55 protein-coding genes and 1 tRNA gene (2 of these 56 only partly in view) are annotated in these 54,782 nt (G+C 68.8%); 39 read left to right on the top strand and 17 right to left on the bottom strand.

The annotated features are described in order from the left end of the window. A protein-coding gene (locus CAL11_RS16375; RefSeq protein ID WP_086093518.1) for a flagellar brake protein crosses the window boundary here: on the top strand, positions 1-593 show its 3' portion. 124 nt of this gene lie to the left of the window's left edge; the window shows 593 of its 717 coding nt (coding positions 125-717); its start codon lies off the left edge, out of view; it ends in the stop codon at positions 591-593. Between the two features lie 15 nt (positions 594-608). Here CAL11_RS16375 and CAL11_RS16370 read toward each other — a convergent pair whose 3' ends face one another. After that, positions 609-1,910, bottom strand: coding sequence for a phospholipase A (locus CAL11_RS16370; protein ID WP_086093517.1), 1,302 nt, complete (start codon positions 1,908-1,910; stop codon positions 609-611). A 135-nt stretch (positions 1,911-2,045) separates the two neighbouring features. After that, a complete protein-coding gene (gene amaB / locus CAL11_RS16365; RefSeq protein ID WP_033462103.1) occupies positions 2,046-3,548 on the bottom strand; it encodes an L-piperidine-6-carboxylate dehydrogenase in 1,503 nt (500 codons plus the stop codon). A 193-nt stretch (positions 3,549-3,741) separates the two neighbouring features. Here amaB and CAL11_RS16360 point away from each other — a divergent pair. The 22 genes from CAL11_RS16360 (at position 3,742) to CAL11_RS16255 (ending at position 27,203) form a co-directional block, all read left to right on the top strand. Further along, positions 3,742-3,818, top strand: a tRNA-Arg gene (locus tag CAL11_RS16360). Positions 3,819-4,101: 283 nt separating this feature from the next. Continuing rightward, positions 4,102-6,966: an HD domain-containing phosphohydrolase gene (locus CAL11_RS16355; RefSeq protein WP_086093516.1), complete on the top strand. Its 2,865-nt coding sequence runs from the start codon at positions 4,102-4,104 to the stop codon at positions 6,964-6,966. 223 nt (positions 6,967-7,189) lie between these two features. Continuing rightward, positions 7,190-8,542: an MmgE/PrpD family protein gene (locus CAL11_RS16350; RefSeq protein ID WP_086093515.1), complete on the top strand. Its 1,353-nt coding sequence runs from the start codon at positions 7,190-7,192 to the stop codon at positions 8,540-8,542. A gap of 28 nt (positions 8,543-8,570) precedes the next feature. After that, the gene (locus CAL11_RS16345) at positions 8,571-9,086 is read left to right on the top strand and encodes an acetyl-CoA carboxylase biotin carboxyl carrier protein (RefSeq protein WP_086093514.1); all 516 of its coding nucleotides are present in this window, start codon (positions 8,571-8,573) and stop codon (positions 9,084-9,086) included. Then, positions 9,083-10,537 carry a carboxylase gene (locus CAL11_RS16340; RefSeq protein ID WP_086093513.1) on the top strand — a complete coding sequence of 485 codons (1,455 nt, stop codon included), beginning with the start codon at positions 9,083-9,085 and terminating at the stop codon, positions 10,535-10,537. Before CAL11_RS16345 ends, CAL11_RS16340 begins: the two co-directional genes overlap by 4 nt. 34 nt (positions 10,538-10,571) lie before the next feature. Continuing rightward, positions 10,572-10,880 (top strand): DUF4286 family protein, encoded by a 309-nt coding sequence (locus CAL11_RS16335; RefSeq protein WP_086093512.1) that lies wholly within the window; start codon positions 10,572-10,574, stop codon positions 10,878-10,880. A gap of 45 nt (positions 10,881-10,925) precedes the next feature. Further along, on the top strand, positions 10,926-11,801 hold the full coding sequence (locus tag CAL11_RS16330; protein ID WP_068925505.1) for an amidohydrolase family protein: 876 nt from the start codon (positions 10,926-10,928) through the stop codon (positions 11,799-11,801). A 25-nt stretch (positions 11,802-11,826) separates the two neighbouring features. After that, complete coding sequence (locus tag CAL11_RS16325; protein WP_086093511.1) at positions 11,827-12,882, top strand: SDR family oxidoreductase; 1,056 nt, start codon at positions 11,827-11,829, stop codon at positions 12,880-12,882. Between the two features lie 12 nt (positions 12,883-12,894). Then, a complete protein-coding gene (locus CAL11_RS16320; RefSeq protein WP_086093510.1) occupies positions 12,895-13,686 on the top strand; it encodes a GntR family transcriptional regulator in 792 nt (263 codons plus the stop codon). Positions 13,687-13,716: 30 nt separating this feature from the next. After that, complete coding sequence (gene accC, locus CAL11_RS16315) at positions 13,717-15,087, top strand: acetyl-CoA carboxylase biotin carboxylase subunit (protein WP_086093509.1); 1,371 nt, start codon at positions 13,717-13,719, stop codon at positions 15,085-15,087. Positions 15,088-15,102: 15 nt separating this feature from the next. Then, positions 15,103-16,638, top strand: a complete 1,536-nt coding sequence (locus tag CAL11_RS16310) for an acyl-CoA carboxylase subunit beta (RefSeq protein ID WP_015064214.1) — start codon at positions 15,103-15,105, stop codon at positions 16,636-16,638. A 45-nt stretch (positions 16,639-16,683) separates the two neighbouring features. Then, positions 16,684-16,905: a biotin/lipoyl-binding carrier protein gene (locus tag CAL11_RS16305; RefSeq protein ID WP_015064213.1), complete on the top strand. Its 222-nt coding sequence runs from the start codon at positions 16,684-16,686 to the stop codon at positions 16,903-16,905. Then, on the top strand, positions 16,902-17,627 hold the full coding sequence (locus CAL11_RS16300) for an acetate--CoA ligase family protein (RefSeq protein ID WP_086093508.1): 726 nt from the start codon (positions 16,902-16,904) through the stop codon (positions 17,625-17,627). Before CAL11_RS16305 ends, CAL11_RS16300 begins: the two co-directional genes overlap by 4 nt. A 7-nt stretch (positions 17,628-17,634) precedes the next feature. Then, entirely contained in the window at positions 17,635-19,131 is a 1,497-nt protein-coding gene (locus CAL11_RS16295) for an acetate--CoA ligase family protein (RefSeq protein WP_086093507.1), read from the top strand. 38 nt (positions 19,132-19,169) lie between these two features. Continuing rightward, positions 19,170-20,177, top strand: coding sequence for a TRAP transporter substrate-binding protein (locus CAL11_RS16290; RefSeq protein WP_086093506.1), 1,008 nt, complete (start codon positions 19,170-19,172; stop codon positions 20,175-20,177). A 102-nt stretch (positions 20,178-20,279) separates the two neighbouring features. Then, entirely contained in the window at positions 20,280-20,837 is a 558-nt protein-coding gene (locus CAL11_RS16285) for a TRAP transporter small permease (protein ID WP_086093505.1), read from the top strand. Between the two features lie 17 nt (positions 20,838-20,854). Further along, entirely contained in the window at positions 20,855-22,141 is a 1,287-nt protein-coding gene (locus CAL11_RS16280; protein WP_003809811.1) for a TRAP transporter large permease, read from the top strand. 18 nt (positions 22,142-22,159) lie between these two features. Beyond that, a complete protein-coding gene (locus CAL11_RS16275; protein ID WP_086093504.1) occupies positions 22,160-23,398 on the top strand; it encodes an MFS transporter in 1,239 nt (412 codons plus the stop codon). Between the two features lie 100 nt (positions 23,399-23,498). Continuing rightward, complete coding sequence (locus CAL11_RS16270) at positions 23,499-24,731, top strand: NAD(P)/FAD-dependent oxidoreductase (protein ID WP_086093503.1); 1,233 nt, start codon at positions 23,499-23,501, stop codon at positions 24,729-24,731. 104 nt (positions 24,732-24,835) lie between these two features. After that, positions 24,836-25,240 carry a nuclear transport factor 2 family protein gene (locus CAL11_RS16265; protein ID WP_244172816.1) on the top strand — a complete coding sequence of 135 codons (405 nt, stop codon included), beginning with the start codon at positions 24,836-24,838 and terminating at the stop codon, positions 25,238-25,240. A 26-nt stretch (positions 25,241-25,266) separates the two neighbouring features. Then, the gene (hpaH, locus tag CAL11_RS16260) at positions 25,267-26,076 is read left to right on the top strand and encodes a 2-oxo-hept-4-ene-1,7-dioate hydratase (protein ID WP_086093501.1); all 810 of its coding nucleotides are present in this window, start codon (positions 25,267-25,269) and stop codon (positions 26,074-26,076) included. Between the two features lie 182 nt (positions 26,077-26,258). Further along, the gene (locus CAL11_RS16255; RefSeq protein WP_033462074.1) at positions 26,259-27,203 is read left to right on the top strand and encodes a LysR family transcriptional regulator; all 945 of its coding nucleotides are present in this window, start codon (positions 26,259-26,261) and stop codon (positions 27,201-27,203) included. Here the strand turns inward: CAL11_RS16255 and CAL11_RS16250 are convergent. Continuing rightward, positions 27,200-28,099 (bottom strand): DMT family transporter, encoded by a 900-nt coding sequence (locus CAL11_RS16250; RefSeq protein WP_086093500.1) that lies wholly within the window; start codon positions 28,097-28,099, stop codon positions 27,200-27,202. The genes CAL11_RS16255 and CAL11_RS16250 overlap by 4 nt on opposite strands. Before the next feature lie 184 nt (positions 28,100-28,283). Between CAL11_RS16250 and CAL11_RS16245 the strand changes: the two genes are divergently transcribed. The 12 genes from CAL11_RS16245 to CAL11_RS16190 all read left to right on the top strand — a co-directional run bounded on the left by CAL11_RS16245 (position 28,284) and on the right by CAL11_RS16190 (position 38,948). Continuing rightward, positions 28,284-28,607 (top strand): non-heme iron oxygenase ferredoxin subunit, encoded by a 324-nt coding sequence (locus CAL11_RS16245; protein WP_086093499.1) that lies wholly within the window; start codon positions 28,284-28,286, stop codon positions 28,605-28,607. A 121-nt stretch (positions 28,608-28,728) separates the two neighbouring features. Then, positions 28,729-29,592: a fumarylacetoacetate hydrolase family protein gene (locus CAL11_RS16240; RefSeq protein ID WP_086093498.1), complete on the top strand. Its 864-nt coding sequence runs from the start codon at positions 28,729-28,731 to the stop codon at positions 29,590-29,592. Between the two features lie 11 nt (positions 29,593-29,603). Then, positions 29,604-30,602 carry an ornithine cyclodeaminase family protein gene (locus CAL11_RS16235; protein WP_086093497.1) on the top strand — a complete coding sequence of 333 codons (999 nt, stop codon included), beginning with the start codon at positions 29,604-29,606 and terminating at the stop codon, positions 30,600-30,602. 26 nt (positions 30,603-30,628) lie between these two features. Continuing rightward, positions 30,629-31,747 carry a cupin domain-containing protein gene (locus CAL11_RS16230; protein ID WP_086093496.1) on the top strand — a complete coding sequence of 373 codons (1,119 nt, stop codon included), beginning with the start codon at positions 30,629-30,631 and terminating at the stop codon, positions 31,745-31,747. Positions 31,748-31,754: 7 nt separating this feature from the next. Then, positions 31,755-32,273, top strand: coding sequence for an aromatic-ring-hydroxylating dioxygenase subunit beta (locus CAL11_RS16225; protein ID WP_086093495.1), 519 nt, complete (start codon positions 31,755-31,757; stop codon positions 32,271-32,273). Between the two features lie 15 nt (positions 32,274-32,288). Further along, on the top strand, positions 32,289-33,530 hold the full coding sequence (locus CAL11_RS16220) for an aromatic ring-hydroxylating dioxygenase subunit alpha (protein WP_086093494.1): 1,242 nt from the start codon (positions 32,289-32,291) through the stop codon (positions 33,528-33,530). A gap of 74 nt (positions 33,531-33,604) precedes the next feature. Beyond that, positions 33,605-34,825, top strand: a complete 1,221-nt coding sequence (locus CAL11_RS16215) for an ABC transporter substrate-binding protein (protein ID WP_086093493.1) — start codon at positions 33,605-33,607, stop codon at positions 34,823-34,825. A gap of 67 nt (positions 34,826-34,892) precedes the next feature. Then, positions 34,893-35,756 (top strand): branched-chain amino acid ABC transporter permease, encoded by an 864-nt coding sequence (locus CAL11_RS16210; RefSeq protein ID WP_003809840.1) that lies wholly within the window; start codon positions 34,893-34,895, stop codon positions 35,754-35,756. A gap of 2 nt (positions 35,757-35,758) precedes the next feature. Further along, on the top strand, positions 35,759-36,760 hold the full coding sequence (locus CAL11_RS16205) for a branched-chain amino acid ABC transporter permease (RefSeq protein ID WP_033462060.1): 1,002 nt from the start codon (positions 35,759-35,761) through the stop codon (positions 36,758-36,760). Continuing rightward, positions 36,757-37,500, top strand: coding sequence for an ABC transporter ATP-binding protein (locus CAL11_RS16200; protein ID WP_086093492.1), 744 nt, complete (start codon positions 36,757-36,759; stop codon positions 37,498-37,500). The genes CAL11_RS16205 and CAL11_RS16200 overlap by 4 nt, the downstream gene beginning before the upstream one ends. Then, complete coding sequence (locus CAL11_RS16195; RefSeq protein ID WP_080699698.1) at positions 37,500-38,195, top strand: ABC transporter ATP-binding protein; 696 nt, start codon at positions 37,500-37,502, stop codon at positions 38,193-38,195. The genes CAL11_RS16200 and CAL11_RS16195 overlap by 1 nt, the downstream gene beginning before the upstream one ends. Before the next feature lie 9 nt (positions 38,196-38,204). Continuing rightward, entirely contained in the window at positions 38,205-38,948 is a 744-nt protein-coding gene (locus tag CAL11_RS16190; RefSeq protein WP_086093491.1) for an SDR family oxidoreductase, read from the top strand. A gap of 34 nt (positions 38,949-38,982) precedes the next feature. Here CAL11_RS16190 and ggt read toward each other — a convergent pair whose 3' ends face one another. Continuing rightward, entirely contained in the window at positions 38,983-40,578 is a 1,596-nt protein-coding gene (gene ggt, locus CAL11_RS16185; protein WP_086093490.1) for a gamma-glutamyltransferase, read from the bottom strand. A 22-nt stretch (positions 40,579-40,600) separates the two neighbouring features. Next, positions 40,601-41,572 (bottom strand): Bug family tripartite tricarboxylate transporter substrate binding protein, encoded by a 972-nt coding sequence (locus CAL11_RS16180; protein WP_086093489.1) that lies wholly within the window; start codon positions 41,570-41,572, stop codon positions 40,601-40,603. A 188-nt stretch (positions 41,573-41,760) separates the two neighbouring features. Here CAL11_RS16180 and CAL11_RS16175 point away from each other — a divergent pair, with 188 nt between their 5' ends. Both CAL11_RS16175 and CAL11_RS16170 read left to right on the top strand, forming a co-directional pair. After that, a complete protein-coding gene (locus CAL11_RS16175) occupies positions 41,761-42,417 on the top strand; it encodes a GntR family transcriptional regulator (RefSeq protein ID WP_003809856.1) in 657 nt (218 codons plus the stop codon). A 115-nt stretch (positions 42,418-42,532) separates the two neighbouring features. Beyond that, positions 42,533-43,810, top strand: coding sequence for a hypothetical protein (locus tag CAL11_RS16170; protein WP_086093488.1), 1,278 nt, complete (start codon positions 42,533-42,535; stop codon positions 43,808-43,810). Position 43,811: 1 nt separating this feature from the next. Here CAL11_RS16170 and CAL11_RS16165 read toward each other — a convergent pair whose 3' ends face one another. The 6 genes from CAL11_RS16165 to CAL11_RS16140 all read right to left on the bottom strand — a co-directional run bounded on the left by CAL11_RS16165 (position 43,812) and on the right by CAL11_RS16140 (position 48,472). Beyond that, positions 43,812-44,375 carry a hypothetical protein gene (locus tag CAL11_RS16165; RefSeq protein ID WP_086093487.1) on the bottom strand — a complete coding sequence of 188 codons (564 nt, stop codon included), beginning with the start codon at positions 44,373-44,375 and terminating at the stop codon, positions 43,812-43,814. Further along, on the bottom strand, positions 44,372-44,953 hold the full coding sequence (locus tag CAL11_RS16160) for a hypothetical protein (RefSeq protein WP_086093486.1): 582 nt from the start codon (positions 44,951-44,953) through the stop codon (positions 44,372-44,374). Before CAL11_RS16160 ends, CAL11_RS16165 begins: the two co-directional genes overlap by 4 nt. Continuing rightward, positions 44,950-45,543, bottom strand: a complete 594-nt coding sequence (locus tag CAL11_RS16155; RefSeq protein WP_033462045.1) for a hypothetical protein — start codon at positions 45,541-45,543, stop codon at positions 44,950-44,952. The genes CAL11_RS16160 and CAL11_RS16155 overlap by 4 nt, the downstream gene beginning before the upstream one ends. A gap of 171 nt (positions 45,544-45,714) precedes the next feature. After that, positions 45,715-47,091 (bottom strand): RidA family protein, encoded by a 1,377-nt coding sequence (locus CAL11_RS16150; protein ID WP_086093485.1) that lies wholly within the window; start codon positions 47,089-47,091, stop codon positions 45,715-45,717. A 38-nt stretch (positions 47,092-47,129) separates the two neighbouring features. Then, positions 47,130-47,372: a DUF4148 domain-containing protein gene (locus CAL11_RS16145; protein WP_157668855.1), complete on the bottom strand. Its 243-nt coding sequence runs from the start codon at positions 47,370-47,372 to the stop codon at positions 47,130-47,132. Between the two features lie 35 nt (positions 47,373-47,407). Further along, on the bottom strand, positions 47,408-48,472 hold the full coding sequence (locus tag CAL11_RS16140; protein ID WP_086093483.1) for an alkene reductase: 1,065 nt from the start codon (positions 48,470-48,472) through the stop codon (positions 47,408-47,410). Between the two features lie 127 nt (positions 48,473-48,599). Here CAL11_RS16140 and CAL11_RS16135 point away from each other — a divergent pair, with 127 nt between their 5' ends. Both CAL11_RS16135 and CAL11_RS16130 read left to right on the top strand, forming a co-directional pair. Beyond that, positions 48,600-49,499, top strand: a complete 900-nt coding sequence (locus CAL11_RS16135; protein ID WP_086093482.1) for a LysR family transcriptional regulator — start codon at positions 48,600-48,602, stop codon at positions 49,497-49,499. Between the two features lie 240 nt (positions 49,500-49,739). Continuing rightward, positions 49,740-50,201: a CesT family type III secretion system chaperone gene (locus CAL11_RS16130; RefSeq protein WP_086093481.1), complete on the top strand. Its 462-nt coding sequence runs from the start codon at positions 49,740-49,742 to the stop codon at positions 50,199-50,201. Positions 50,202-50,235: 34 nt separating this feature from the next. On the opposite strand, the gene bscF is transcribed toward CAL11_RS16130, so the two are convergent. The 6 genes in view from bscF to CAL11_RS16100 are tightly spaced (at most 43 nt apart) and all read right to left on the bottom strand, a layout consistent with a single transcriptional unit that may run on beyond the window. Further along, complete coding sequence (bscF, locus tag CAL11_RS16125) at positions 50,236-50,502, bottom strand: type III secretion system protein BscF (protein ID WP_086093480.1); 267 nt, start codon at positions 50,500-50,502, stop codon at positions 50,236-50,238. Further along, a complete protein-coding gene (gene bscE, locus CAL11_RS16120) occupies positions 50,492-50,794 on the bottom strand; it encodes a type III secretion system protein BscE (protein ID WP_086093479.1) in 303 nt (100 codons plus the stop codon). The genes bscF and bscE overlap by 11 nt, the downstream gene beginning before the upstream one ends. A 43-nt stretch (positions 50,795-50,837) precedes the next feature. Continuing rightward, a complete protein-coding gene (gene sctD / locus CAL11_RS16115; protein WP_033466731.1) occupies positions 50,838-52,142 on the bottom strand; it encodes a type III secretion system inner membrane ring subunit SctD in 1,305 nt (434 codons plus the stop codon). Then, complete coding sequence (bcrD, locus tag CAL11_RS16110) at positions 52,139-54,238, bottom strand: SctV family type III secretion system export apparatus subunit BcrD (RefSeq protein ID WP_086094604.1); 2,100 nt, start codon at positions 54,236-54,238, stop codon at positions 52,139-52,141. The genes sctD and bcrD overlap by 4 nt, the downstream gene beginning before the upstream one ends. Further along, positions 54,235-54,603 (bottom strand): hypothetical protein, encoded by a 369-nt coding sequence (locus CAL11_RS16105; RefSeq protein WP_086093478.1) that lies wholly within the window; start codon positions 54,601-54,603, stop codon positions 54,235-54,237. Before CAL11_RS16105 ends, bcrD begins: the two co-directional genes overlap by 4 nt. Further along, positions 54,600-54,782: the 3' end of a hypothetical protein gene (locus CAL11_RS16100; protein WP_086093477.1), read on the bottom strand. The gene runs 228 nt beyond the window's last position; only the last 183 of its 411 coding nucleotides appear in the window; its start codon lies beyond the right edge, outside the window; the stop codon is at positions 54,600-54,602. The genes CAL11_RS16105 and CAL11_RS16100 overlap by 4 nt, the downstream gene beginning before the upstream one ends.

Below are 54,782 nucleotides of genomic sequence, written 5' to 3'. Positions count from 1 at the left end.
TGACCTCCATACTGCACGTGGATGCGCAGGCAGGCCAGGTCGTGCTGGACGCGGCGCAGGACGACACGCTCAATCAGCGCCTGGAGCAGGCCGGCAATGTGGCTTTCGACACCTCGCTGGACAATATCAGCATCTCGTTTGCCGCCGCGCGCGTGAAGCGCTGCGAGTTCGAGGCGCGGCCGGCCCTGCTGGTCGAGCTGCCCGAAACCCTGACCAGGGTGCAGCGGCGCGATACGTTCCGCATCGCCGTGCCGGTGGCGCAGCCCGCGACCTGGGTGCGCGAAGCGGGCGGGGCCGAGCCGCTGGCCCTGTGCGACATCAGCCCGGGCGGACTGGCGCTGGCCGATCCCCTGCAGACGCTGGACCCGGCGCCGGGCAAGATCTATCGCGGCGTGCTGGCCTTGCCGGAGCTGGGCGCGTTCGCCGCGGCGATCCGCGTGGTGCATCACCTGGACGAGGCGCTGGCCAAGGGCAAGACCAATCGGCGCATCGGCTGCGCGTTCGTCGAGCTCGACAAGGGCACGGGCATCCGCATCCAGGCCTACGTCAACGCCTTGCAGCGCGAACAGATCGCGCGCCAGCGCGGCCTGTAGGCCCGCCGCGCCCGCTCAGGGCACCAGCGACAGGCCGATGCGGAACTGCGAGTCGTGGCGCTGGTTGTAGCCCAGCAGCGTTTCGCCGTAGCCATTGAAATACTGCAGGTGCAGGTAGCCGTTCATGTCCAGCCAGGTCCGCTTCAGCGGCCATGCGAAGTCCAGCTGGGTGGTGCGCCGGCTGCTGGCGCCCTGGCGGTACATGGCCGACACCACGGCGCCGCCGTCCTGCGCCCAGCGCAGGTTCCAGTCCACATAGCCGGCATAGTCGGCGTAATCGCGGTTTTCGCGCGCCACGCCGAAATAGGTCTTGACCTTGGGCGCGAAGGTCAGGGTGCTGCCGCTGTCGAAGCGGTAGTTCAGCGCCGGCTGCACGTAGGCGTCGTTGAGCGAGCGCGAATCGTCGCCGCTCTTGCCGTTGGACTGGTGCTCGACCCCGGTGTTCAGGCCGACGCGCCAGTTCTGGCTGGCCGACGACCAGATATTGTCCGAAAGCCAGAACGCGCTGGGATTGAAGGTGGTGTCGATGAAGGGCTTGGAGTCGCCTTCCAGGTCCCACAGCGAAGTCTGGGTGTAGCCCAGGTAGAAATTCTCGCCGAAGGTGGCCGGACGGTCGCCCTTGGGCGAGAACAGCCGGTACTTGGCGCTGATCTGGAAGCGCGCGGTGGTGCGCTCGCGCGTGCCGATGTCGAAGTACATCGGCTGGTACTCGCTGATGGCGCTGCGAAACGCATCGAACGCGCTGGCCGGCTGGAAGGTCTGGCTGACGGCCACCTGCGCCGGCGCCGGGCCGGAGTCGGGCGAAACGCCCGCCGCCGTCACGGCCGCCGGCGGCAGGGGCTGCCCGGTACGCGCATCGGTCACGGGCACATCGGCCGGCGTGCTGGCCAGCGTATCCGTCTCGCGGCCGGTGGCGTCCAGCGCCAGCATGGCGGACTCGCCCTCGATCGACACCGCCTGCAGGCCGCGCGCGCGCACCGGCACCACGGCGTCCCAGCTCATGCGGGCGAAATTGTTGACGGGGATGTTCAGCGCCGCCTCGCCCGCGGGGCGCTGCGCCAGGCTGCGTATGGTCTGGCCGTCGGCGCCGCGCCATTGCAGCACCAGCTGCCTGGGCGCGTTCCACGCCGCGCTGGCCGAGCCATCGTTGAAGAACACCGCCTCCAGGCGCACCGTCTCGCCCGGTGCCGCCGCCGGGCGGTCGAGCCGATAGGAAATACCGGCGCTGGCGGAAAGCGACGTTCCCGCCAGCGCCAGCGCGAGCGCGCCAGCCAGGACGGGGCGAATGAACGGGGATCGGGAGTCCGGCACTTGCATAGGAAACGACCAGCTATGGTGACGGCGAACTGTAGCATTCGACGCTGTAGCCGTTGAAACGCCATGTAAGGCGGGTCTGCGTGCCGCCGGAGAAACGGCATGCCCGCCGCGGGGGGCGCGGCGGGCTACAAGCGGTTACTCGCCGAACCGGATGCCTTGCGCCAGGGGCAGCGCGCGCGAGTAATTGATGGTGTTGGTGGCGCGCCGCATGTAGTGCTTCCAGGCGTCCGAGCCGGATTCGCGGCCGCCGCCGGTTTCCTTCTCGCCGCCGAAGGCCCCGCCGATTTCCGCGCCCGAAGTGCCGATGTTCACATTGGCGATCCCGCAGTCGGATCCGGCGGACGACAGGAATGCCTCGGCCTCGCGCAGGTCATTGGTGAATATGGCGGACGACAGGCCTTGCGGCACGCCGTTGTGCATGGCCAGCGCCGCCGGGAAGTCGTCGTAGCGCATGACATACAGAATGGGCGCGAAGGTCTCGTGGCATACCACGTCGGTCTGGCCGGGCATTTCGACGATGGCCGGGCGCACGTACCAGGCGTCCGGATACCGTTCGGCCAGCAGGCGCTCGCCGCCGCTGACCTGGCCGCCCTGTTCGCGCGCGGCGGTCAGCGCGGCCTGCATGGCGTCGTACGAGGCGCGGTCGATCAGCGGGCCGACCAGGGTGCCGGGCTGCAGTGGGTCGCCCACCGTTGCGCTGGCGTAGGCCTGTTTCAGGCGCGCGACCAGGATTTCGGCGATATCGGCATGCGCGATCAGGCGGCGCGTGCTGGTGCAGCGCTGGCCGGCCGTGCCGATGGCGCCGAACACGATGCCGCGCGTGGCCATCTCCAGGTCGGCGCTGGGCGCCACGATGATGGCGTTGTTGCCGCCCAGCTCCAGCAGGACGCGGCCGAAGCGCTGCGCCACGCGCGGGCCCACCTGCCGGCCCATGCGGGTCGAGCCGGTGGCCGAGACCAGCGCCACGTCGTGCGAATCGACCAGCGCCTCGCCCAGCTGGCGTCCGCCTATCAGCACTTCGGCCAGCCCGGCCGGCGCCTCGCCGTAATCCTGCAGGGCGCGCGCCAGCAGCGCCTGGCAGGCCAGGGCGGTCAGCGGCGTTTTCTCGGAAGGCTTCCAGACCACGGCATTGCCGCACACCAGCGCCAGCGCGGCGTTCCAGGACCAGACCGCGACCGGGAAATTGAACGCGCTGATCACGCCGACCACGCCCAGCGGATGCCAGGTTTCCATCATGCGGTGGCCGGGGCGCTCGGACGCGATGGTCAGCCCGTACAGCTGGCGCGACAGGCCGACGGCGAAATCGCAGATATCGATCATCTCCTGCACTTCGCCGGCGCCTTCGGCGAGGATCTTGCCGGCCTCCAGCGAGACCAGCCGGCCCAGCGCCTCCTTGTGCTCGCGCAGGACCTCGCCAAACCGGCGCACCAGTTCGCCGCGCCGCGGCGCGGGCACGTCGCGCCATTGCAGGCTTGCCTGGCGCGCGCGGGTGATCGCGGCGTGCGCCTGCGCCACGCTGTGTTCGGGAACGCGGGCCAGCAGCGCGCCGTCGATGGGGCTGCGTGCCTCCAGATTGCCCTGGGCCAGGGCGGCGGGGTCCAGCCCCAGCTTGCGCAAGAGATCGGAAGGCGTATCCATGACTGCTCCTGTAAGCGTGGCAACGGCGGCATTGAAGCCGGGAAAGCAGACACCGTACTACGTCGCCGCCATGCCGTGGGCATCGATGGGCGGGGCGGCCGGCGGGGACGATTGGGCCGGCGCGCGCCTTCCAGGGTAAAATGCGCGCCCAGCCATGCGCCCGCCGGCATCGCCGCGCCGCGCGCATCCGGTACCGCCCTTAGCTCAGTTGGATAGAGCACAGGTCTTCTAAACCTGGGGTCACAAGTTCGAATCTTGTAGGGCGGGCCACTGCTTTCCCGCGCATCGCGGCCAGACCGGAAAACCCATGCAGATCGATGATTTGCATGGGTTTTTTTTGCGCTGAGGCGCCGAGGCCGCCATGGGCCAGCCCCTCCTAAGATAATAATGGTTACTTCAAGTTTTGTTTGATGGCATATTGACGCCAGTCCTTCAGGCTTGCCGGAGGGCCCGGAGGGCTTCGCCGGGGCTACCCGCGGCGGTCCGCTTCCCCGATCCAACCGCCGTGCGGCGGCGCGCAGTCCAGCCGCACGGCCCAGCGAGGGTGTGCAAGATGGGAAATGGTGCTCGACGCTTGCGGGGCTGGCCGGTGCGCCTGCTCATCGCGGGCCTGGCCGTCGCCGCGATTTTCCTGGTCGCGGCCGTCCTGATCGCGCTGAGCTGGATGAATTCCCGCAACCTGCTGCTCGATGCGGCCGCGCGCACCGCCAACGACGCGGCGCAGATCACCTTCGAGCGCACGCGCCGGATGATCGAACCGGCCTCGGCCACCCTGCGCACCCTGTCCTTCGATCCCATCGTGAGCGCGCCGCGGCTGCAGGACCGCCTGGACCGCATGCGGCTGCTGGCCGAGGAACTGGCGGCCAACCCCTTGATTTCGGCGCTGTACGTGGGCTATGACAACGGCGATTTCCTGCTGGTCCGCATGCTCGACGACCAGGACATCCGCGAGTATTTCGGCGCGCCCGCGCAGGCCCGCTTCCTGGTGCAGGCGATCACCCGCGCGGCCGACGGCACCGCCGAGGGCGATTTCCTGTTCTACGACACCGGGCTGAGCCCGATTGGGCGCCGCGCCGAGGCCGACTACCGGTACGACCCGCGCGGGCGTCCCTGGTATGCGAACGCCAGCGAACGCGCGGCGATGACGATCTCCGCGCCCTATGTGTTTTTCTCGACCCGCCAGGTGGGCGTCAGCCTGTCGCGGCGGGCCGAGGGCGGGAAAGCCATCGTGGGCCTGGACATCGTGCTGGACGACCTGGGCCGGATGCTGGACGAGCTGCGCATCACGCCGAGCGCCGAGCTGGCGCTGGTCGACGGCAGCGGGGCGGTGGTCGCCTACCGCGACCCGCAGGTCCTCACGGCCAGGGCGCTGGCCGCGGGGGATACGCACCTGCGGCCGCTGGACGACCTGGGGGTCGAGCCCTTGTCGGACCTGCGCCGCATCGCCCGCGACAACCAACCCGTCTCGTATGACGTCGCGGGGCGCGAGTGGCTGGGCGTCATGTTGCCTTTCGACGGCTTCGACAATGTGGACATCCGCCTGCTGCTCACGGCGCCCGCCGACGAGCTGCTGGGCGACCTGCAGCACGACCGCGAGCGCATGGTCCTGATCGCGGGCGGCCTGATCCTGCTGTTCCTGGGCCTGGGGTGGTGGGGCGGCAGCCGCATCGGACGGGCGCTGGAGCGCACCACCGCGCAGGCCAAGCGCATGTCCGCCTTCGACTTCAGCCGGCCGCCGGATGCGCCGGCATGGCTGCGCGAGACCAAGGAGCTCAATGGCGTGATGGACAACGTCAGCAACACGGTCGAGGCCTTCCTGGCGATCAGCGACGTGCTCGGCGCCGAACCCCGCATCGAAACCATGCTGGCGCAGGTGCTGGAGAAATTCGTCCATGCCACGCGTTGCCGCAGCGGCGCCATCTACCTGCTGCAGAAGGACTCGCAAGCCATGGTCCGGGCCGCCGTTGCCGGCGATGCGAGCGGCCTGGAGGAAACGATGCCGTGCGTCGGCGGCGCCGACGCGGCGGGCGCGGCGGGCGCCGCGGACGGCCTGCAGCGCGTCCAGTTCGAACTGCGCAGCCGCGCCGGGCGGCTCGAGGGGCTGCTGGTGCTGCGCCATGCGCAGGACCAGGACCACGCCGCGCCGGGGTTCCAGGCCTTTGCGTTTCGCCTGACCGGCATGTTGAGCGCGGCGATCGAGACGCGGCAATTGATCGAGTCGCAGAAGCAGCTGTTCGACGCGGTGATCCGGGTGCTCGCCGACGCGATCGACGCCAAGAGTCCCTATACCGGCGGCCACTGCGAGCGGGTGCCCGCCCTGGCGATCATGCTGACCGACGCCATGTGCGCCGACACCAGCGGCCCCTATGCCGACTTCACGTTCACCGAGGACGAGCGCTACGCCTTCTACCTGGCGGCCTGGCTGCACGATTGCGGCAAGATCACCAGCGCCGAGCACATCGTGGACAAGGCCACCAAGCTGGAGGTCATCTACAACCGCATCCATGAAATCCGCATGCGTTTCGAGGTGTTGTGGCGCGACGCCGAGATCGCGCACCTGCGCGCGTGCCTGGACGGGCAGCCTGTCGCGGCCAGCGCGCAGGCGCGCGACGAACGGCAGGCGCAACTGCGCGACGACTTCCGCTTCGTCGCCGAATGCAACCTGGGCGGCGAGTTGCTCGCCGACGAGGCGATCGAGCGCCTGCGCCGGCTGGGGCAGGCGACCTGGCTGCGCCATTTCGACGATGGCCTGGGCCTGGCCGTGGCCGAGCGGCGCCGTCTCGAGGGCAGCCGCGCCGGTGCGCCGGCGCTGCCGGCCATTGAACCGCTGCTGGCCGACAAGCCGCAGCACCGGGTGCCATGGGGCGACAACAAGCCTGCCGTCGAGCGCGACGATCCGCGCAACACGCTGGGCTTTGACATGAAGCTGCCGGCGTACCGGCAGGACATGGGCGAACTGCACAACCTGAGCATCCGGCGCGGCACGCTGACCGACGAGGACCGCTTCGCGATCAACGACCACATCGTGCAGACCCTGATCATGCTCAAGCAGTTGCCGTGGCCGCGCCACCTGGAGCGGGTGCCGGACATCGCCGCGAACCATCACGAAAAAATGGACGGCACGGGCTATCCGCGCCGCCTGCCGGGCGAGGCGCTGGACCTCACCGAGCGGGTGATGGCGGTGGCCGACGTGTTCGAGGCATTGACGGCCGCGGACCGCCCGTACAAGCTGCCCAAGACGCTGTCCGAATCCCTGCGCATCATGGCGGTCATGTGCAAGGAGCGGCACCTCGACACCGAGCTCTATCTGTACTTCCTGCGCAGCCGCATCTGGCTGGCCTACGCGCGGCAGCACATGAACCCGTCGCAGATCGACGACGTGGACATCGCAGCGCTGGCGCGCATCGCCCAGGGCTGACGCGCACCTTCCATCTCCCGTTCCGAAGCCGGCTACCCGGCCGCCGCGGCGCAAGCCGCGGGCGGCCGGGTAGCCGCGCCCATCCCGTTCTCCTCTCCTTATGCAAATCCCGCGCCGCCGGCGATGCGGGAAAACACCTAGTCATCTTAGTTAGATATCTAGCTTGTACAACTTATATACAGAAGTTTAGAATTCATCGAAACACACCAACAACGGAGACGTCGTGAACATCACGCAAGAAATCGCCAAGCGGGTCGTGCAGACTTCGATCCGGGACCTGCCGGCCGATGCAGTGGGTTACTCCGAAACCTTGGCCATGAGCGCGCTGGGCGCCATGGCCGCCGGCCACCGCAGCGCAGGCGGGCGGGAAATCGTCGATTACGTCAAAAGCGCCGGCGGCGCCGCCCAGGCCACCGTGCTTGGCCACGGGCTGAAGACCACCATGGAAATGGCCGGGCTGGCCAACGGCACCTTCGCGCACGCGACCGAATACGAGGACGACAGCTTCCCCGAGGCGGTGTCCAGCTATACGCTGTTTCCGGCCATCTTCGCCGTGGCCGAGCACGCCGGGGCGTCCGGCGCCCGCGTGGTGGAGGCCTTCGCCGCCGGCTACGAAGCGCAGGCGCGCATCGGCCTGGCGTGCCGTCAGGCGCGCCGCAACGGCTTCATGGTGCTGAGCCTGGCCGGGTCGATCGGCTGCGCCGCGTCGGCCGCCAAGCTGCTGGGCCTGGACGAGCGCCAGACCACCATGGCGCTCAGCCTGGCGGCCTCGCAAGGCGCCGGCATCGGCTACCAGACCGGCTCGATGGCGCACATCGTGGAAATGGGGTTCGCGGCCCGCAACGGCATCGCCGCCGCCCTGATGGCGGCCCAGGGCATGACCGGGCAGCCTGACGTGCTGGAAGCGCCGCGCGGGCTCATGAACATGATCACCGGCGACCAGGTCGAAGAGCCGGCCGCCATCATCGAGCACTGGGGCAGGCCGTACCGCCTGATGGAAATCGGCATCAAGTCCTATCCCTGCTGCTATCACCTGCAGCGCATCATCGAAACCACCGTGGACCTGCGCCACGCCGAGGGCCTGGCCGCCGCCGACATCGAGGAGATTTCGGTAGAGGTCAACGCGTTCTTCCCCACGGTCGTGCAGCACATGGAACCGCACGACGAGATCGAGGCGCAGTTCAGCCTGCCGCACGTGCTGGCCATCGCCATGCTGGAGGACCAGGTGGTGCCGGCCGGCTTCTCCCAGGCGCGCATCGACGACGCGGCGTTCCAGGCATTCCGGCGCAAGGTCAAGCAGGTGGTGCGGGAAGACTGGGGCTGGACCCCCACGGGCTGGACGCCCCGGATCACCTACCGCCTGGCCGACGGCCGGGTGATCGTGCGCGAGCCCGAGCAGGCGCGCGGGCAGCCGCCGGCGCTGCTGACGTTCGACCAGTGCGTGCCCAAATACCTGGGCTGCGTGCAGGGCATCTATCCGGAGCGACAGGTCGAGCGCTCGATCGCGCTGCTGCGCGGGCTGGCGGGGCTGGACAGCGTTGCCGAACTCATGCAGTGCGTCGCCACGCCCGCCTGATCCGCCGTCTTCCAATCAAAGAGCAAGGATGCTTGTGGTGAAAACAAAATTCTCCGATTTGACGCACGAAGACATTGATCGGATTCTGGAAATCGTGAACCGGGTCGACGATATCGACCTGCAGATCCAGGTCGACGGCCTGGGCCTGCGCGTACGCAAGGGCAATGTCGGCGCGCTCGCCGCGGCGCCGGCCGTGGCCGAGACGCCGGCCGCCGCGTCTCCCGCCGCTGCCTCCGCCGCCCCGGCGACGCAGCCCGCGCCGGCGCCGGCGGCTGCGGCTGCGCCAGCCGTGGCGCGGCAGGACCTGCTCAGCATCACGGCTCCCATGATAGGCCGCTTCTATGCCAAGCCATCGCCCAACGACCCGGCGTTCGTGGCGCTGGGCAGCCAGGTCGGACCGGACGACAGCGTCTGCATTCTCGAAGTGATGAAGCTGTTCAACACGGTCAAGGCCGGCGTGGCGGGCGAAATCGTCGAGATCCTGGTGCAGGAGGGCGACATGGTCGAAGAGGGCGATGTGCTGTTCCGGGTGAAGCCGCAATGAGCCGCCGCATCGGAATCATCGACACGACGCTGCGCGACGCCCAGCAATGCCTGTGGGCGACGCGGATGACGGCCGGCATGATGGACCCGATCGCCCAGGCGCTGGACGAGGCGGGATTCGACATGATCGATTTCATGGCCCCGGTGCAGTTCGATGTGTGCGTGCGCTACCTGCGCGAGGATCCGTTCGAGAAGGCGCGCCACTTCCGCAAGCGCTTTCGCAATACGCCCATGCGCAGCTATTGCCGCAGCAAGAGCCTGGTCGGGTTCAGCATGGTGCCCGACGACATGGTCGAGCTGTGGATCGACTGCCTGGCGGCCAACGGCTTCAGCGCGGTCGGCACGCTCGATTCGCTGCTGGACGTCGACAACATGAAAGTCAGCGTCCAGCGCGCCAAGAAGATCGGCATCAAATCGATCGGCGCGCTGGTTTTCTGCGAAAGCCCCCTGCATACCGATGCGCTGTATGCCGGCACGGCCGCCGAGCTGGTGCGCTGCGGCGTGGACGGCATCATGCTCAAGGACTCCGGCGCCCTGCTGACGATCGAGCGCATCCGCACGCTCGTCCCGGCGCTGCGGGCCGCCGTCGGCGACATTCCGATCGAGGTGCACAGCCACAGCAATACCGGCCTGGTCCAGCGCGTCTACCTGGACGCGGCCGACCTGGGCATCGACCAGCTGCATACCTCGATCGCGCCGCTGGCCGGCGGCGTGGCGCAGCCCTCGATCCAGAACATGACGCGCAACCTCGCCCAGCGCGGCTACCACACCGACGTGGACATGGCGCGGGTCGAGGAGATCAGCGCCTATCTGCACCGGCTGGCGGCGCGCTACGACTTCCCGCTGGGCAAGCCGATGGAATACGACGAATTCCATTATCGGCACCAGATGCCGGGCGGCATGACGGAGAACTGGCGGTTCCAGCTGCGCCAGGCGGGGCTGGAGCACCGTTTCGACGAAATCCTCGAGGAGATCGGCCGCGTGCGCGAGGACCTGGCCTGGCCGATCATGGTGACGCCGTTCTCGCAGATCATCGGCGTGCAGGCCATGCTCAACGTGGTCAACGGCGAGCGCTACCGCGCCGTGCCCGACGAAGTGAAGATGTACGCGCTGGGCCACTTCGGCAGGTTGCTGGGGCCGGTCGAACCCAACGCCCTGGACCGCATCGTCGCCAACGGTTCGCCCGACGTCGGGCTGACGCCGCAGCCCAAGGAGCCCGCCTTGCCGGGGCTGCGCAAGGCCCATCCCGGCATGACCGACGAAGAGCTGCTGCTGCGCTACATGTTCCCGGCCGACGACGTCGAGGCAACCTTTGGCTGCAAGCCGCTGAAGCTGACCGTGCCCGCCGGCGGGCCGATCGTCAGGCTGATCGAGGAAATCCTGCCGCGCGCCGGCATACGCCATTTCGAACTGCGCAGCCAGTCCGAACACATTTCGTTCACGCGACCCTGAGCCGGTCCCGGTTTCGTTGCCACGGAGAATCCGCATGACACAACCCGCCGCTTCCTCCCACGCCGTCATCGTGATGTACGACGCGCCCGCCGAGCTGGACGCGTGGATGCATGGCGATCACTACCGCGAGGTGCTGGCCACGCCGGGCGTGACGGGCGTGCGCCGCTACGAGGTGCTGGACGGGCCGCAAGCCTGCCGCAAGTACCTCGCCGTGATCGAGACCGACGACCTGGACGCCACGCTGGCATGGCGCGACAGCGAAGCCGGCGCGCGCTCGCAGCAGGACGCCAACCAGCGCGGCGTCGCCAATCGCCTCGGCCTGACCTGCAAGCGCATCTATTGATACGCACGCGGCGCGCCCAATCCACCTGACCCAAGGACCACACGAATGATCATGCCTCCCATCCTCGATATGCGGCTGCGGCCGCCCGTTCCGGCCTGGACCAAGGGCTCGGTGTTCCGCACGGCCATGCACTATCCGCGCCACAACCTGACGTTCAAGGGCGCGCGCTCGGCCTGGCTCGAGGACGTCGGGCTGCTGTTCGAGGAAATGGACTCGGCCGGCATCCGCTACGGCGTGGCCATGGGCCGGGCCTCCAGCGGGGCCGGCAACCTGGGCGGCGTGGCCAACCAGGACATCGTCGACCTGCTGGCCACCTATCCCGACCGCTTTCTCGGTTTCCTGGGCGTGGACCTCGACAACATCGCGGGCAGCCTGGCCGAGATCCGCGAGCTGGCCGGCGCCACCGGCGTCAAGGGCATTTCCATCGAGCCCGGCTCGGCCCGCATTCCGCGCTGGTCGGATGACAAGACCCTGGATCCGGTCTACGAGCTGGCGCTGGAACTCAAGCTGCCGGTGTCGATTTCGCTCTCGGGCCTGCTCTCGGCGCTGGCCGGCCACGACATCACCTGGTCCAGCCCGGTGTCGATCCAGCGGGTGGCCCAGCGCTATCCCGACCTGAAGATCGTGGTGTCGCACGCCGCCTGGCCGTATGCCGACGAGATGGTCGTGGTGGCGCTGGCCTGCCCCAACATCTACGTATCGCCGGACCTGTACGCGTCGACCCGCGGCATGATCTGCGCCGACAGCTACGTCAAGGGCGCCAACATGTTCCTGGAGGACCGCACCCTGTTCGGCACCGCGTATCCGGTCAAGGACATCCAGGATTCGCTGCGCGACTTCCTGCAGCTGGGCTGGCGCGAGGACATCGTCCACAAGGTGCTGTGGACCAACGCCGCCCGCCTGCTGGGCGTGGACAAGTAACGCGGCGGCCCGGACGGAGAACGACGTGAAGAGGACAGCGCTGATCGCCGGACCGTACGGCATCGTGGGCAACGCGCTCGTGCGGCACCTGGCGCGCGACGAGGCCTGGGATGTCGTGACGATCTCGCGGCGCCAGGAAGCCACGCTGCCCGGCGTGCGGCACATCGCGGCCGACCTGCTGGACGCGGCGCAGGCCGAGGCGGCGCTGGCCGCCTTCCCCGGCATCACGCATGTCTTCTATTGCGCCTATGCGCCGCGCCCCACCCTGGGCGAGGAGGCCGCGCCCAACCTGGCCATGCTGGCCAACCTGGTGTCGGCGGTCGACCGGCATGCGCCCGGCCTGGCGCGCGTCGTGCTGGTGCACGGAACCAAGTGGTACGGCAATCACCTGGGGCCGTTCCGCACGCCGGCGCGCGAGGACGACGCGCGCCATTGCCCGCCCAATTTCTACTACGACCAGCAGGACTGGATCGCGGCGCGCCAGCGCCAGTCCGGCCGCTGGAGCTGGACCGCGTTCCGGCCGCACGGCATCTTCGGCTACGCCCTGGGCAGCCCCATGAACCACCTCATGGCCCTGTCCCTGTATGCCTCGGTCATGAAGGCCGCGGGGGCGCCCTTGAAGTTCCCCGGCACGCCGGCGGCGTTCGCGGCGCTCAACCAGTGCACCGACGCCCGCCTGCTGGCGCGCGCCATGGCCTGGTCGGTGGATGTCGCGGCCTGCGAGAACGAAGCCTTCAATTTCCACAACGGCGAGCCCGAGCGCTGGAGCAACCTCTGGCCGGCGGTCGCCGAGGCGTTCGGCATGCAGGCGGGGGGCGTGCAGCAGATACGCCTGGCCGCCATGATGCCGGCCAACGAGGCCGCGTGGCAGGCGGCCTGCGAGCGGCACGGGCTGCGGCATTTTCCCCTGGAGGCCTATGTCGACTGGTCGTTCGCCGATTGGGTGTATTCCAACGGCTTCGACCAGGTCTGCAGCATGTACAAGATCCGCCGCGCGGGATGGACGGAAATTCTTTTATTTGAAGATATGCTCAAGTCTATGCTTTCGGATTTACGGCAACGGAAGCTGCTTCCAGCATAACCAGGACCCACCATGGCTCAAATGAAAGATACCAACGTCTCGAATCGCGCGACCCTCGTCCTGTATGAGAACCGCTCCATCCCGCTCTATCGGATGATCAAGGAGGAGCTGATCCGGTTCGTGCAGAAAAAGGGCATCAAGTCCGGCATGGCGCTGCCCGGCGACAACGAACTGGCCAGCCAGTTCGGCGTCAGCGTGGGCACCGTGCGCCGGGCCATCGCCGAGCTGGTTTCCGAGCGCATCGTCATCCGGCAGCAGGGGCGCGGCACCTTCCTGGCGCCCTACGACACCAGCCGCATGCTCAATTCGTTCTGGCACATCGAGCGGCGCGACGGCGTGGTCGACGTGCCGCTGGTATCGACGCACGGCTTTTCCCAGGCGCAGGCCACCGAGGAGGTGGCGCAGAAGCTGGCGCTGCAGCCAGGCGATCCGGTCTTCGTCATCAAGAACTCGATGACGATGCAGGGCACGCCCGTGCTGCTCGACACGATCTACGTTCCGGTGCGCACCTTCGAGGGCCTGACCCGCGAGAAGCTGAGCGCGCGCGACGCCACCATCTATGACTTCTACCGCGAACAGTACGGCATCAACATCGTCAAGACGATAGACCGCGTCAGCGCGACCGTTGCCGACAAGGACACCGCCAAGCGCCTGGGCTGCAAGCTGGGCGCGCCCATGCTGCGCATCCTGCGCGTGGCGTACAGCTTTGGAGATACGCCGATCGAGTATCGCTGCAGCCTGCTCGATTCGGAGAATCACGAATACGTCGATGTCACCGGCGGCGACACCAGCCGCTACGGCTGACATCGGGAACCCTTCATTCAAGAGGCCAACATGAAACTGAAAAAGGTATTGATTGCGAACAGGGGGGAGATCGCCCTGCGTATCATCCGCGCGTGCCGGGAGATGGACATACGGACGGTCCAGGTCTACTCCAGCGCGGACGAGGATTCGTTGCCTGTCAGGTTGGCCGATGAAGCGGTCCCCATCGGCGGCCCCGAGCCGTCGGCGAGCTACCTGAACATCGCGGCGCTGATCGCCGCCGCGCGCGAACATGGCTGCGACGCCATTCATCCCGGCTACGGCTTCCTGTCCGAGAACGAGGACTTCGCCCAGGCCTGCATCGACGCCGGCATCGTCTTCATCGGCCCGGATCCCGGCGCGATCCGCATGATGGGCGACAAGGCGCAGGCCCGCAAGATCGCCAAGGAAGCAGGCGTGCCCATCGTGCCGGGCTCGCCCGAACCGGTCAGCGATGTCGAGGAGGCCATCAAGGTGGCCCGCGAGGTCGGCTATCCCTTGCTGGTCAAGGCGGCGGCGGGCGGCGGCGGGCGCGGCATGCGCGTGATCCAGGGCGAGGAGCAGCTGCGCGAGGGCCTGGAGCGCGCGTCGATGGAGGCGAAATCCGCCTTCGGCGACGGCTCGGTCTACATCGAACGCTATATCTCGCCCGTGCGCCACGTCGAGATCCAGGTGTTCGGCGACGGCGAGGACGTCATCCACCTGGGCGAGCGGGAGTGCTCGATCCAGCGCCGCCACCAGAAGCTGCTGGAGGAAAGCCCGTCGCCGGTGCTGTCCGACGAGACGCGGCAGCGCATGGGCGAGGCGGCCTGCGCGCTGGCGCGCGCGGTCAAGTACCGCGGCGCGGGCACGCTGGAGTTCGTCATGGACGGCAAGACCGGCGAATTCTTCTTCATCGAAATGAACACGCGCATCCAGGTCGAGCATCCGGTCACCGAAACCGTCACCGGCGTGGACCTGGTCAGGCTCCAGCTGGCGGTGGCCGGCGGCGGCCGGCTGGGCCTGCGCCAGCAGGACATCGTCATGACGGGGCACGCGATCGAATGCCGCATCAACGCGGAGGACCCGCAGAAGGCGTTCATGCCCAGCCCGGGCACGGTCAACGACATCCGGCTGCCCGCGGGGCCGGGCGTGCGCATGGATTCGCACGTGTACCGCGGCTACAAGCTGCCGCCGTACTACGACTCGCTGCTGGGCAAGCTGATCGTCTGGGACGAGTCGCGCGAGAAGGCCATCGCCCGGATGCTGCGCGCGCTGGGCGAGCTGGAGATCGCCGGCGTGAAGACGACCAAGGAATTCCACGAACGGCTGATGCGGGACGAGGATTTCATCGCCGGCAACGTCAGCACCCAGTTCGTCAAGGAAAAGCTGTACGCCGATCACCCCATGCGCCATTTGCTCTGAGAAGGTAAGCCTCACATGTCACACGAAGAACTGCTTGTCGATTATGCCGCCCGCAAGGATCATGCACTGGGCATGGGCGGCCCGGCCAAGCTGGAGAAACGCCGCGCCGAAGGTGTGCTGAACGCGCGCGAACGGCTCGAGATCCTGCTCGATCCGGGCACCTTCGAGGAAAGCGGCCTGTTCGCGGTGTCGCACCGCAAGGAAGTGGCCGAGCGCACCCCGGCCGACGGCAAGATCGCCGGCTACGGCAAGGTCCAGGCGCGCAAGGTGGCGGTGGTGGCCAACGACTTCACCGTGATGGGTGCGTCCAGCTCGGTGGTCAACGGCAAGAAGATCCGCCATATGCGCGAAGTAGCCACCAAGAACGGCCTGCCGCTGATCTTCCTGGGCGAATCCACCGGCGCGCGCATGCCCGACCGCATGGGCGCCGAGGGCCGCGCGATCCTGGGCCAAGACCCGTACGAGTACCGCCGCCTGCGCGAAACCCCCTGGGTGAGCGCGCTGCTCGGGCCGTGCTATGGGTCCTCCACCTGGTACGCCTGCCTCTCGGACTTCGTCGTCATGCGCCGCGGCGCGACCATGGCGGTGGCGAGCGGGCGGGTCACGTCCAAGGCCATCCGCCAGGAAATCGACTCGGAAGAGCTCGGCGGCTGGCGCATGCATACGCAGTCGACCGGCCTGGTCGACGCGCTGGCGGAAACCGACGAAGAAGCGCTGGAGATCGTCAAGAAGTGGCTGGCCTATTTCCCCAGCAACCAGAACGAGCCGCCGCCGCGCCAGGCCGTCACGCCGGAAAGCGTGCCCGACACCGGGGCGATCCTGCAGCACGTGCCGACCGACAGCAACAAGGTCTATGACGTGCGCAAGGCGATCGACTGCATCGTCGACCGCGACAGCGTGATGGAGCTCAAGGCCAGGTTCGGCCGCTCCATCTGCACCATGGTCGCGCGCCTGGACGGCCATCCGGTCGGCATCCTGGCGAGCAATCCGATGTTCAAGGGCGGTGCGATCGACGTGGACGCCTGCAACAAGGCGATCTCGTTCCTGGTGCTGTGCGACTCGTTCAACATCCCGCTGGTGTTCCTGGTCGACCAGCCCGGCTTTCTGATCGGCATCGAGGGCGAGCGCCGCGCCGCGCCGGGCCGGATCATGAACTGGATGAACGCGATCTCGCTGGTCACCGTGCCCAAGATCTCGGTGATCATGCGCAAGAGCTATGGCCAGGCCTACCTGAACATGGGCGGCGGCAGGAACTCCGACGAAGTGCTGGCCTGGCCCAGCGCGGACCTGGGCTTCATGGCGCCCGGCGTCGGCGCCAACGTGCTGTTCGGCGTCAACGAGCAGGACGACCCCGAGCGCTATCGCGAACTGGTCGCGCAGTTGTCCAAGGACACCTCGGCCTGGGGGCTGGCCGCGCTGTACGAAACGCATGCGGTGATCGATCCGCGCGAGACGCGCGCGCATCTCATCCGCCTGCTGGACATCCATCGCGGCGCGCAGGGCCGCCGCATCGGGCAGCACCTGCTGTCGAACTGGCCCACCACCTATTGAGCGGCCGGCGCGCCGGTCCAAACTTTATCGAGAGTCGAACACATCATGGCCAATGTAGAAGTGATTTCGGAAGTCAGCGGTTCCGTGTGGAAAGTGCTGGTGGCGGCGGGCGACACGGTCGCCGAAGACCAGGAGATCGCCATCCTGGAATCCATGAAGATGGAGATCCCGGTGCTGGCGCCGTGCGGCGGCACCATCGGGGACCTGCGCCTGGAAGTCGGCGCGCCGGTCAGCGAAGGCGACGTGATCGCGGTGATCAGCGCATGAGCCCCGCGCCCATGGACCAGCGCGAGCTCTCGTCCATCCTGCGCCAGGCCCTGGACGCGGGGCGCGGCGCGCTCGACGAACCGACCGGCAAGCGCATCCTCGCCGGCCACGGCATCGCCGTGCCCAAGTCGGTGGTGCTGCCCGCCGACGCGTCGTTCGCGCAGGTCGAGGGCCAGTTGGCCCAACCCTATGTCCTGAAGCTGATCTCGCCCGACGTGATCCACAAGACCGAGATGGGCGGGGTGCGGCTCAACCTGGCCAGCCCGGCGGCGCTGCGGCAGGCGGCCGGCGAGATGCGCCAGCGCGTCGAGCAGGCCGGCGCGCGGGTCGAGGGCTGGCTGGTCGAGGAAATGGCCGAGCCCGGCGTGGAAGTGGTGGTGGGCGGGCTGCGCGATCCCGAGTTCGGCCCGATGGTGATGATCGGCCTGGGCGGCATTTTCGTCGAAGTCTTCAAGGACGTGGCGTTTCGCATCTGCCCGGTCACGCGCGAGGACGCGCTCGAGATGATAGGGGAGCTGCAGAGCAGCCCCTTGCTCGCGGGCGCGCGCGGCAAGCAGGCGGTCAGCATCGACGCCCTGGTCGAGACCATCCTGCGCGTGGGCGGCGAAGGCGGCGTGCTGCTGGCCGGCCAGCCCGAGGTGGCCGAGCTCGACATCAATCCGCTCATCGTATCGCCCCGCGGCGCCGTCGCGGTCGACGCCCGATTCATCCTGACGCAGTGAGAGCAGCGTGACTGAACCCAAGATTCTCGATTCGCTTTTCCAGCCGAAAAGCATCGCCGTCGTCGGCGCGTCGGCCTCGACGGTGTCCGGCGGCAACCGCTTCATCCGCAACCTGCGCGCCTTCGGCTATGCCGGGCCGATCTATCCGGTGCACCCCAGCGCCGGCGAGATCGAGGGCCTGCCGGTCTTCGCGTCGCTGGAGGCCTTGCCGGAAACGGTCGATTACGCCTACGTGGCGACCGCCGCCGAGCGGGTGCCCGGCGTGATACGCAGCGGGCGCGGCAAAGTGCGCGTGGCCCAGGTCATGTCCAGCGGCTTTGGCGAAACCCAGGAGGGCGACGCGCTGCAGCAGGATCTGCTGGCCGCGGCGCGCGACGCCGACGTGCGCGTGGTGGGCCCGAACTGCCTGGGGGTGTACTCGCCGCGCGCGCGCGTCAGCTTCACCCGCCGCGTCACCGACGAGCCTGGCCATGTCGGGGTCGTCTGCCAGAGCGGCGGGCTGGGCACCGACATCATCCGGCGCGGCCAGCATCGCGGCCTGCGCTTCAGCGGCCTGGTCACCATCGGCAACGCCGTCGATGTCAGCGCCTCGGAACTGCTGGAGTACTTCCTGGCCGACGCGCAGACCCGGGTCATAGGTATGTATCTCGAAAGCGCCCGCGACGGGCGCCGCCTGTTCGAGGTGCTGCGCCAGGCGGGCTGCCGCAAGCCGGTGGTCCTGCTCAAGGGCGGCGGCACCGCGCAGGGGCGGCGCGCCGCGTCATCGCATACCGGCGCGCTGGCTGGCAGCGAGCAGGCCTGGGCCGCGCTGGGCAAGCAGACCGGCATGCCCATCGTCGACACGCTGGACGAGTTCCTCGACGTGCTGCTGCTGTGCCAGTGCCTGCAGCCCCGTTCCCAGCCGACGCGCACCATCGCCCTGTTCGGCAACGGCGGCGGGACCAGCGTGCTGGGCACCGACGCCTGCGGCCGCGCCGGCTTCGCGGTGCCGCCGTTCGCCGCGGACACGCTGGCGGCACTGGAGGCGCTCAGGCTGCCGGCGGGCTCGTCGGTGCTCAACCCGGTCGACGTGCCGGCCGGCGCCCTGCAGCAGAACGAGGGCAGGGCGGCGACGGATATCGTGCGCATCCTCGCGCAGGACGACAGCATCGACGCCGTCATTATCCACGCCAACATGACGGTGATCACCGACTTCCAGCACGTGGACATGCTCAAGAACATCATTGCCGCCGTGACGCAGGCCAGGCAGCACGGCCGCGGCGTGGCGCACCTCATCCTGGTGCTGCGTTCGGACGGCGACGCGGAAATCGAGGAAAGAAAGCGCGGTTACCGGCGCGATTCCGTGCAGGCAGGCATTCCCGTGTTCGACGAGATTGCCGAGGCAGCCAAGGCCCTGGCCTGCCTGCGCGTCATCGAGGCCGTGCGTTGCCGGCGTGCGCAACCGTCGATCCCCATGGATGGGCGGTCGCGGTCCGCGCCGGAGTCTGCAAGCCAGGTGTCCTGACCAAACGGACCCCATACATAAAAACCTAGGAGACAAACATGAAGCTCAAGATGTTGGCCGCGGCCTGCGCCGCGGCGGCGGTGTCGTTGCTTGCGCCGGCCCCGGCCGTGCAGGCCCAGGGCAAGCCCGCCAAGGTCCTCAAGCTGGCCCATGGCGCCACGGAGAACCAGGCGGTGGGCATGGCCTTCCTCAAGTTCGCCGAGCTGGTCAAGGAGAAGTCCGGCGGCACGCTGGCGATCGAGACCCACCTGGCCGGTTCGCTGTACAACGAGCGCACCTCCATCGAGGCGGTGCTCAACGGCGCGGTGGACATGGGCGGCGGCTCGAACGCCAACTGGGGGGCGTTTACCCGCACGCTGATTTTCATGGACCTGCCGTACGTGTTCAAGAACGAGGAGGCGTTCGAGAAGGCCATGGCCGGCCAGGTCGGCGAGGAGATCCGCCAGCGCTTCGAGCGCGACGGCTTCAAGCTGCTGATGCTGCTGAACAACGGCGGCTTTCGCCATGTCGTCAATACCAAGAAGCAGCTCAAGGTGCCGGGCGACCTGGCGGGCCTGAAGATCCGCACCACGGCGTCGCCGGTGGAAATCGCCATGTTCAAGAACTGGGGCGCCATTCCCACTTCGGTGGACTGGGCCGAGGTCTACAACGCCCTGAGCTCCGGGGTCGTGGACGGCGAGTTCGTGATGCCGACCTGGCTGGCGACCGCCAAGCACTATGAAGTGCTCAAGTACGCCACCGCCAACGACGCCGTGATCGGCGTGCAGACCCTGGTGATGCGCAAGGACAGGTTCGCCAAGCTGCCGGCCGAAAGCCAGAAGGCCATCCTGGAGGCCTCGCGGGAGGCCGAGGCATACGGCAACCGGATCGACCATGACATGGCGGCCAAGGCCCTGGCCTATGCGGAGAGCCAGGGCGTGAAGGTCTACCACCCGAGCGCCGAGGAAATGGCGCAATGGCGCACGACCGGGCAGCAGATCTGGAAACAATTCGAGGGCCAGCTGGACAAGACGCTGTTCCAGCAAGTCCTGGATGCGCAGAAGTAGCGCCTGGCCCGCCAGGCCTTGCGCAGGCATCACGCCAGGGCGCCGCGGCATGTGACCCGACACGCCGCGGCCGGCCCAGACCGCTGACGAGGAGACAAAACCATGGCTGAACTGTCCGAACGACGGGAGTACGAAACCATGAACCGCAAACAGGGCGCCGCCGCGCTGACCGCCAGGGTGCTGGTCGGATTTCCCAAGATGGTGCTGGCGGGCCTGCTGGCACTGCTGATCATTTTCCTGGTGATGTCCGTCATCAGCCGCTATTTCATGCAGCTGGGCACGCCGTGGTCCGACGAGTTCGCCCGGATCCTGTTTGCCTGGATCGTGATGGTGGGTTTCGCCGTCGCCGTGCAGCAGCGCGCCAACGTGGCCGTCGACATTCTGGTCGAACAGGCCGGGCCGCGCATGAAACGCGCCCTCTACATCCTGCAGGACGCATTGATCCTGGTGTTTTCGGTGGTGTTCACCTACGCCGCCTACCAGACCGTGCAATTCGCAAGCATCCAGACGCTGCCCGGCCTGGGCATCACGATAGGCTGGCTGTACAGCAGCTGCGTGGCCGCCGGCGTGCTGATGGTGGTCTACGCCGCCCTGATGCTCATCCAGACGCTGCGGGGCCAGCGGCAGCCGCCCCACTACGAGGCCGGCGGAGATCTCTGATCCCCGGAGGACACCCTATGACTATCGCGATTCTCTCGTTCTCCTTCGTACTGCTGGTGCTGGTCGGCATGCCGATCAGCTTCGCCATGGGCATTTCGTCGCTGCTGGCGATGCTCTACCAGAGCGACCTGCCCATCAACCTGCTGGTGCACCGCACCGTGATGGGTATCGATTCGTTCGTCCTGCTGGCCATTCCGCTGTTCATCTTCGCCGGCTCCATCATGGAGCAGGGCGGCATCTCCGAGCGGCTGGTCCGTTTCGCCTATACCTTGCTCGGCCGCTTTCGCGGCGGCCTGCCCATGGTGGTGGTGGGGTCGACCATGCTGCAGTCCGGCATTTCGGGCTCGACCGTCGCGGACGTGTCGGCGATGTCGGCCATGACGCTCAAGCCGCTGGAGAACGAAGGCTATCCGCGTCCGTACAGCCTGTCGGTGATCGGCGCGTCGTGCGCATTCTCCATCCTCATCCCGCCTTGCATCCTGATGGTGGTCGTGGCGGCCGTGGCCAATACCTCGGTGGTCGCCGTGTTCGCGGCGGGCGTGGTGCCGGCCGTCGTCATCGGCCTGATGTTCTTCGCCTTCATCCACATCCAGGCGCGCCTGCAGAACATGCCGCGCGGCGAGGCCTATTCGTTCGTGGCCATCCTCAAGGGCCTGAAGGACGCGCTGTTCGCGCTGGGCGTGCCGATCCTCATCTTCGGCGGCATACGCATGGGCGTGGCCACCGTCACGGAGATGGCCGCGTTCGCCGTGGTGTACTCGCTGCTGGTGGGCGGGCTGGTCTACCGCCGGCTGAGCTGGCGCGGCATCTACCAGGCGCTGGTCGACACCTGCGTGGCCACCGGCGTGATCTGCCTGCTGATGGGGTTCGCCATGATCTTCGGCTACCTGCTGGCGACCGAAGGCGTGCCGGGCGCGGTGGCGCAATGGATACGCGACAATCACATCAGCCCCTGGGGCGTGATGCTGATCACGGCGCTGATCTTCGTATTCATCGGCGCCGTGCTCGAAGGCGCGCCGGCGGTGCTGATCTTCGTGCCCATCCTGCTGCCGGTGGTGCGCGAACTGGGCATCGACGTGGTGCACTGGCTGACGGTCGTGGTGCTGGCTTCCGGCATCGGCCTGTTCGTGCCGCCCACTGGGCTGGCGGTGCTGGTGGCATGCAGCGTGGGGCGGGTCAGCATGCAGGCCATCATCCGGCCGCTGATACCTTTCCTGCTGCTGCTCCTGGCCGGCCTGGCCGTGATCATGGCCTTCCCGGTCATCTCGATCGGCCTGCCGCGCGCCATGGGCATTCCGTGGTGAGGCGCCGCCGGAGCGGCCATGCGCGCGCCTGATCCGGACAGCCCTTACAGCTGGGCGGTGGCGGCGGCCACGCTGGTGCTGGCCTCGCTCAGCTTCGGCGCCGCCAATTCGCTGCCCATGCTGTTTCCGGAACTCTCGGCCGAGTTCGGCTGGGACGGCGGCGGCGTGGCGTCGCTGTATGGCGCCACCATGGCCGGCGCGGCGGTTTCGTCCCTGCTGATGGGGCGGCTGCTCGACCGTATCGGTTTCTTCCCGATCGGCGTGGTGGCCACGCTGGCCATGTGCGGCGGGATGGCGCTGGCCAGCGTGGCGACGGCGCGCTGGCAGTTCTACCTGATCTACGCGGTGCTGATAGGCGGGCTGGGGCAGGGAGCCTTCCTCAGCACCATCGCCGCGGCGGTGTCGCAGTGGTTCCTGCGCAGCCGGTCGCTGGCGGTGGCCATTGCCCTGTGCGGACAGGGCGTGGGCGGCCTGCTGGTGCCGCCCCTGTTGCGCGCCGTCAGCGGCGCGCATGGCTGGCGCGACGCGCTGCTTGCCTACGCGGCAGTCGCGGTGATCGCGATGCTGGCCGCCATGGCGCTGTACATGCCGCGTCCGCCGGTCGGCCTGGGCAGGCGCGGGCCCGTCGCCAGCCCGCCTGCCGGCGCGGGGGCGGCGGGCGCCGGCAGGCTGATCGTGTGGCTGGCGCTGGCGCTGCTGCTGGCCAATTCGGCCGCGGCCGGCGTGGCCTCGCACCTGGTCTCGTACGGCGCGCAGGCCGGCCTGTCGCCGGTGCGCGCGGGCGCCCTGATGTCGGCGCACTACGGGCTGGTGCTGGCTGCCCGGCTGGCGATCGGCTATTCGCTCGACCGCTTGAACAAGTACGCCGTGCTGCTGGCGACCACCGCCATCCAGATCCTGGGCGCGCTGCTGCTGCAGTTCACCGGCTCCACCGCCATGGTGGTGGCCGGCGCGGCGGCCATCGGCGTCGGCTTCGGCGGCTATTACCCGGCCTACGGCGCGCTGGTGCAGAGCCACTATCCCAAGGAGCAGGTCGGCCGGCGCCTGACCGAGCTGTACCTGGCCAGTTTCATCGCGGCCGGTTTCGGGACCTGGCTGGTGGGCACGCTGTTCGACCTGCGCGGCGGCCGTTTCGACCTGGCGTTTTTCGCCGCCTTGCTGCTGAGCCTGCTGGCGCTGGGCATCGTGCTGGCGTGCAAGTCCCGCATCGCCGGGCGCGGCGGCGCCCAGGGCCTGGCGCTGCCCGTGCAACGCTAGGCCGCGGGAACAACAGCTGTTCCCGCCGCGGGCTTGCGCCGCAGGCGGCGCGCGCGGCACGATCGGCGTCACATCGCAAGATCGGCACGGGAGGCCAGCCATGGAGCAGCAGCACACCATCGTCATCGTCGGCGCCGGGCAGGCCGGCGGCTGGGCCGCGCGGACGCTGCGCGCCGAAGGCTATGCGGGCCGCGTGCTGCTGTGCGGCGACGAAACCGCGCCGCCCTACGAGCGGCCGCCCTTGTCCAAGGAGCAACTGGCCGCGCAGGCGCCGCCCTTGCCCAGCCTGATGGACGCGACGCAGCTGGCTGAACTGCGGATCGAATGGCGCGGCGGCGCGGCCGCCACGCGGATCGACCGCGCCGCGCGCCAGTTGCTGCTGGGCGACGGGCGGGCGCTGCCCTACGACGCGCTGATCCTGTGCACCGGCGGACGGCCCAGGTTGCCGCCTCTGCCCGGCGCGGACCTGCCCTGCGTCCATACCTTGCGCACCATCGGCGATGCCGCCCGCCTGCGCGCGGCCTTCGACGGCGCGCCTCGCGTCGCGGTGCTGGGCGGGGGGTGGATCGGGCTGGAAGTGGCGGCCGCGGCGCGCCAGCGGGGGTGCGCGGTGGTGCTGCTGGAAGCCGCCGACCGGCTCTGCGCCCGCAGCGGTCCGGGGCTGCTGTCCGAGACGCTGGCGCGGCTGCATGCCGGCCAGGGCGTGGACCTGCGCCTGAACGCCCGGGTCCGGCGCATCGAGGCAAGCGGGCGCGGCGGCCTGCTCGTGCTGGCCGATGGCCAGCGGGTCGAGGCCGACATCGTGGTCGCGGGCGTGGGGCTGGTGCGCAACGACGAGCTGGCAAGACAGGCCGGGCTGGCCTGCGATCAAGGGGTCATCGTCGACGGCGCCTGCCGCACGTCGGACCCGGACATCTACGCGGCGGGCGACGTCGCGGTAATGGCGGGGCCGGATGGGAAGCTGGGGGGCCTGGAATCCTGGCAGAACGCGCAGGACCAGGGCATCGCGGCGGCCCGCGCCGCGCTGGGCCAGGCGGTCCGCTACGCGCCGCTGCCGTTCTTCTGGTCGCAGCAGTACGACACCCTGGTGCAGATGGCCGGCGCCAGCGAGCCGGGCGCCGAGCTGGTGCTGCGCCAGGGCGCGCCGGCGCAGCTGCTGTGCGTGGAGATGCGCGCCGACGGCCGGCCGGCGGCCGTGCTGGGCGTCAATGCGGCGCGCGAGTTCCGCCAGCTGCGCAAATACATCGCCGAAGGCGCGCGCCTGGACGCGCGGCGCCTGGCCGACCCGCGTGCGCCGCTGGCCGGCGCCTTGCTGCGCGAAACCGCCGCATAGCACCGCCGGCGGGAATAACACCTGTTCCATGGCGCTGCTTGTCGCCGGACGGACGCTGCCGCAACATCCCTTGCCAGACATTCCTGGGGAGACGCGCAATGAACATGGACGAGACCCAAGCGCTGGTTGCCGTGGTCTACCGATTCTTCAGCGGCCTGGACCGGCGCGACAACGAGGCGGTGGCCGGCCTGATGGCCGACGACGGCGTGTGGAACCGCCAGGGGACGGAGCTGGTCGGCCCCGACGCGGTGCGCGCGGCCCTGGCGCAGCGCGACCCGCGCCGCCAGACCGCCCATATCGTCTCGAACCTGTGGATCGAGCAGGCCACGCCGGACACCGCGCGGGTGCGCTTCTACATGACAGCCTACGAAACCCTGACCTCGTCCGACGGGGTGGTCGGCGAGCCGCGCATGCTGGGCGTGCGCGACTGCGTCGACGAGCTGGCCCGGGTCGGCGGCGCCTGGCGCATCGCGCGCAAGCAGAGCCGCCGCCTGCTGCCGGCGGAATGAATCCCGAACAACCCCGCACCGGAGACATGGCCGTGCTTGATGACGCACTGCTGGACACGCTTGCGCGCGAGCTGTACGAAGCCGAACAGACCCGCACCCCGATCCGCCAGCTGTCGTTGCGCCACCCGGCGCTGACGATCGAGGATGCCTACGCGATCCAGCGCAAATGGGTGGCGTTGAAGATCGCCGGAGGCAATCCGCTCAAGGGCCACAAGATCGGCCTGACCTCGCGCGCCATGCAGGCGGCGATCGGCATCGACGAGCCGGACTACGGCGCCTTGCTGGACGACATGTTCTTCGCCGACGGGGCCACCATACCGCCGGGCCGCTTCATCGCGCCGCGGGTCGAGGTGGAGCTGGCCTTCATCATGGGCAGGCGGCTGGAAGGGCCAGGCGTCACGCTGTTCGACGTGCTCGAGGCGGCGCGCTATGTCACGCCGGCCCTGGAAATCCTCGACGCGCGCGTGCAGATGGTGGACCCGCAGACAAAGGCCACCCGCAAGGTGACCGACACCATCTCCGACAACGCGGCCAATGCCGGCGTGGTCCTGGGCGGGCGTCCGATGCGCGTGGACGAGGTCGACCTGCGCCGCGTCGGCGCCATCCTCATGCGCAACGCCGTGGTCGAGGAAACCGGGCTGGCCGCCGGCGTGCTCAACCATCCCGCCAACGGCGTGGCCTGGCTGGCCAGGAAGCTGTCGGCGCACGGCATCGCGCTGGAGAAGGACCAGGTCATCATGGCCGGTTCGTTCACCCGGCCGGTGCACGCGGCCAGCGGCGATACCCTGTTGGCCGATTACGGGCCGCTGGGCACGGTCAGCTGCCATTTCGGCTGACGGCGGGCGCCGGTCAGGGGAAACCATGAGGCGCGGCCGGGCGTTGCGCGCTTGGGCTAGACTGTGCCCAGACCGGCGCGGCGCATTTCACCGCAGCCGACCCCATCGCGCTTGACGAGCAGGCGCGCGCCGCTGGCGCGCACGCGGCGCGTGGGCGGACGGGTTACGTACAGGAGACAGCCATGGGAGGCGCCTCGACGGAGTTCATCGGGCTGCGGCAGCCGTCGGCATGGGCATTCGAAGACTTGACCACGCTGCGCATCTTCGTGCGCACGGTGGAGATCGGCAACTTCTCCGAGGTGGCGCGCCGCATCGGCGCCAACCCGGCGATGGTCAGCAAGCGCATCGCCAATCTGGAGAACAAGATCGGGCAGCGCCTGCTCAACCGCAACACGCGCCGGCTCATGGTGACCGAGGCCGGGCAGCGCCTCTACGACCACTGCATGCGCGCGCTGATCGAGCTCGACCAGGCCGCCGAGGAAATGTCGAACATGCAGGACAAGGCCAGCGGCCTTTTGCGCATGACGGCGCCGGCCATGCTGGGCGAGGCGGTGATCGCGCCGCAGTTGCCGCAGTTCCTGCAGCAGAATCCGCTGCTGTCGCTGGACATCAATTTCTCGCTCGAGAAGGTCGACCTGTTCAAGGCCCGCATCGACGTGGCGGTGCGGATCGCCGATTCGGTCGATCCGGGCCTGGTGGCCATCAAACTGGCGCCTTACCGGCGCGTGTTCTGCGTCGCGCCGCAATACATCGCGGCCAAGGGCGCGCCCGAGCTGCCGGCCGATCTCATGGACCACAATTGCCTGATCACGCGCGGTTCGGTGCTCAATACCCGCTGGCCGGTGCGCCTGGAGGGGGAGATCGGCAACGTGCCGGTCAAGGGCAACCTGGTGACCGACAACGGCCACGCCGCCCGGCTCGCCTGCCTGGCCGGCCTGGGCGTGATGATGGCGCCGCGCTGGCTGCTGGAAGAGGACATCCGCGCCGGCCGCCTGGTGGAGGTGCTGGCGGACTACGTGCCGGACAACCGTTCGGTCTACGCGCTGCTGCTGCAGCGCACCGGCTTTTCGGCCAAGCTGCAGATCGCGATCGATTTCCTCAAGCGCTGCTTTGCCTCGATGAACTAGTGTGAGCCGTCGCGCGCCGCGCGCGGCATGGCCGGGCGCCGCCGTTCGGCCAGGATGCTGTACAGGTTGCCCGCCAGTATCAGGCCGGCGCCGAGGAACAGCAGCGGCTCGATGGCCTCGCCGTAGAACACGGCGCCGACCACGGCGATGAGCGGCAGGCGCAGGAAGTCCAGCGGCACCACGACCGTGGCGTCGGCCAGCGCCATGGCCCGCGCCAGGCAGTAGTGCGTGGCCAGCCCCATGGTGCCCACCACCAGTATCCACGGCCACACGTGCGGCGGCGGCGAGCTCCAGTTGGCCAGTGCCGGCGCCAGACCCAGCGGCAGCTGCACCAGCGTCATGTAGAACAGGATGCACAGCGGCGTCTCGGTGCGCGCCAGCATCTTGGTCATGATGTAGGCCAGGGCGAAGGCGACCGCGCCCAGCAGCACGGCCAGCGCCGCGGGATGGATCATGCCGCTGCCCGGCCGCACGATGATGAACACGCCGGCCAGCCCCAGCGCCACCGCCAGCAGGCGCGCCGCCGTCAGGCGCTCGCCCAGCAGCACGGCGGCCAGCAGGGCGGTCCAGACCGGCACGGTGAATTCGATCGCGAAGACCTCCGCCATCGGGATGAAGGCGATGCCGTAGACCCAGCCATACTGGGCCAGGAAATGGGTGGCGTTGCGCAGGGTGTGCAGGCCGGGGCGCGCCGTGGCGACCTGCCGCCAGCCCGCGCGCCAGACCAGCGGCACGATGATCAGCAGTCCGCAGGCGCTGCGGAAGAACAGGATCTGGAATACCGAGACGTGGGCCGACAGCTCGCGCGTGGCGACCGCCATGGCCAGCAAGGAAACCAGCGCTCCGCTCATCCAGCATGCCGCGCGCGTGGTCGGCTGCCAGTTCGATATCCCCATTTTCTGTCTCCGGGCGCCCGCATGGCGTGATGGATTATGGCATCGCGGGGCCGGCCCCGGCTGTCGCGCCGGGAACAGCAGTTGTTCCGGCGCGCGTCTTGTTGGCGGGGGCCGCCCCGGTGCACGATGGGCGGCGAGGCGGCGCTGCCGCCCGCGACCAACCAGGCAAGGAGGCATGCAGGCAATGAGCGAACAGTGGACCGACGTCGGCGGGGAAGACATGCTCACCGAAGAGGAGCCGGTGGCGGTCAGGGTGGCCGACCGGGAGATCGCGCTGTATCTGGCGCACGGCGAGGTCTACGCGACCGACAACCTGTGCACCCACGGCAACGCCCGGCTGTGCGAGGGCTTCCAGGAGGGGCACGAGATCGAGTGTCCGCTGCACCAGGGGCGCTTCGACATCCGGGACGGGCGCGCGCTGTGCGCGCCGCTGACCCGCGACATCCGGACTTACCCTAGCCGCGTCGAAGGCGGCCGGGTGCTGGTACGGGTGGCGGGCGCGGATTGATCTTGGCGGGAATAGCTGCTGTTCCGGTCGTGCCATTGTCCCGCCGGGCGCCGCATCGCACACTTTCCCGCATCGCACACATGTATGCCCCGGGCGGTTGTGCCCGGACACGGAGAGCCGGATGAAACTAGTCAGTTACCTCGATCGCACGCAGCGCGAACCCCAGCCGTCGTATGGGGCGGTGGTGGGCGAACGCATTGTCGACCTGGCCACGGCGCAGGCGCCGACGCTGCGTGCCGCGCTGGCCCGCGACGGCGTGGACGGCCTGGCGGCGCGGCTGCGCCAGGCGGGCGAGGCCGCCGGCGTGGCGCTGGCCGACGCAACCCTGCTGGCGCCCATCCCCGATCCGGACAAGATCCTGTGCATCGGCCTGAACTACCGCCTGCACGCCGAGGAGGCCGGCATGGCCATTCCGGCCAGGCCGTCGGTGTTCGTGCGCTTTGCCGGTTCGCTGGCCGCGCAGGGGCAGCCGGTGCTGCGTCCGCCGGAGTCGGACCAGTTCGACTACGAGGCCGAGCTGGCGGTCATCATCGGCAGGCCGGCCCGCCGCGTCAGCGAAGCGCGGGCCATGGCGCACGTGGCCGGCTACGCCTGCCTGGCCGAGAACTCGGTGCGCGACTGGCAGCGCCACTCCACCCAGGCCACGCCGGGCAAGAACTTCGCCCGTTCCGGCGCCTTCGGCCCGTGGCTGGTGACGGCCGACGAGGCCGGCGCGCCCGAGGCCATGACGGTGATCGGCAGGCTCAATGGCGAAACCGTGCAGCACGACAGCGCCGCCAACATGATCTTCACGGTGGCGCAACTGGTCAGCTATCTCTCGACCTTCGCCGAGCTGCAGCCCGGCGATGTCATTGCCACCGGCACGCCGGCCGGCGTGGGCATGTCGCGCAAGCCGCCGCGCTACCTGCGGCCGGGCGACGTGTTCGAGGTGGATATTTCCGGGGTGGGCGTCCTGCGCAACCCGGTCGACGACGATTCTAGATAAAAGGACCGCCCATGCTGTCATCGGCAATCTGGCTCAGCGAAGAGAACATTACGGCACTGGTCTCCCTCAAGGAGGCGATAGGCGTGCTGGAGACCGGCGTGCGCGCCCTGGGCACCGGCGAAGGCTTCAACATTCCCAAGGCGCTGGGCGCCTATGGCGACGCATCCTCGATGCACTCGCTGGGGTCCGCGCTGCCCGAGGCGGGCTTCTGCGGCTACAAGAACTGGATCAACACGCCGCGCGGCGCCAAGGCGGTCTACGTCCTGTTCGATGCGCGCGAAGGCCGCCTGCTGGCCATCATGGAGGCCAACGCCCTGGGGCAGATGCGCACCTCCGCCATGACCGGGCTGGGCACCAAGTGGGTGGCGCGTCCCGGCGCCGACGACATGGCCATCATCGGCACGGGGCGGCAGGCCCTGGCGCAGGTGGCGGCCGTGCACGCGGTGCGGCCGCTGTCGCGCATCCGCGTCTGGAGCCCCACGCCGGAGAACCGCCGGGCGTTCTTCGAGACCTTGCGCGAGCAGTTCGATACCGAGGTGGTCGTCGCCGATTCGCTGGCGCAGGCCTGCGATGGAGCCTCCATCGTGACCACCGTCACGCGCGCCCGCGAGCCGTTCCTCGATGCCGGCGTGCTGGGGCGCGGCGTGCACCTGAACGCGGTGGGCGCCATCCTGCCCCACAGCGCGGAATTCAGCCAGGACGTGTTCGCCCGCGTGGGTTTCATCGCGGTTGACGACGTGTCCGGCGCCCAGAAGGCCTCGCGCGAGTTCATCGACTATTTCGAGCAGGGCCCCGGCAAGGGCGACTGGAGCAGGGTGCGTCCGCTGGGCGAGGTCATTGCCGGCGGCGAGAAGCCGGCGCCCGATTGCGACATCAGCCTGTTCAAGGCCATGGGCATGGGCATATCTGACCTGTCGGTCGCCGTGCTAGCGTATCAGCGCGCAAAAGATGCGCAGGTCGGGCAATCCATTTCACTGATGGCCAGCGCCCCGATCCGGCTGCCCGTCTGACGGGGCCGGACCGGGCGCGGACCGGTATGGAACACAAGGAGACAACATTGGACAACAAGATCAAACTGGTGGACGTCAGCGGCCGGCCGGCCCGCGAGCAGACGTTCTGGCCCACCGTGGTGCTGCCCAGGGCAGCCATCGAATCGGAGATCGAACGCCTGGCGTCCATCCTCGCGCCGGCCGACGGCCTGCGCGCCGCCTCGGTGGATCACCCGTCCAATACCGGCCCCATCCCGGCCTACGCGCCCGGCATCGACGTGCAGATCGTCGTGCTCAAGCCCGGCGAGCAGACCGAGCCGATGCTGCGCAATTCGAGCTGTGTCGACATGTGCATCCGCGGCAAGGGCGTGGTCACGACAGGCGCCAGAACCTTCCAGGCCGAACGGTTCGATGTGTGGAACACGCCGTCGATGACGCCGGTGGTCTACCGCAACGACGGCTCCGACCTGTTCGTGCGGCTGTGCTACAGCAACGCGCCGCTGCTGGAACGACTGGACGTGCACTACGTGGGCCAGGTGGCCAACGCCACGCGCCCGGGCTCGCAGGATGCCGCGCAGGCAGCCAGCCAGCGGCGCGCGCGCGACGCCGCCACCCCGATAGCGATTGGCGAGGACGGCGCCCAGATGCTGGGCTACGAGTGGCTGGTCGACATCGATACCGTCGATTCGCGCATGCTGCACTGGCCCTGGAAGGAGGTATCGCCGCATCTCGAAACGGTCTATGGCATGGACCTCGCGTACACGGGGCGCCATCTGTACGTGCTGTACAACCCGGCCACCGAGCGGCGCATCGGCACTTCGCACAGCTTCTTCGCCACCATCGCCAAGCTGCCGCCCGGCAAGGTGGACCAGCCGCACCGCCACACCTCGGCCGCCATCAACTACATCATGTGGGGCAACGGCAAAAGCGTGGTCAACGGCGAGAAAATCCAGTGGCAGGAGGGCGACCTGCATTTCTCCGCGCCGGGCTGGTCGGTGCACAACCACGCCTCGCGCGACCAGGGCTTCGTGGCGCTCACCATCCAGGATCATCCGCTGCACATCGCCATGGAGTCGTTGCTGTGGCAGGAAACCCTGAAGTCACCGATCCTGAAGCTGGGCTCGGAACAGGGGATCCAGACCAACCTCTCGCGCGTCGCCGCGTAGGCCCGCCATGAGAGACCGAATCGTTCCCGTTGTCGCGCCCGTGCCGCGCGACCCGGCTTTCTTTGCGCTCGAGGCGTCGGTTCGCCGGCTGTACGACGAGATCGCCGACATGCTCGACCAGGACCTGGTCGAGCGCTTTCCCGATTATTTCATCGAGGACTGCCTGTACCAGGTCGTCTCGCGCGAGAACTACGCCGAGGGCCTGCCCCAGGCCAACATCTATTGCGACGGGCTGGGCATGGTGCGCGACCGCGTCACCGCCTTGCGCGAGACGCAGGTCTACGTGCCGCGCACCTGGCGCCACTTCATCAGCGGCGTGCGCGTCACCGCCATCGATGGCCAGGACATCCACGCGCGCGCCAACTTCCTGATCACCGAGGCGATGTCGGACGCCGATCCGACCATCTTCCTGGTCGGCCAGTACCTGGACGTGCTGGTGCGCGACGGCGACGAGCTGAAGTTCCGCCAGCACCTGGCCGTATTCGACAACCACCACGTCAGGCGCTCCCTGATCGTGCCGGTCTGAGGGAAGGAGCATCCGATGGATCAACGAGTCAATCCGGCGGCTTCGGCCGCCCGGCAGTGGCCGGCCGAGGGGTGGACCCGCGTGCCGTTCTGGGTCTATACCGACGCGCAGGTCTACGAGCGCGAACTGGAAGCCTTCTACTACGGCCCGACCTGGAACTTCGTGGCGCTGGAGTGCGAGATTCCCGAGCAGGGTTCGTACAAGCGCGCCTGGATCGGCGAACGCCAGGTCGTGGTGGTGCGCGGCGAGGGCGGGCAGGTACACGTCTGGGAAAACCGCTGCGCGCACCGCGGCGCGAGGCTGTGCTGGAAGAACAAGGGCAGGGAGGACTCGTTCACCTGCCCGTACCACCAGTGGAACTTCAACCTGGCCGGCCAGCTGCAGGGCGTGCCGCTCAAGCGTGGCGTGCTGAAAAAGGGCGGCATGCCGGCCGATTTCGACACGTCGGCTCATGCGCTGAAGTCCTTGCGTGTGCATGTCGAGCGCGGCTCGATATGGGCCAGCTTCAGCGACGAAGCGCCGCCGTTCGAACAGTATTGCGGCCCGGACGTGATGGCCGGCCTGCACCGCCAGTTCGACGGCAGGCCGCTGCGGCTGCTGGGCTATAGCCGCCAGCTCATTCCCGGCAACTGGAAACTGTACTTCGAGAATCTGAAGGATCCCTACCACGCCACGCTGCTGCATTCCTTCCTCATCACGTTCGGGCTGTGGCGCGCCGACACCCAGTCGGAAAGCATCCCGCTCGACGAGGGGCACAGCATGATGGTGTCGCGCAACGTCGGCAAGAAAAAGTCGGACGCGACCGCCGAGATCACGCGCTTCAAGGACGCGCTGGAGCTCAACGACCCCGACACGGTCACCCCGCGCACCGAGTTCGAGGACGGCAAGGTGGTCGCCATCTGCCTGTTCCCCAGCGTGATCATCCACCAGCAGGCCAATACCTTCGGCGTGCGTCACGTCATTCCCAAGGGCGTGGACTCGTTCGAACTGGCGTGGACGTTCTTCGGCTACGCCGATGACGACGACGAGATGCAGCGCCTGCGCGTGCGCCACGCCAACCTGTACGGCCCGGCGGGCTTCGTCGCCATGGAGGATGGCGAGGTCCTCAGCGAATCGCAGCTGGGGGCGCACCACTACGGCCATCGCAGCGCCGTGGTGGAAATGGGCGGACGGGACGTGGAGCGGCAGGATCACATGGTGACAGAGGTATTGATCCGCGCCTTCTACAAGCACTATCGCGAGGTCATGGGCCTGTAGGCGGGGCCTGGTTTTCAAACCGGCAGCAAGGTCCCCGGCGAGGATACGCCGGCACGACAAGGACAGGAGGAGACATGAACAAGATCCAAGGGCACAGCGCCGCGCCGTCGCGCCGGCGCTTCATCAAGGGGGCCGGGGCGTTCGGCGCCGCCGCGCTGTTCGGCGGCGCCGCGCCGGCCGTGCTGGCGCAGTCGCGCCAGCCGCTGCGCATCGGCGCGCTCAATTCGTACTCGAAGGTGTTCGCCGCGCTGGGCAATGCCAACCTCAATGGCATGAACATGTACTTCGACCAGATCGGCAACACCATTGCCGGGCGCAAGGTGGAAGTGATCCGCGAGGACGACGAGATCAATCCCCAGGTCGGGCTGCAGAAGCTGAAGAAGCTGGTCGAGAGCGACCGCTGCGACATCGTCACCGGCATCCAGGCCAGCAACGTCGCCATGGCGGCGGTCGAGTACCTGCGCCAGAGCAAGGCCTTCATGCTGTGCTCGGGCGCGGGCGTCGCGCAGCTGTCGTATACCGGCATGCCGTACTTCTTCCGCTGCTCGATCTCGACGGTGCCCATCCATGCCACCATGGGCGAGTGGTTCTATGACAACGTGGCCAAGGAGGCCTTGCTCACGGCTTCGGATTTCGCCGGCGGGCGCAATACCCTGGAAGAGTTCAAGGCCGGTTTCTCCAGGAAGGGCGGCCGGATCATCAAGGAAATCTACCCGCCGCTGGGCAACAACGATTTCAGCCCCTACCTGGCCGACATCCGCAGCATGAGCCCGCAGGCCACCTTCAGCTTCTACGCGGGCACCGACGCGGTGCGCTTCGTCAAGCAGTACGACGAGTACGGCCTGAAGGCCAAGTCGCGCCTGACCGGATCGGGCTTCATGCTCGACAGCGACACCATCCCGGCGCAGGGCCGCGCCGCCCTCGGCGCGCTCAACTCGCTGCACTACGCCGATACGCTGGACAACCCCGCCAACCTGAAGTTCGTGGCCGACTACCGGGCGCGCTTCAAGGACTATCCCAGCGTCTACAGCGAGTACGGCTACGTGGCCGCGCGCATCATCCACCTGGCGCTGGAGGCGGTCGACGGCAACAGCGAGGACAAGGACAAGCTGCGCGCGGCCATGCGCGCCATCAGGCTGGACGCGCCGCGCGGCCCGTTCCGGTTCAACGAGGAAACGCAAAGCCCCATCCATAACGTGTACATCCGCGAAGTGGCCGAGGTCGACGGGCGGCTCACCAACAAGGTGATCCACACCATCCCCGACGCGATCGAGCCGCCCCGCCGCACCGGCTGAGCGGATCCGTGCCACCGGCCCGTCGCGGGCGGGCCGGCGGCGGGCTTGCATCGACTACGAAGGCGCTATGGATTTCGTCATTACACAATTGCTCAACAGCCTGGTCCTGGGCGTGTTGCTGTTCATGATGTCCGCCGGGCTGTCGCTGATCTTCGGCCTGATGAACGTCGTCAACATCGCGCACGGCTCGTTCTTCATGATCGGCGCGTTCACGGCCTACACGCTGGCGCAGTTCTCGGGAAATTTCTGGTTCGCGCTGGGCGTGGGCTGGATCCCGGCCGTGGCGGCGGCGGTGCTGATGGAGCGGGTGTTCATCCGCCCGCTATACAAGCGCGGCCACCTCGACCAGGTGCTGCTGACCTTCGGGTTCATCTTCGTGTTCGGCGATATCTGCAAGTACCTGTGGGGCGCCGACATCCGCAACGTCGCGCCGCCGGAAATGCTGGAAGGCAGCCTGGAGCTGGCCGGCGCCATCGTGCCCAAGTACCGCCTGTTCCTGGTGTGCTTCGGCGGCGTGGTGGCCGCCGCGCTGTGGTGGTTCCTGGAGCGCAGCCGCATCGGCGCCATGGTGCGCGCCGGCGTCGACGACGCCGCGACGGCGGCGGGCATCGGCATCAACGTGCCCCTGCTGTTTGGCTGCATCTTCGCGCTGGGCGCGGCGCTGGCGGCCATCGGCGGCATCGTCGCCAGCCCCATCCTGGGGGTGTACCTGGGCATGGACGTCGAGATCCTCATCCCCGCCTTCATCGTGACGGTGGTGGGCGGCATGGGCAGCCTGCGCGGCGCGCTGGTGGCCGCCATGCTGGTCGGCGCCATCGACACCTTCGGCAAGGCGTATTTCCCCGACTACGCGCTGTTCCTTGTGTACCTGCTCATGGTGGTGGTGTTGCTCACCCGGCCGCAGGGTTTGTTCGGCATTGCGAGGGCCTGACCATGAAGACTGTATCCAGACCCATGCTGTTCGCCTTGCTGTGCGCCGCGCTGGCGGCCGCGCCGCTGGCCAGCGACTATACGCTCGGCCTGATATCGGAGATCCTGATCTTCGCCATCTTCGCGATGAGCCTGAACCTGCTGGTCGGCTATACCGGCCTGATGTCGCTCGGGCACGCCGCGTTCTTCGGCATGTCCACCTATACCGTGATCGCCCTGGGCGTGCACCTGGGTATCTCGGGCTGGTGGGGCATCCTGGCCGGCGTGGCCATGGCCACCGCGCTGGCGGCGGTGATCGGGGTGTTTTGCATCCGCGTCAGCGGCATCCCCTTTCTCATGCTCACCATGGCGTTCTCGCAGCTGCTGTATGCCGCCTCGCTCAAGTGGCGCTCGCTCAGCGGCGGCTCGGACGGCCTGGTCGGCTTCGTGCGGCCGGCGCTGTTCGGCGTCAGCCTGTCCGAGAGCGCGCTGGCGCGCTACGCGGTGGTCGCGGTCGGCTTCGCGCTGGTGCTGGTGTTCCTGTGGTGCCTGGTGCGCTCGCCGCTGGGCAGCATTTTCATCGGCATCCGCGACAACGAACAGCGCATGCGGGCCATCGGCTATCCGGTGCAGCGCTTCAAGCTGCTGTCTTTCATCATCGCCGGTTTTCTGGCCGGGGTGGCCGGCGCGCTGTATGCGCTGTTCAACGCCTATGTCTCCACCGACATCCTGCACTGGCACCTGTCGGGCGATGTCATGATCATGATGATCCTGGGCGGCAGCGGCACCGTGCTGGGCCCGGCGATCGGCGCGGCGCTGTTCCTGCTGCTGAAGAACTTCATCGGTTCGTACAACGACTACTGGTCGTTCTGGGTCGGCGCCGTCTTCATCTTCTGCGTCATGTTCATGCGCGAGGGCGTGTGGGGCTACGCGGTCGCGCGCTGGCGCGCGGCGCGCCGCGACGCGCCGCCGCAGGCCCCGCCCGAATCGCCGGTGGCCAAGGCCGTGCTGCGGGAGGCCAAATGACCATGCTCCAGACCGAGAACCTGTGCAAGGCCTTCGGCAGCGTCGTGGTGACGAAGAACGTCTGCCTCAGCGTGCGCGCCGGCGAGCGCCACATCATCATCGGCCCCAACGGCGCCGGCAAGACCAGCCTGGTGCATCAGCTGACCGGCCAGCTCAAGCCGTCCTCGGGGCGCATCCTGTTCAAGGGGCGCGATATCACCGGCGCGGCGCCGGACGCCATCTGCCAGATGGGCGTGGGGCGCACCTTCCAGAAGAACAACCTGTTCATGAACCTGAGCGTGCGCGAGAACGTGCGCCTGGCCGTGCAGGCCAAGCAGGGCGGCTGGTACGAGGCGCTGCGCGGCGCCGAGAGCCGCCACGCCCAATGGGAGCGCGCCGACCAGCTGCTCGAACAGGTGCGCCTGGCCAGCGGCGGCCGCCAGCGCGTCGGCGAGCTGTCGTATGGCGAGCAGCGCCAGCTGGAGGTGGCCATCGCCATGGCGGCCGAGCCCGAGCTGCTGCTGCTCGACGAGCCGACCTCGGGCATGTCGCCGGCCGAGACCGACCGCATGATAGATCTGGTGCGCAGCCTGCCGCCGTCGCTGGCGGTGCTGATGATCGAGCACGACATGAAAGTGGTGTTTTCGCTGGCCGACACCATCACCGTGCTGTACTACGGCGAAGTCCTGGCGAGCGGCGCGCCCTGCGACATCCAGGGCAACCAGCGGGTGCGGGACGTCTACCTGGGAGGGAAGCACTGATGCTGGAAGTCAGTGGTATCAACACGTACTACGGCGCCAGCCATGTGCTGCGCGACGTGTCGCTGCAGGTGCGCGACGGCGAGGTCACCTCGATCCTGGGACGCAACGGCGCCGGCAAGACCACCACGGTGCTGTCCATCATGGGCTACCTGAAACCGCGCAGCGGCCGCATCGCCTATCGCGGCCGCGACATCGGCGGCGCGCCCTCGCATCGCATCTCGCGGCTGGGCCTGGGTTTCGTGCCGCAGGAGCGCGGCATCTTCGACAGCCTCACCGTCGAGGAGAACCTGACCGTGGCGGCGCGGCCCGGACGCGATGGGCGCTGGACCCTGGAGCGCATCTACGCGCTGTTTCCGCGCCTGAAAGAGCGCCGCGCCAACCGCGGCTTCCAGCTCTCGGGCGGGGAGCAGCAGATGGTGTCGATCGCGCGCGCCCTGATGCTCAACCCCTCCGTCATCCTGCTCGACGAACCCTCCGAAGGCTTGGCGCCGCTGATTGTCGACGAGATCGTCGAAATCCTGCGCAGGCTGAAATCCGAAGGCATGGCGGTCCTGCTGATCGAACAGAACCTGAGCGTCGCGCTGGACCTGGGCGACACGCACTACGTGCTGTCCAAGGGCGAGGTGTGCTTCATGGGCGACAGCGCCGCGCTGCGCGGCAACGAGTCGGTGCTCAGCACCCACCTCAGCGTCTAGGAGGCGGCCATGAGCCAGCGCGGGCTGTTCGTGGTCACCGGCGGCGGCCGCGGTATCGGCGCGGCCATCGCCAGGCTGGCCGCGCGCGATCATCCGGTGGCCATCCTGTACCGCGCCGATGCGGCCGCGGCCGAGGCGGTCGCCGCCGATATCGCCGCGCAGGGCGGGCGGGCCGTGGCGCTGCAGGCCGACGTCGGCGACGAGGCCTCGCTGATGGACGCGTTCGCGCGGCTGGACCGGCTGGGCCGCGTCGCGGTGCTGGTCAACAACGCCGGCGTCACCGGCGGCGTGGCGCGGGTCGAGGACGTGACGCGCGGCGCCCTGGAAGAAGTGTGGCGGGTCAATGTGCTGGGCGCCTTCCTGGCCGCGCGCGAAGCGGTGCGCCGCATGTCGACGCGCCGCGGCGGATCGGGCGGCGCCATCGTCAACGTATCGTCCGGCGCCGCGCAACTGGGCTCGGCCGGCAGCTGGGTGCACTACGCGGCCACCAAGGGCGCGCTGGACACGATGACCGTGGGCCTGGCGCGCGAGGTGGCCGGCGAGGGCATACGCGTGAACGCGGTGCGGCCCGGCGTCATCGATACCGAGGTGCATGCCCAGCGCTCGCCCGAACAATTGCGGCGCATGGTCGGCGCCATTCCGCTGGGCCGCATGGGCACGGCCGAGGAAGTCGCCCAGGCCGTCGTCTGGCTGGCCGGCGAGCAGGCTTCGTACGTCACCGGCTGCCTGCTGGATGCGCGCGGCGGCTTCTAGGGGCGGCGCGTGGCGCCGCCCCGCGCGGCGGGCTTCAGAAACCGACCGCCTGGCCGTCGCGGCGCGAATCGGAGGCGGCCAGGTAGCCGCCTTCGGGCAGGCGGCAGATCAGCTGGGCCGACCCGAACTCCAGGCTGTCGGCCGGCGCCACCGCCACATTGTGGCCACGGTCGCGCAGCGCCTGCGCCACGTCGGCGGGCAGGTGCGCCTCGACGTTGACCACCGGCCCGTTCTCGACCCGGAAGCGCGGCGCGTCGCTCATGGCCTGCGGGTTCTGGCCGAAGGCGGCCAGACGGGTCGCCATCTGCAGGTGGCCCTGCGCCTGCATCGACCCGCCCATCACGCCGAACGACATGGCCGGCTGGCCCTTGCGCGTCATGAAGGCGGGAATGATGGTGTGCATGGGCTTCTTGCGCGGCGCCACCTGGTTGACGTGGCCCGGCGTGAGCACGAAGTTCATGCCGCGGTTGTGCAGGCTGATGCCGGTATCGGGCACGACCACGCCGGAGCCGAAGCCATGGTAGTTGGACTGGATGAACGACACCATGGTGCCGTCGGCATCGGCCGCGGTCAGGTAGACCGTGCCGCCGGTGGCCGGCGCACCGGCGGCCGGGACGCTGCTGCGGTCCATCGAGATCAGGCGCGCGCGCTCGGCCAGGTAGGCGCGGTCGAGCAGGGCGGCGGCGTTCACGCGCATGTGGCGCGGGTCGGTCACATGCTGGTGCAGGTCGGCGAAGGCCAGCTTCATGGCTTCGATGCTGACGTGGTAATAGTCCGCGCTGTCGCGGCCCATGGCTTCCAGGTCGAACTGCTCCAGCATGCCCAGCGCCATCAAGGCGGCGATGCCCTGGCCGTTGGGCGGGATCTCGTGCAGTTCGTAGTCGCGGAACGATTGCGAGATCGGCTCGACCCATTCCGGACGGTGCTCGGCCAGGTCCTGCTCGCGCAGCGCGCCGCCGGTCTGGCGCGCGAAGTCGGCGATGCGGCGGGCCAGTTCGCCCTGGTAGAAGCTGGCGCCGCCCGTCTCGGCGATCTCGCGCAAGGTGCGCGCCTGGGCCGCGAAGCGCCACCATTGGCCGGCCTGCGGCGCCTGCCCCTGCGGCAGGAAGGCGTCGGCGAAGCCCGGTTCCCCGGCCAGCTTGGGGGCCTGCGTGGCCCACTGGCGCGCGATGGTGGGCGAGACCGGGAAGCCCTGCTCGGCATAGGCGATGGCCGGCTCGAACAGGGCGGCGAACGGCAGCTTGCCGAAGCGCTCCGACAGCGCCTTCCAGCCCGCCACCTGGCCAGGCACGGTTACCGCGCCCCAGCCGGTGGGCGGCATGGTCTCGCGGCCGGCGAAATACTCGGGCGTCCAGGCAGCCGGCGCGCAGCCGCTGGAGTTCAGGCCGTGCAGGCGGCCGCCGTGCCAGACCAGCGCGAACAGGTCGCCGCCGATGCCGTTCATGACCGGCTCGACCACGGTCAGCGCAATGGCCGTGGCGATGGCGCTGTCTACCGCGTTGCCGCCGGCCAGCAGCATGCGCAGGCCGGCCTGCGCCGCCAGCGGCTGGCTGGTGGCGACCGCATTGGATGCCAGCACGGGCATTTTGCGGCTGGCGTAGGGGAAGGACCAATCGAAGGGAAGTGACATGGCTGCTGCCGTAGGTTGGAGATTACTGGGGCGTGATGCCGGCCTGTTCGACCAGCTTGCGGGTGCGCGGCAGTTCGGCCTTGATGAACGCCGCGAACTGCTCGCGGCTGCCGCCTTGCGGCTCGGCGCCGGTTTCGGCCAGCTTGGTGCGCAAGGCCGGGTCGGCCAGCACCTTGTTGACCGCCTGGTTCAGCTTGTCGAGCACCGGCGCGGGCGTGCCATGCGGGGCGACCAGGCCGTACCACGGCGCGATATCGTAGCCGCTGTAGCCTTGCTCGGCGATGGTCGGGATCTGCGGCGCCATGGCCGAGCGCTGGGCGTTGGACATGCCCAGCGCCACCAGCTTGCCGCTGTTGACCTGCGGCAGGCCGGTCATGATGGTGTCGAAGTACATCGAGACCTGGCCGCTGAGCAGGGCCGGGATGGCTTCGCCGGCGCCCTTGTAGGGCACGTGCAGGATGTCGATGCCGGCCACCGACTTGAGCATTTCGCCGGCCATGTGGGAGGTGGTGCCGGTGCCGAACGACGCATAGGTCAGCTTGCCGGGGTTGGCCTTGGCGTAGGCCACCATCTCCGGCAGGGTCTTGAACGGCTGCGACGGGTTGGCCAGCAGGATATTGGGCGTATAGGCCACCATCGACACCAGCTCGAAGCTGTCCGGGTCATAGGACAGGCGCTTTTGCAGATAGCGGTTGGTCACGATGGCCGCGGGGCCGCCCATCAGCAGGGTATAGCCGTCGGGCTCGGCGCGCGCCACCGCGGCGCTGCCGATGGCCGCCGCCGCGCCGGGGCGGGCCTCGATGACGAAAGGCTGGCCCAGCTCCTTGGCCAGCGCCGCGCCCAGCTGGCGCGAGATCAGGTCGGTGGCCGAACCGGCCTGGAACGGCACGACGATCTTGACCGGGTGTTGCGGCCAATCGGCGCCGGTGGCGCCAGCCTGGCCGGCAAACGCGATCGAAACGGCGGCCAGCGCCTGCAAAAGACGGAATTTCATGGTTTCCCCTGGAAGTGGATGCGGCGTGCCGCGCGGACGGCCGGGCCGCGCGCGTGGCAAGTGCTGCCCGGATTAGACGGGACACCGGCCTGGCGCGACATTAGGTATTGTATCAATGGATCATTGGATCCAATTTATGTTATGGTCGCGGCTAACTATCATTGCGGGTTTAACCGTCCGAGATCCCGATGCTGCAATTCCAGAAGACAGCAGTCAGCGCCGAGGAAGAGGCCTACCAGTACCTCCAGCAGGAAATCCGGCTGGGCCGCTACGCGCCCGGGCAACGCCTGGTGCCCGAAGCCATCGCCGGCGAGATCGGCACCAGCCGCATGCCGGTGCGCGGCGCGCTGCGCCGCCTGGCTTCCGAAGGCCTGGTCGAAATCCGCGCCAACCGCGGCGCCGTGGTGCGCGGCCTGAACCGCCAGGAAATGCTGGAGGTCTTCGAGATGCGTTCGGTGCTCGAAGGCCTGGCCGTGCGCAACGCCCTGGCCAACCTGGGCGACGAGCACATCCGGCGGCTCTCCAGCATGCTGGACCAGATGGAGGCCGGCTCGGGCGACTACCTGGACTGGACCACCGCCCACCGCGAGTTCCACGAATACCTGTGCAGCTTCTGCCGCCAGCCGCGGCTGCTGCGCCAGATCTCCGAGCTGCACTCGGTCGTCGAGCCCTACATGCGGCTGTGGGCCGCGCAGCCCGGCCGCAGCCTGCGCGCGCGCGAATCCCACCAGGAACTGATCGACGCGCTCAAGACCCGCGACGCGGCCCGCGCCGAAGCCGCCGCGCGCCAGCACGTGCTCAATACCGTGCCGGTGCTGCAGGATTTCCTCGCCCAGGCGGGCTGACAGCACCAGCGGATCGTGTTGACACCCTGTGCCGGGTTGTCCCCAGCGGTAACAGTCTGGCGTGCGCGCCGGCGCTAAGATCGGGCGCTTGCGTTGCGCAACGCAGGAGGCAAGCATGCTCGATTCCGTCCTCGCGCCGTGGGCGTTGACCGGCCGGCTGTGGCTGAGGTTCTGGCCGCAATTGATGGCGCTGGTGGCGGCCGGCGTGCTGGCGCATGGCCTGCTGATATGGCTGGCCGTGCACACGGGCTTCGCCAACCATCTGGCCGGCCTGGCCGTGCTGACGCTGGTGGCGCTGGCCCAGCTGGTCGTCACGGTCTCGATGTTCCTGGTGGTCCTGCCAGGCTTGCCGGCGCTGCGGGCCGCGCAGCAGGCTGCGCGTGCCGGCGAGGACGGCGCGCGCGCGGGCATGGCCCGCCTGGCCCATGTCATCACGGTGGCGCTGCTGCCGTTCTTCGCCTATTACGCGGCCTGGGGGTTCCTGGGCAACACCGTGCGCCAGTACTCCCGCATGGCCATCCATCTGGATCCGCTGGGCACGCACGGCAACGTGCTGGACGCGCTGGACTCGCGCTGGCTGCTGGTCTCGGTGGCCGTGTCCTGGCTGGTGCGCAGGATGGCCCTGCGCGCTCGCGACCGCACCCGGCACCCCGGCTGGCAGTTGCTGGTCGTGCTGTGCGAGACCAACTGGATCCTGGTCGGCCTGTATGTGATCAGCCGCTGGAAGGACCAGGCCTGGCAATGGCTGCTGGCGCAGCGCGACTGGAGCGCCGTGCTGGATTTCTGGCAGCGCCTGCTCACGCCGCTGGCCAATGCCTGGTCGGCCGGCATGGTGCCGGCCGAAGCCGAGGCCGCCAGCTGGAGCGGCACGCTGGTCAACCTGTTCTTCTACGCCCTGCTGCCCGTCGTCTGGCTGGTCATGGTGGCGCTGATCTATGGCTACGACGTGCGCGAGGACGCCGAGTTGCGGCGCGTGCGCCGGCTCGAGCGGCTGGGCCAGCGCTACCAGTCCGTGCCGCGCTTCCTGCGCGATTTCGTCGAGCACTTCATCGGCGGCTATCGCAAGCGCTACCTGCCGCTCGCCAACGGCGTGCGCCTGGCCTTTCACAGCGGCGCCGTGTTGCTGGTCACGCTGATTGTCGGCTACCGGCTCATCGACTGGGGCGCGGCGTGGCTGTGGTACGGCACGGCGCGGCTGATCGGACCTTACGCGCTCGACTCGTGGCAGATCCTGGGCGACGGGTTGTCGGTGCTGTTCGGCAGCCCGTTCCGGGATTCGTCCACCGGCCTGTTGATCGAGCCTTTGCGCGTCTGCTTCCTGGCGGCCGTGCTGGAGTGCGCATTCTCGCCCTGGCAGGCGCGCCGCGTCGCCAGCCCCGCGCCGGCCGGCTGAGTCAATCGGCCGCGGGAACCGCGAAGCGCAGGTAGGCAGGCCGTTCGCTGGCCACCGAGACCGAGAGCGTCAGCGGTCTGGCCACATCCGGCGGCAGCATGAACACTTCCATGATGGTCAGCTTCGAGCCCGGCGGCGCGCCGCGATGGGCCGCCGCCAGGCAGCCGCGCGCCATGTGGGGCGCCATGCGCAGGACCGGTTCGGTGGCGGGCCGCCACACGCGGCCGCGCGCGTCATGCAGCGCGATGCGGCAGGCTTGCCAGCGCCTGGGCAAGTCATCGGCCTGGACCTGCACTTCGAAGGCGGCATAGGACGCGCGCGACCCCGGCAGCCAGCCGCGCCGGGCCGGCGCGTCGATGATGCCGAATTCAAGCAGCTTCCATTGCGCCCCGCCCAGCGCGCCCTGCGCCTGGACGGGCACATCGCGCGCGCGCAGCTCGCGGTTGTCCAGCCATTGCGGCACGTTCTCCGCGTTGCGCCAGGCCAGCGACAACACCAGCACCACCGGCAGCAGCCACAGGCTGCGGCGGCGCCACGTGCGTTCCGTCGTGTCGCCGGCGCTCATGGGCCGGCGTCCTGGTCCAGGTCGTGGCTGGCCACGGCCTCGGGCCGCCCGTCGGCCGATACCGGCACATCGTCCAGGGCAATGCGCGCCTGCGAATCGAGACGGGGCGAGTAGCGCTCCGACAGCAGCAGCGTGGCGCCGCGCGCCTGGTCGGGGCGGATTTCGAACACCAGGCGCACCGTGCGCGGCAGGCCGGGGTCCAGCATGTAGGGCGGCACGCCGGGCGCGAGGCTGAGGCGGTCGGTGTGCCGGTACGTCAGTTCGTCCGGGCCCAGCCAGGCCGCCTCGCCCATCTGGGCGGAGCTGTCCAGGGCGGCCAGCCGCACCCACACGATGGCCCACACGCCAGCGGTTTCGCGCACGCGCTCGCGCCCCAGGCTGCGATAGCGCAGCTGGCGCGCGAACTGCACGCGCTGTACCGTCGCGTCGAACTGGCGCGTGCGCACCGCCTGGCCCATGGCGCCGCGCTCGACGATCGGGCCGGTCAGGTCCAGGTAGCGCGGCGTGCTGCGCTGCATGCCATACAGCGCCAGCGCGGCAAGCAGCAGCAGGGCCAGCGTGCCCAGGCGCGCGCTCATCGCGCAGCCTCCGGCGCGTCCGCGCGCACCGGCAGCTCGACGCGGCCGATCAGCACCGGATTGAACCAGCCGGGCGTGCCGTACAGGTTGTCCACCGGCTTGTAGGTCTTGCTTTCGACGGCGAAGGCGGCCTGCCGCGGCGGTGCCACCCCGGGCGGCATGCTCCAGATGAAGGCCACGCGTTCGGGCAGCCCGGGATGCAGGGAAGGGCCGTACTGCGGGTCGCGCACCGACACCAGGGTGGGCGTGCCGGGCGTGATGCCCGGCGGCGCCCGCCATTGCAGCAGGTCCAGGTAGTCGCGGGTCGATTCGGCGGTGCGGTTGGTCAGTTCGGCCTCGACCACCAGGGCTGTGTGGCCGGGCTTGAGTCTCACGTCGTAGACCTTGTCGGACGCCGCCAGCCAGGCGGCCCGCGGCACCAGGCGCCATTGGCCGGTCTGCACGGTGGAATCGGCGCCGAACACCGGTTCGGCCGCCGTCCGTGTGCCGTCGTACGCGCCATACAGGGCCACACTGGCGGCGGCGGCCAGCGAGCCGACGCCGGCCACACCGGTCACGACACGGGCTTTGAGCGAGTGCAGTACGCGCATCCGGGCTCCTGGCGCGCCGCGGCGGCGCGCTTCAAGCCCCACATCGTAGGCGGCGCGCCCGCGCGCGACGCCGCCGGGATGTGTCCAAGCGTGTCGGACGCACGCGTGGCGCATCGCTGGGCCAAATCTTGAAACAAACTGGGCGCAGCCTGGCGGCAGCCGCCCCGGATATCACGGCACGTAGGCCGTGATATCCAGCAGCGTATGCGCGCCGGGCACCACCAGCGGTCCGCCCAGCACCAGCGTGGTCGACACCGGTTTCAGGCCGGGAAAATGCGCGGCCCATTCATCCATCGCCTCGGCGAAGTTCTCGCCCCGGTCGTGGAAGCACACGCGCCGCACCACATTCTCCAGCGTCGTTCCCGCTGCCTCGCAGATGGCCGCCACATTCTTGAGCATGTACGCCATCTGCTTGCGCGCGGGCAGGCCGTAGTACGGAAAATTGGGGTGGCGGGCCATGCCTTCGGCCAGGGCGCCGCCGGCGTCGGCGGGCATCTGCTGGCTGAAGAAAAGCAGATTGCCGGCCTTGACCGCCTGCGGTTCATGGCTGAATGGCTTGGGCGCCTTGCTGGTATGGACGGTCTCGATCGTCTTGCCGCTGTCCTCGGCCAGCAGCGTCAGCGCGATTTCGACGCGGCGTCCCTGGCCGCCCGTCAGGCCCATGTACGGCATGACCACGCGCGCCGGCGGATTGTCCGGGAACCAGCGCTTCCAGGCAGCCTCCATGGCCGCGTACTCGGACGGATGGCCGATGTAGACCTCGGCCTTGACGGCGCGTCGCAGTGACGAGCCGGCGCCCTCGGCCAGCCTGGCCAGGTGGCGCAGGACCTGGTCGGTCTGCTGTTGCGTGCCGGCGCCGGCCGGCGCGCGTTGCCACGGCTCGCTCGACAGGAAGATCCAATCGCCGCGCCGCACCGCCCCTGCCTGGCCGGGCGGGGGCGCGGGTTGCCCGAAGCCGATGTTGCGTCCGCCATCGTCCACGCAGAGCAGGTCGATTTCAAGCAGCGTGTCCTTGACCATCAACGCCTTCACGCCCATCGCCGTCGCGGCCGGGCCGGGCGCGGCCAGGAAGGCGTCGCGCTCGGCGAAATGGGCCTGGGTGGAAATGCGCGGCCAATTGTTGCCCTGCGCGAACGCGTCCATGGTCGGGTGCGGCGAGGTCAGCCATTGCCACAGGCGGACGGTGTCGCGGCCCAGGTCCAGGCCGGCGGCCGCCACGGTGCGGGCCACGTTGGACATCACGAAGCGCGACTGCAGCGTCAGCTGCTCGGCCAACGTGCCGCTGCCGCGGGCTTGCGGCGCCACGCCGGTCTCGAAGTCGCTGGCCAGCTGGCCGGCGATGAACAACCAGCCCGCCGCCTTGATCGCGGGCGTATACGGCATCAGCGGCTTTTCCACGCCGCCGGGCCAGAAGCCCTGGGGCGCCAGGGCGTCGCGCGCGGCGGCCAGGCCGCCGGCCCGCGCGGCCAGGCCGAGCGGCGCGGCCAGCGTCATGCCGGCGGCCGCGGCGCCCTGGATAAAGCGGCGGCGATTCATCATGGAGGTCATATCGGTTCCTTGAAAATCCGGAAGGGGGGAATGGGTAATCAATGCACGGCGGTCGGGGCGGGCCGGGCTGGCGCGGCAGGCGCACGGCGCACAATGCCGCCGGACTCCGCCTGCGCCGGCGGTTCGGCATTGCCGCGCCGCACCTGGCCGGCGCGCTGCGCGGCGATGAGTTCATCGAGCACTTGCGCCCGCGTCTTGCCGGGCGCCGCGGCCGGCTGGGAGTGGGCGCTGGCGGCCGCCAGCGCCGCGATGCTCAATACGAGCCGGGCAAACCATGTCATGGGGGGCGCCACAGGGCTGGGTTGGCGGCGTGGCATCACTGCATTCCCAGCGGCGGATAATCGGTGTATCCGCGCGCGCCGCCGCCGTAGAAGGTGGCCTGGTCGGGCGGGTTCAGCGGCTGGCCGGTGCGCAGGCGCGTCACGAAATCCGGGTTGGCCAGCGCCCAGCGGCCGACCGGCGCAATGTCGGCCAGCCCCGTCTCGACATCCTGGCCGATCTGCTCGATCGGCCGGTTGACGCGGTTGACCAGCAGGGCGCCGCGCCACAGCTGCCGGATGTCCTTGAGCAAGGCGTCGTCGCCGTTGTGCGCGATATGCAGGTACGACAGCTTCAGCTGCGCCAGGCCCGCCACCAGGTGGCGATACATGTCGCCGTAGTGCGGGCCCTCGTCGATGCCGCCCAGGCGCGAACCGGGCGAAAGCCGGATGCCGGTGCGATCGGCGCCGATTTCCCCGGCCACTGCGGCCGCCACTTCCAGCGCGAAGCGCGTGCGGTGCGCGATGGATCCGCCGTAGGCATCGTCGCGATGGTTGGCGTTGGGCGAGAGGAATTGCTGGATCAGGTAACCGTTGGCACCGTGTATCTCCACGCCATCGGCACCGGCCTCGATGGCGCGCGCGGCGGCATGCCGGTAGTCGCGCACCGTGGCCTGGATCTCGTCGGGCGACAGCGCGCGCGGCGCGGGCACCTGCTGCATGCCCGTGGGCGTGTAGATCTGGGCCTCGGGCGCGATGGCCGAGGGCGATACGGCCTGGCGTCCATGCGGCGTGTTGGCCGGATGGGACATGCGGCCGGCATGCATGACCTGGATATACAGGTGGCCGCCGGCGGCGTGCACCGCATCGGCCACGTTGCGCCAGCCGGCCACGTGGGCGTCGCTGTAGATGCCTGGGGAATTGAGAAAGCCCTGGCCGTCGGCCGAAGGCTGGGTGCCTTCCGAAATCAGCAGGCCCAGCGATGCGCGCTGTGCGTAGTACTCGGCGGCCAGCTCGCCGGGCGTGCCGTCGTCTTGCGCGCGGCTGCGGGTCAGGGGAGACATCGCCAGGCGATGTGCGAGATTCATGCGGCCGATCCGGATCGGATCCCAGAGAGTGGTCATGGCGTATTCCTACCGATTTGAGGTGAAAGGGCGGGCACGTCGAGTGCGTGATCGGTAAGGTAGTTCGTTCCAATAATTGTCGGAAGGCTGTATTATTTGTATAGTTCGTCTCAAAAATGGATCACTCATGGATTTGTCCGCGCTGGCCGACTTCAACCTGGTCGCCGCCCATGGCGGCTTCGGCAAGGCCAGCCGCAGCAGCGGCAGGCCCAAGGCCACGCTGTCGCGGCGGGTCATGGACCTGGAGCAAAGCCTGGGCGTGCGCCTGCTCGAGCGCGGCGCACGCTCGCTGCGGCTGACCGAAGAGGGCCAGGCGCTGCACGAGCGCACCTGTGGTCCGCTGGGCGAAATCGTCGAAGCGGGCGAGTCGGTGGCGGCTGGCCTGTCCGTTCCGCGAGGGCGGCTGCGCATCAGCGCGCCGGTGCTGTTCTCCAGCACCTTGCTGGGCCGGATCGCCGCCGGTTTCGCGCAGGCCTATCCCGAGGTGCGCCTGGACGTCGTGGCCGAAGACCGCAATATCGATCTGGTCGAGGACGGCTACGACGTGGCCATCCGCGTCAATCCCCGCCCGGACGCCACGCTGGTGGGGCGCTGCTTCGCCCGCGACGACATGCTGCTGGTGGCGCCGCCTTCGCTGGCCCGGCCCGCGGCCGCCGCCGATGGGCAGACGCCCGCCGTGCCCGCGGTCGCCCTGGCCAATGTGTTCGACAGCGGCGCCTGGCACTACCAGGACGGCGATACCTTGAACACCGTCGTGCCCGACGTGCGCCTGCGCCTGTCCTCGCTCATCATGATCCGCGACGCCGTGCTGGCCGGCGCCGGCGCGGCGCTCATCCCGCGCTCGCTGCTGGCGCAGGACGGGGCGCACGCCAGCCTGGCGGTGTGGGGCCGCATCCCGGATCGGCCCATCGAACTGTGGGTCCTGCACAACTCGCGCCGCCTGGTAAGCACCAAGGTGGCGGCATTCGTGGAATACCTCTGCGCGGCGTTTCCCGCGCGCACCCTGACTGGCGCGGCCGCGGGCTGACGGGCGTGGCGCGAAAGGCCCGCGCTTCGGCCGTCGCCACTTCCCGCTTGTCGAACAACAGGTAATGCCCGGCATCCGGATATACGTCGCGGTGCGCGCCGGATCCGCATGTCCTTGGCGCGGGCCTGCGGCGGGACGTCCGAAAACCGGGATATTCCGAGAAGCAATCGGCTGGCGCCTTCCAGGTTGTGCGCATACCATTGCCCTCTTTTGCCACGCATTTCGAGCGTACGGTTTTTCTTGCGCCCGACCCAGGCTCGTCTCGCCATGACCGATACGGCATACCGCCAACTCATCGCCGACTTCGGCCGCCTCATCGGCATCGACTCGCTCAACCCCGGTGCCAGCGGTCTGTGTCAGTTGATTTTCGAACCATGCGCTCCGGTCTTCATCGCACCGGTGCACGCCCGGGCGGAAATCATGATTTCCTGCGTGCTGGGCACGGCGGACGCGGCCAACCCGGCAAGCATGGCCCGGGCCAACTTCATGCAGGCCGGCAGCGGCGTCGTGGCCTGCATCGGCGACGACGGATTGTCCTATCTGCAGCAGGCCATACCCCTGTCGCGCGCTACGCCCGAAATCCTGCTCGATATCTGTGAGTGCCTGCTGCAGGAAGCCGCGCGCTGGCGAGCCGGCGGCCACGGCAGCGGCAGCGGCGCGACCCAGGCCCCCAATATCGCCGCGCTGACGCGCGGCGTCTAGGCCGGCGGCGACTGTCGGACGCCGCTGCGCAGGCTCAACTTGCCTTCTGGATGACGCCCTTGAGCGAATCGGCGACCTGCTTGATCACCGTGCTCTGTAGATCGATCATGACCACCCACGATTGCATTTCCTGTTGCACGATCAGCAGATCGGACGTGCTTACCGCACCGTCTCCGCGCGCGCTGAGCGCCTCCAGGCGGCTGCGCAGGTCGCGCTCGTGAGCGGTCAGTCGCGTGTTGACCGCCTGGTTCACGCTCTGCATGGTCACCCGGCCTGCGTCGCCTCCCAGGTTAATGGCCATGCTTGTCTCCTTCGGCGCGTTGTTCATTGCTCAGGCGCGTCAGGACTGAGGTAGGAGGGTTGTCCGGCCCGGTCGGACGCTGCAGCAATACCTGCCGGGCCGCGGTGGCGGCCGCCAGCGCATCGCGCCATACGGGATAGGTGTCGCGCCCCACGCCATCGTGCAGGCGGACGCGCAGGCGTGTCTCCAGTTCTCCAAGCTGCGACAGCAAGGTGTCGCGCAAGGCGGAGCCTCCTGGAGATGCCAGGCGTACTTCCAGTTCGGTCAGGGCTAAAACGGATGATGTACTCATATGGGAACGTCATAGGCAAGGGTTGGCGGTTACCGAGGCGATTTCATCGCGTCACGATGACCGGTTCGGGACCATCGAAGACCAGGCGGCCGGATTCGATGGCGGTAAGGCGATACTGGTTCCGCAGTCCGCCCACCAGGAGACGGCTGCCATCGGCCAGCATCAGGTACGGTTGCGGGCCGCTCACGACACTGCGTATCTCGAACGGCGCGTGATTGCGCGTCGCGCGCGCGGCGGTGGCCGGCAGCCGGACGACGTCGTAGTTGCGCTGGTTGAACGCGGCCACCAGCTCGCGCAGGCGCGCCATGCGGCCTGCGTCCAGTTCGCCGGGATCCGCGTCGAGGCGGTCCGCGTGCCAGCTCAGCTTGACGCCGTCGAGGCGTTCGTCGGCCAGCTGGGCCGCCAACTGGGCCGAGACCTCGCCGGCCAGGCGCACATCGCGATCGAGGATCGTCATGCCCGGCAGTCGCATGCGTACCGCATGTAGCGCCGCGGCGCGTTCGTGCGCATCGCTGGCGATGCCCGAGATCGCCAGATGGCCATTGCCGTATGGGCGTGCCATGTAGCGTACCCCGAAGGCCGCCAGGACATCGCAGGCCAGGGCCCTGGCCTCGTCCTGCCTGCTTACCTGCATGGCTGGCCGTGGCGCGAGTTGCGCCAGCGCCCGGGCCACCCGGGCGAATTCCGTTTCATCGTGCACCCATCCGGTTACGGTGAGCACGCCGCCACGGCCGTAGGCCGCCTGCAATTGCTCGGTAAGGCCCAAGCTGTCGATGAGCGCCGCGGCGCGGATCAGCGGCGCGGCGGTCGTCGGCGCGCGCGCGGCCGGCGGCGCGGCGGGCGCCGTCACGGAAACCAGCGCCGAGGCCAGGCCGACCAGCACGACGATCGCGGCCGCGCCCAGCGCCAGGCGCGGCCAGGGCCGGTATGCACGTCGGCGCGGCATGAGCGCGCCGGCGGACGGCGGGCTTGCCGAGCCAGGGTCGTCGTGCAAGGCCGTGGCGCTGCTGTCCGGGCCGCAGGGGGCATGCGGCGCGGCTGGCGGCTGCGGCGCGGGCCACGGCGCGGAAGGCGCGGCCACGGTGATCCAGGTGGTTCCCAGCGGTACGGGTTCGTTGAAGGCGACGGGCAGGTCCGGCGCCTGGGCGTCCAGGCCGGGCGTCATGGCGCCGGCCAGTCGCCAGCCGGACGGGTCGATCTCCAGCCATCCCGCCACTTCGGGCATGTCTTCGCCGGTCAGGACGATATCGCAATGCGGATTGGCGCCCACGCGCGCGCCGTGCACGGCCGGACAGCGCGCCATGCACTGTGCGCCCGAAAGCACGCGGAATTCCAGCGCCGCCGTCATAGATCCACCCTGCCCAGGGGCTGTACATTGATCTCCGGCGTCAGCTCCTGGTAGGACAGCACCGGCAGGGCGTAGAGATCGGCTTCTATCATCTTGCGCGTGTAGCGCCGGATGTCCATCGACGTCAGCAGGACGGGACGGCTCGCGCCGGCGGCCAGATCGCCGACGCATTGGCGGATGTGCTCCACCAGCCGGCGCGTCGTGTCCGGATCGAGGGCGAGATAACTGCCGGCGGCGGTCTGCCGAATGGCGGCACGCACGGTTTCCTCGACCTTGGGAGCCAGCAGGTAGGCGGGCAGGATATTGTGGCCGCTGGTGTACTTGTGGCTGATATAGCGCTTGAGCGCGATCCGGACATACTCCGTAAGCAGGACGGTATCCTTTTCCTTCTGGCCCCATTCGACCAGCGCTTCCAGCACGGCACGCAGGTTGCGTATCGACACTTCCTCGGAAACAAGGCGCTGCAGGATTTCGGCAATCTTCTGCACCGGCATGACGCGCAGGCACTCCTTGACCAGATCGGGGAATCGTTCTTCCATGGCCGAAAGCAGAAACCGGGTTTCCTGGATGCCGATGAAATCAGCCGAGTATTTTTTCAATACATATGCCAAGTGCCAAGTCAGGATCTGGCTGATACCCAGGTAAGGAATGCCTGCGTCGCGCAAGGCGCCGGTCAGGCCGGCTGCGACCCAGATCGTGGGCGTGTCGGGCAGGAAGGCCGCGCCGGTTTCGTAGGCGATCCGCAGGGCCTGCAGGTTCTGTTCGGTGTCCCGCACCAGCACGGCATCGTCGCGCAACATCCCTTTCGCCACGGGGATCTCCGACAGCACGATGGTGTAGGTGTCGGCGGCCAGCGCCTCGGCAAAGCGCAGCTGGATACCGGGAAATGGCACGCCCAGGTCGAAATAGAGCGCCCGCCGGATCTGCAGCAGCTCGTCGGTGAGCGTGGCGGGCTCGAAGCAGGGCTGCAGCCGCGCGGCCACGTCGATGATCAGCGGGATGGTGGGGGCGAATTCCGCCTGCCCGTCAGCCGGCGCGCTGGCCAGGGGTTGCCCATCGGGAGCCATGCCGGCGAGCGCGGGCCCGGCGCCTTCGGGCGGACGCTGCGATGCGCGCAGCAGCACGCCCCCGATGGTGCCCACCACGGCGGCCAAGGCGAAGAAGACCAGCGTGGGCATGCCTGGAATGAGGCCCAGGCCCGCCGAGATCGCGCCGGCAATGACGAGGGCGCGAGGCTGCGCCAGCACTTGCGCGCCGATGTCGGTGCCGACGTTGGAAGGGCCATCCCCGGTCTGCACCCGCGTCACGATGATTCCCGCGCAGATGGCGATGAACAGCGCCGGGATCTGGGCGATGAGCCCGTCGCCTATGGTCAGGATGGCATACGCCTGCACGGCCTCGCCGGCGCTCAGGCCGCGTTGCAGCACGCCGACCAGCATGCCGCCAAGCAGGTTGACGGCAACGATGATCAGGCCGGCGATGGCATCGCCCTTGACGAACTTCATCGCGCCGTCCATGGCGCCATACAGTTGGCTTTCCTTCTCGACCGTACGGCGCCGGCGGCGGGCTTCGTCCATGTCTATGGTGCCCGCGCGCAGGTCCGCGTCGATGGACATCTGTTTGCCGGGCATGGCGTCCAGCGAGAAGCGCGCGGCGACTTCGGCCACCCGCTCGGCGCCTTTGGTGATGACCACGAACTGCACGATCGTGAGGATGAGGAAAACCACCAGGCCGACGATCAGGTTGCCGCCGACCACGAAGTTGCCGAAGGTCTCGATGATGTGGCCGGCATCGCCTTGCAGCAGGATCAGCCGCGTGGTCGCGATGGAGATGCCAAGCCGCAACAGCGTGGTGACCAGCAGCACCGAGGGGAATGAAGAAAACGCCAGGGGCGATGGCAGGTACATCGCGACCATCAACAGGACCGCCGACAGCGTCATGTTCGCGCCGATCAGCACGTCGACCAGGGTCGTGGGCAACGGCAGGATCATCATGAAGACGATCGCCACGATCAGCACGGCCAGGACGATGTCGTTGCGGCTGGTGGCCAGCGCCACCGCGCGTTGCAGGCGGAGAATGGGTCGTTTGCTCGTCATGGCGGGGCCGCGCTCGCGCAAGGCGCCGCCCGCAGCGCCAGATATTCACGCATGGCCTGAAGGGCGTCGTCGGGTCGGTTCAGCGCCTGCATGGCCTGCGCCCGGACCAGATGGCCGGCGGCATCGGGCGTGGCGCGCAGCGCGCGCTTGTCCAGTGTGACCAAGGCCATGCGCGGTTCGTCCTGGTGCAGATAACCCAGCGCCAGGGCCAGCTGAGAAGGGCTGTCGATCGCGTCCAGGGCATCCAGGGCGGCCAGCAGGGCAACGGTCTTGCTCCATTGGCGCTGCAACTGGTAGTGGTGCGCAAGCAATTGCAGAAGTTCGCGTACCTGAAGGCTGGGCGAGGGCGGGGTATGCGGCATCATCCCTGGTAGAGCGCGCTGCGATACATGGCGGCCAGGTCGCGCAGCTTGCCGGCCTCGTCGAGTACGCGCAAGGCGCGGCTCAAGGCCGGCGTGGCGTTGCCTGCATGCAGTTGCATGGCTCGGGACAGTTCGTCGCGCGCCTGCGCCAGGGTTCGCCCGAACTGCGCGGGCTGGAGCAA

Origin of the sequence: Bordetella genomosp. 6 (genome assembly GCF_002119705.1) — a bacterium.
GTDB classification, from domain to species: Bacteria; Pseudomonadota; Gammaproteobacteria; order Burkholderiales; family Burkholderiaceae_B; genus Bordetella; species Bordetella bronchiseptica_F.
The sequence above is the reverse complement of the archived record's forward strand: the minus strand, read 5'-3'. Positions and strand labels throughout refer to the sequence as shown.

What these genes read in the sequence shown, in the direction of transcription:
- CAL11_RS16300 (WP_086093508.1), top strand. Translation starts at nt 16,902, where the DNA reads ATGAGCCCCGCGCCCATGGACCAGCGCGAGCTCTCGTCCATCCTGCGC.
- ggt (WP_086093490.1), bottom strand. Translation starts at nt 40,578, where the DNA reads ATGTCACTTCCCTTCGATTGGTCCTTCCCCTACGCCAGCCGCAAAATG.
- CAL11_RS16160 (WP_086093486.1), bottom strand. Translation starts at nt 44,953, where the DNA reads ATGAGCGCGCGCCTGGGCACGCTGGCCCTGCTGCTGCTTGCCGCGCTG.
- CAL11_RS16210 (WP_003809840.1), top strand. Translation starts at nt 34,893, where the DNA reads ATGGATTTCGTCATTACACAATTGCTCAACAGCCTGGTCCTGGGCGTG.
- CAL11_RS16280 (WP_003809811.1), top strand. Translation starts at nt 20,855, where the DNA reads ATGACTATCGCGATTCTCTCGTTCTCCTTCGTACTGCTGGTGCTGGTC.
- CAL11_RS16345 (WP_086093514.1), top strand. Translation starts at nt 8,571, where the DNA reads ATGCTTGTGGTGAAAACAAAATTCTCCGATTTGACGCACGAAGACATT.
- CAL11_RS16310 (WP_015064214.1), top strand. Translation starts at nt 15,103, where the DNA reads ATGTCACACGAAGAACTGCTTGTCGATTATGCCGCCCGCAAGGATCAT.
- CAL11_RS16370 (WP_086093517.1), bottom strand. Translation starts at nt 1,910, where the DNA reads ATGCAAGTGCCGGACTCCCGATCCCCGTTCATTCGCCCCGTCCTGGCT.
- CAL11_RS16170 (WP_086093488.1), top strand. Translation starts at nt 42,533, where the DNA reads ATGCTCGATTCCGTCCTCGCGCCGTGGGCGTTGACCGGCCGGCTGTGG.
- CAL11_RS16290 (WP_086093506.1), top strand. Translation starts at nt 19,170, where the DNA reads ATGAAGCTCAAGATGTTGGCCGCGGCCTGCGCCGCGGCGGCGGTGTCG.
- CAL11_RS16190 (WP_086093491.1), top strand. Translation starts at nt 38,205, where the DNA reads ATGAGCCAGCGCGGGCTGTTCGTGGTCACCGGCGGCGGCCGCGGTATC.
- bcrD (WP_086094604.1), bottom strand. Translation starts at nt 54,238, where the DNA reads ATGACGAGCAAACGACCCATTCTCCGCCTGCAACGCGCGGTGGCGCTG.
- CAL11_RS16355 (WP_086093516.1), top strand. Translation starts at nt 4,102, where the DNA reads ATGGGAAATGGTGCTCGACGCTTGCGGGGCTGGCCGGTGCGCCTGCTC.
- CAL11_RS16255 (WP_033462074.1), top strand. Translation starts at nt 26,259, where the DNA reads ATGGGAGGCGCCTCGACGGAGTTCATCGGGCTGCGGCAGCCGTCGGCA.
- CAL11_RS16205 (WP_033462060.1), top strand. Translation starts at nt 35,759, where the DNA reads ATGAAGACTGTATCCAGACCCATGCTGTTCGCCTTGCTGTGCGCCGCG.
- CAL11_RS16335 (WP_086093512.1), top strand. Translation starts at nt 10,572, where the DNA reads ATGACACAACCCGCCGCTTCCTCCCACGCCGTCATCGTGATGTACGAC.
- CAL11_RS16340 (WP_086093513.1), top strand. Translation starts at nt 9,083, where the DNA reads ATGAGCCGCCGCATCGGAATCATCGACACGACGCTGCGCGACGCCCAG.
- CAL11_RS16270 (WP_086093503.1), top strand. Translation starts at nt 23,499, where the DNA reads ATGGAGCAGCAGCACACCATCGTCATCGTCGGCGCCGGGCAGGCCGGC.
- CAL11_RS16225 (WP_086093495.1), top strand. Translation starts at nt 31,755, where the DNA reads ATGAGAGACCGAATCGTTCCCGTTGTCGCGCCCGTGCCGCGCGACCCG.
- CAL11_RS16195 (WP_080699698.1), top strand. Translation starts at nt 37,500, where the DNA reads ATGCTGGAAGTCAGTGGTATCAACACGTACTACGGCGCCAGCCATGTG.
- CAL11_RS16275 (WP_086093504.1), top strand. Translation starts at nt 22,160, where the DNA reads ATGCGCGCGCCTGATCCGGACAGCCCTTACAGCTGGGCGGTGGCGGCG.
- hpaH (WP_086093501.1), top strand. Translation starts at nt 25,267, where the DNA reads ATGGCCGTGCTTGATGACGCACTGCTGGACACGCTTGCGCGCGAGCTG.
- CAL11_RS16140 (WP_086093483.1), bottom strand. Translation starts at nt 48,472, where the DNA reads ATGACCACTCTCTGGGATCCGATCCGGATCGGCCGCATGAATCTCGCA.
- CAL11_RS16105 (WP_086093478.1), bottom strand. Translation starts at nt 54,603, where the DNA reads ATGATGCCGCATACCCCGCCCTCGCCCAGCCTTCAGGTACGCGAACTT.
- CAL11_RS16135 (WP_086093482.1), top strand. Translation starts at nt 48,600, where the DNA reads ATGGATTTGTCCGCGCTGGCCGACTTCAACCTGGTCGCCGCCCATGGC.
- CAL11_RS16150 (WP_086093485.1), bottom strand. Translation starts at nt 47,091, where the DNA reads ATGACCTCCATGATGAATCGCCGCCGCTTTATCCAGGGCGCCGCGGCC.
- CAL11_RS16250 (WP_086093500.1), bottom strand. Translation starts at nt 28,099, where the DNA reads ATGGGGATATCGAACTGGCAGCCGACCACGCGCGCGGCATGCTGGATG.
- bscE (WP_086093479.1), bottom strand. Translation starts at nt 50,794, where the DNA reads ATGAGTACATCATCCGTTTTAGCCCTGACCGAACTGGAAGTACGCCTG.
- CAL11_RS16320 (WP_086093510.1), top strand. Translation starts at nt 12,895, where the DNA reads ATGGCTCAAATGAAAGATACCAACGTCTCGAATCGCGCGACCCTCGTC.
- CAL11_RS16200 (WP_086093492.1), top strand. Translation starts at nt 36,757, where the DNA reads ATGACCATGCTCCAGACCGAGAACCTGTGCAAGGCCTTCGGCAGCGTC.
- CAL11_RS16180 (WP_086093489.1), bottom strand. Translation starts at nt 41,572, where the DNA reads ATGAAATTCCGTCTTTTGCAGGCGCTGGCCGCCGTTTCGATCGCGTTT.
- CAL11_RS16265 (WP_244172816.1), top strand. Translation starts at nt 24,836, where the DNA reads ATGGACGAGACCCAAGCGCTGGTTGCCGTGGTCTACCGATTCTTCAGC.
- CAL11_RS16230 (WP_086093496.1), top strand. Translation starts at nt 30,629, where the DNA reads ATGGAACACAAGGAGACAACATTGGACAACAAGATCAAACTGGTGGAC.
- CAL11_RS16330 (WP_068925505.1), top strand. Translation starts at nt 10,926, where the DNA reads ATGATCATGCCTCCCATCCTCGATATGCGGCTGCGGCCGCCCGTTCCG.
- CAL11_RS16285 (WP_086093505.1), top strand. Translation starts at nt 20,280, where the DNA reads ATGGCTGAACTGTCCGAACGACGGGAGTACGAAACCATGAACCGCAAA.
- bscF (WP_086093480.1), bottom strand. Translation starts at nt 50,502, where the DNA reads ATGGCCATTAACCTGGGAGGCGACGCAGGCCGGGTGACCATGCAGAGC.
- CAL11_RS16305 (WP_015064213.1), top strand. Translation starts at nt 16,684, where the DNA reads ATGGCCAATGTAGAAGTGATTTCGGAAGTCAGCGGTTCCGTGTGGAAA.
- CAL11_RS16245 (WP_086093499.1), top strand. Translation starts at nt 28,284, where the DNA reads ATGAGCGAACAGTGGACCGACGTCGGCGGGGAAGACATGCTCACCGAA.
- CAL11_RS16215 (WP_086093493.1), top strand. Translation starts at nt 33,605, where the DNA reads ATGAACAAGATCCAAGGGCACAGCGCCGCGCCGTCGCGCCGGCGCTTC.
- CAL11_RS16145 (WP_157668855.1), bottom strand. Translation starts at nt 47,372, where the DNA reads ATGACATGGTTTGCCCGGCTCGTATTGAGCATCGCGGCGCTGGCGGCC.
- CAL11_RS16165 (WP_086093487.1), bottom strand. Translation starts at nt 44,375, where the DNA reads ATGAGCGCCGGCGACACGACGGAACGCACGTGGCGCCGCCGCAGCCTG.
- sctD (WP_033466731.1), bottom strand. Translation starts at nt 52,142, where the DNA reads ATGACGGCGGCGCTGGAATTCCGCGTGCTTTCGGGCGCACAGTGCATG.
- accC (WP_086093509.1), top strand. Translation starts at nt 13,717, where the DNA reads ATGAAACTGAAAAAGGTATTGATTGCGAACAGGGGGGAGATCGCCCTG.
- CAL11_RS16240 (WP_086093498.1), top strand. Translation starts at nt 28,729, where the DNA reads ATGAAACTAGTCAGTTACCTCGATCGCACGCAGCGCGAACCCCAGCCG.
- CAL11_RS16155 (WP_033462045.1), bottom strand. Translation starts at nt 45,543, where the DNA reads ATGCGCGTACTGCACTCGCTCAAAGCCCGTGTCGTGACCGGTGTGGCC.
- CAL11_RS16220 (WP_086093494.1), top strand. Translation starts at nt 32,289, where the DNA reads ATGGATCAACGAGTCAATCCGGCGGCTTCGGCCGCCCGGCAGTGGCCG.
- CAL11_RS16235 (WP_086093497.1), top strand. Translation starts at nt 29,604, where the DNA reads ATGCTGTCATCGGCAATCTGGCTCAGCGAAGAGAACATTACGGCACTG.
- amaB (WP_033462103.1), bottom strand. Translation starts at nt 3,548, where the DNA reads ATGGATACGCCTTCCGATCTCTTGCGCAAGCTGGGGCTGGACCCCGCC.
- CAL11_RS16175 (WP_003809856.1), top strand. Translation starts at nt 41,761, where the DNA reads ATGCTGCAATTCCAGAAGACAGCAGTCAGCGCCGAGGAAGAGGCCTAC.